This window comes from Bradyrhizobium genosp. SA-4 str. CB756 (assembly GCF_000473125.1).
GTDB lineage: Bacteria > Pseudomonadota > Alphaproteobacteria > Rhizobiales > Xanthobacteraceae > Bradyrhizobium > Bradyrhizobium arachidis.
In genome coordinates this window covers 7,923,403-7,978,577 of record NZ_KI421499.1, presented here as the reverse complement: position 1 = coordinate 7,978,577, position 55,175 = coordinate 7,923,403, and the positions used below count along the sequence as shown (strand labels likewise).

55 protein-coding genes, 3 tRNA genes and 1 riboswitch (2 of these 59 only partly in view) are annotated in these 55,175 nt (G+C 65.7%); of the genes, 33 read left to right on the top strand and 25 right to left on the bottom strand.

The features are described 5' to 3' along the window. A protein-coding gene (gene tesB, locus BRAGE_RS0138600) for an acyl-CoA thioesterase II (protein WP_028146488.1) crosses the window boundary here: on the bottom strand, positions 1–329 show its beginning. Its footprint begins 535 nt before the window's first position; only the first 329 of its 864 coding nucleotides appear in the window; the start codon lies at positions 327–329; the stop codon falls past the left edge of the window. 206 nt (positions 330–535) lie between these two features. Here tesB and BRAGE_RS0138595 point away from each other — a divergent pair, with 206 nt between their 5' ends. Continuing rightward, the gene (locus BRAGE_RS0138595) at positions 536–1,756 is read left to right on the top strand and encodes a ubiquinone biosynthesis hydroxylase (RefSeq protein WP_027561719.1); all 1,221 of its coding nucleotides are present in this window, start codon (positions 536–538) and stop codon (positions 1,754–1,756) included. Between the two features lie 67 nt (positions 1,757–1,823). Here the strand turns inward: BRAGE_RS0138595 and BRAGE_RS0138590 are convergent, their stop codons facing one another. Together BRAGE_RS0138590 and BRAGE_RS0138585 are read right to left on the bottom strand one after the other, a co-directional pair. Further along, positions 1,824–2,021, bottom strand: coding sequence for a Trm112 family protein (locus BRAGE_RS0138590; RefSeq protein WP_007598651.1), 198 nt, complete (start codon positions 2,019–2,021; stop codon positions 1,824–1,826). A gap of 52 nt (positions 2,022–2,073) precedes the next feature. Then, positions 2,074–2,604 (bottom strand): TetR/AcrR family transcriptional regulator, encoded by a 531-nt coding sequence (locus tag BRAGE_RS0138585; RefSeq protein ID WP_027561720.1) that lies wholly within the window; start codon positions 2,602–2,604, stop codon positions 2,074–2,076. A 92-nt stretch (positions 2,605–2,696) separates the two neighbouring features. Between BRAGE_RS0138585 and BRAGE_RS0138580 the strand changes: the two genes are divergently transcribed. From BRAGE_RS0138580 to BRAGE_RS0138550, 6 genes are all read left to right on the top strand, one after another. Further along, positions 2,697–3,047 carry a hypothetical protein gene (locus BRAGE_RS0138580; RefSeq protein ID WP_027561721.1) on the top strand — a complete coding sequence of 117 codons (351 nt, stop codon included), beginning with the start codon at positions 2,697–2,699 and terminating at the stop codon, positions 3,045–3,047. Between the two features lie 41 nt (positions 3,048–3,088). Then, complete coding sequence (locus BRAGE_RS0138575) at positions 3,089–3,892, top strand: crotonase/enoyl-CoA hydratase family protein (protein ID WP_027561722.1); 804 nt, start codon at positions 3,089–3,091, stop codon at positions 3,890–3,892. Then, entirely contained in the window at positions 3,889–4,332 is a 444-nt protein-coding gene (locus tag BRAGE_RS0138570; protein WP_027561723.1) for a PaaI family thioesterase, read from the top strand. Before BRAGE_RS0138575 ends, BRAGE_RS0138570 begins: the two co-directional genes overlap by 4 nt. A 3-nt stretch (positions 4,333–4,335) precedes the next feature. Continuing rightward, entirely contained in the window at positions 4,336–5,148 is an 813-nt protein-coding gene (locus tag BRAGE_RS0138565) for an SDR family oxidoreductase (protein WP_027561724.1), read from the top strand. Positions 5,149–5,372: 224 nt separating this feature from the next. Then, complete coding sequence (locus BRAGE_RS0138555; RefSeq protein WP_027561725.1) at positions 5,373–5,651, top strand: PepSY domain-containing protein; 279 nt, start codon at positions 5,373–5,375, stop codon at positions 5,649–5,651. Between the two features lie 34 nt (positions 5,652–5,685). Then, positions 5,686–6,279: a cytochrome b/b6 domain-containing protein gene (locus BRAGE_RS0138550; protein ID WP_027561726.1), complete on the top strand. Its 594-nt coding sequence runs from the start codon at positions 5,686–5,688 to the stop codon at positions 6,277–6,279. Between the two features lie 119 nt (positions 6,280–6,398). On the opposite strand, the gene BRAGE_RS0138545 is transcribed toward BRAGE_RS0138550, so the two are convergent. Further along, positions 6,399–7,076 carry an LON peptidase substrate-binding domain-containing protein gene (locus tag BRAGE_RS0138545; RefSeq protein ID WP_027561727.1) on the bottom strand — a complete coding sequence of 226 codons (678 nt, stop codon included), beginning with the start codon at positions 7,074–7,076 and terminating at the stop codon, positions 6,399–6,401. Between the two features lie 84 nt (positions 7,077–7,160). Then, positions 7,161–8,084 carry a thioredoxin gene (trxA, locus tag BRAGE_RS0138540; protein ID WP_027561728.1) on the bottom strand — a complete coding sequence of 308 codons (924 nt, stop codon included), beginning with the start codon at positions 8,082–8,084 and terminating at the stop codon, positions 7,161–7,163. Between the two features lie 276 nt (positions 8,085–8,360). Between trxA and BRAGE_RS0138535 the strand changes: the two genes are divergently transcribed. Together BRAGE_RS0138535 and BRAGE_RS0138530 are read left to right on the top strand one after the other, a co-directional pair. After that, positions 8,361–8,435: transfer RNA gene (locus BRAGE_RS0138535), tRNA-Gly, on the top strand. A 76-nt stretch (positions 8,436–8,511) separates the two neighbouring features. Continuing rightward, positions 8,512–9,498, top strand: coding sequence for an NAD-dependent epimerase/dehydratase family protein (locus BRAGE_RS0138530; protein ID WP_027561729.1), 987 nt, complete (start codon positions 8,512–8,514; stop codon positions 9,496–9,498). Between the two features lie 76 nt (positions 9,499–9,574). Here BRAGE_RS0138530 and BRAGE_RS57685 read toward each other — a convergent pair whose 3' ends face one another. Then, positions 9,575–9,700, bottom strand: a complete 126-nt coding sequence (locus BRAGE_RS57685; RefSeq protein WP_265441393.1) for a hypothetical protein — start codon at positions 9,698–9,700, stop codon at positions 9,575–9,577. 178 nt (positions 9,701–9,878) lie between these two features. On the opposite strand from BRAGE_RS57685, the gene BRAGE_RS0138525 reads away from it, so the two are divergent. Beyond that, positions 9,879–11,153 (top strand): PQQ-dependent sugar dehydrogenase, encoded by a 1,275-nt coding sequence (locus BRAGE_RS0138525; protein ID WP_027561730.1) that lies wholly within the window; start codon positions 9,879–9,881, stop codon positions 11,151–11,153. A gap of 184 nt (positions 11,154–11,337) precedes the next feature. Continuing rightward, positions 11,338–11,931, top strand: a complete 594-nt coding sequence (locus BRAGE_RS0138520) for a c-type cytochrome (RefSeq protein WP_027561731.1) — start codon at positions 11,338–11,340, stop codon at positions 11,929–11,931. A 183-nt stretch (positions 11,932–12,114) separates the two neighbouring features. Here BRAGE_RS0138520 and panE read toward each other — a convergent pair whose 3' ends face one another. From panE to BRAGE_RS0138500, 4 genes are all read right to left on the bottom strand, one after another. Next, positions 12,115–13,038 (bottom strand): 2-dehydropantoate 2-reductase, encoded by a 924-nt coding sequence (gene panE, locus BRAGE_RS0138515; RefSeq protein WP_027561732.1) that lies wholly within the window; start codon positions 13,036–13,038, stop codon positions 12,115–12,117. Positions 13,039–13,150: 112 nt separating this feature from the next. Beyond that, entirely contained in the window at positions 13,151–13,759 is a 609-nt protein-coding gene (locus BRAGE_RS0138510) for a 2-hydroxychromene-2-carboxylate isomerase (protein ID WP_027561733.1), read from the bottom strand. Positions 13,760–13,849: 90 nt separating this feature from the next. Then, complete coding sequence (locus BRAGE_RS0138505) at positions 13,850–15,199, bottom strand: MATE family efflux transporter (RefSeq protein WP_027561734.1); 1,350 nt, start codon at positions 15,197–15,199, stop codon at positions 13,850–13,852. A gap of 88 nt (positions 15,200–15,287) precedes the next feature. After that, complete coding sequence (locus tag BRAGE_RS0138500) at positions 15,288–15,884, bottom strand: DUF2239 family protein (RefSeq protein WP_027561735.1); 597 nt, start codon at positions 15,882–15,884, stop codon at positions 15,288–15,290. Positions 15,885–16,036: 152 nt separating this feature from the next. Here BRAGE_RS0138500 and BRAGE_RS0138495 point away from each other — a divergent pair, with 152 nt between their 5' ends. Next, positions 16,037–16,702 (top strand): glutathione S-transferase family protein, encoded by a 666-nt coding sequence (locus tag BRAGE_RS0138495; RefSeq protein WP_027561736.1) that lies wholly within the window; start codon positions 16,037–16,039, stop codon positions 16,700–16,702. A 104-nt stretch (positions 16,703–16,806) separates the two neighbouring features. On the opposite strand, the gene BRAGE_RS0138490 is transcribed toward BRAGE_RS0138495, so the two are convergent. Beyond that, the gene (locus BRAGE_RS0138490; RefSeq protein ID WP_027561737.1) at positions 16,807–18,102 is read right to left on the bottom strand and encodes an MFS transporter; all 1,296 of its coding nucleotides are present in this window, start codon (positions 18,100–18,102) and stop codon (positions 16,807–16,809) included. A 94-nt stretch (positions 18,103–18,196) separates the two neighbouring features. Next, positions 18,197–19,945: a gamma-glutamyltransferase gene (ggt, locus tag BRAGE_RS0138485; protein ID WP_181411725.1), complete on the bottom strand. Its 1,749-nt coding sequence runs from the start codon at positions 19,943–19,945 to the stop codon at positions 18,197–18,199. A gap of 103 nt (positions 19,946–20,048) precedes the next feature. Between ggt and BRAGE_RS0138480 the strand changes: the two genes are divergently transcribed. Further along, on the top strand, positions 20,049–21,437 hold the full coding sequence (locus BRAGE_RS0138480; RefSeq protein WP_027561739.1) for an MFS transporter: 1,389 nt from the start codon (positions 20,049–20,051) through the stop codon (positions 21,435–21,437). Between the two features lie 201 nt (positions 21,438–21,638). Here BRAGE_RS0138480 and purH read toward each other — a convergent pair whose 3' ends face one another. The 3 genes from purH to BRAGE_RS0138465 all read right to left on the bottom strand — a co-directional run bounded on the left by purH (position 21,639) and on the right by BRAGE_RS0138465 (position 26,616). After that, positions 21,639–23,231, bottom strand: coding sequence for a bifunctional phosphoribosylaminoimidazolecarboxamide formyltransferase/IMP cyclohydrolase (purH, locus tag BRAGE_RS0138475; RefSeq protein WP_027561740.1), 1,593 nt, complete (start codon positions 23,229–23,231; stop codon positions 21,639–21,641). Between the two features lie 24 nt (positions 23,232–23,255). Continuing rightward, positions 23,256–23,337: riboswitch (ZMP/ZTP riboswitch) on the bottom strand. A gap of 58 nt (positions 23,338–23,395) precedes the next feature. After that, entirely contained in the window at positions 23,396–25,114 is a 1,719-nt protein-coding gene (locus BRAGE_RS0138470) for a heparinase II/III family protein (protein ID WP_027561741.1), read from the bottom strand. 155 nt (positions 25,115–25,269) lie between these two features. Beyond that, positions 25,270–26,616 (bottom strand): RsmB/NOP family class I SAM-dependent RNA methyltransferase, encoded by a 1,347-nt coding sequence (locus tag BRAGE_RS0138465; RefSeq protein ID WP_027561742.1) that lies wholly within the window; start codon positions 26,614–26,616, stop codon positions 25,270–25,272. A gap of 189 nt (positions 26,617–26,805) precedes the next feature. On the opposite strand from BRAGE_RS0138465, the gene BRAGE_RS0138460 reads away from it, so the two are divergent. Then, positions 26,806–27,006: a DUF1674 domain-containing protein gene (locus BRAGE_RS0138460; RefSeq protein WP_027561743.1), complete on the top strand. Its 201-nt coding sequence runs from the start codon at positions 26,806–26,808 to the stop codon at positions 27,004–27,006. Between the two features lie 42 nt (positions 27,007–27,048). After that, the gene (locus BRAGE_RS0138455; protein ID WP_027561744.1) at positions 27,049–27,639 is read left to right on the top strand and encodes a thermonuclease family protein; all 591 of its coding nucleotides are present in this window, start codon (positions 27,049–27,051) and stop codon (positions 27,637–27,639) included. 53 nt (positions 27,640–27,692) lie between these two features. Here the strand turns inward: BRAGE_RS0138455 and BRAGE_RS0138450 are convergent, their stop codons facing one another. Both BRAGE_RS0138450 and acs read right to left on the bottom strand, forming a co-directional pair. Next, a complete protein-coding gene (locus BRAGE_RS0138450; protein ID WP_027561745.1) occupies positions 27,693–28,208 on the bottom strand; it encodes a L,D-transpeptidase in 516 nt (171 codons plus the stop codon). Positions 28,209–28,630: 422 nt separating this feature from the next. Beyond that, positions 28,631–30,577, bottom strand: coding sequence for an acetate--CoA ligase (gene acs / locus BRAGE_RS0138445; RefSeq protein ID WP_027561746.1), 1,947 nt, complete (start codon positions 30,575–30,577; stop codon positions 28,631–28,633). Positions 30,578–30,979: 402 nt separating this feature from the next. On the opposite strand from acs, the gene BRAGE_RS0138440 reads away from it, so the two are divergent. Further along, positions 30,980–32,149 carry a DNA topoisomerase IB gene (locus BRAGE_RS0138440; protein WP_027561747.1) on the top strand — a complete coding sequence of 390 codons (1,170 nt, stop codon included), beginning with the start codon at positions 30,980–30,982 and terminating at the stop codon, positions 32,147–32,149. 105 nt (positions 32,150–32,254) lie between these two features. Here BRAGE_RS0138440 and BRAGE_RS0138435 read toward each other — a convergent pair whose 3' ends face one another. Further along, positions 32,255–32,710: an SRPBCC family protein gene (locus tag BRAGE_RS0138435; RefSeq protein ID WP_027561748.1), complete on the bottom strand. Its 456-nt coding sequence runs from the start codon at positions 32,708–32,710 to the stop codon at positions 32,255–32,257. A gap of 112 nt (positions 32,711–32,822) precedes the next feature. Between BRAGE_RS0138435 and BRAGE_RS0138430 the strand changes: the two genes are divergently transcribed. Beyond that, complete coding sequence (locus tag BRAGE_RS0138430; RefSeq protein WP_027561749.1) at positions 32,823–33,917, top strand: adenylate/guanylate cyclase domain-containing protein; 1,095 nt, start codon at positions 32,823–32,825, stop codon at positions 33,915–33,917. A 3-nt stretch (positions 33,918–33,920) separates the two neighbouring features. On the opposite strand, the gene BRAGE_RS0138425 is transcribed toward BRAGE_RS0138430, so the two are convergent. From BRAGE_RS0138425 to tsaD, 4 genes are all read right to left on the bottom strand, one after another. Next, entirely contained in the window at positions 33,921–34,334 is a 414-nt protein-coding gene (locus BRAGE_RS0138425) for an EVE domain-containing protein (RefSeq protein WP_027561750.1), read from the bottom strand. Positions 34,335–34,436: 102 nt separating this feature from the next. After that, complete coding sequence (locus tag BRAGE_RS0138420) at positions 34,437–35,552, bottom strand: alpha/beta hydrolase (RefSeq protein WP_027561751.1); 1,116 nt, start codon at positions 35,550–35,552, stop codon at positions 34,437–34,439. 109 nt (positions 35,553–35,661) lie between these two features. Further along, entirely contained in the window at positions 35,662–36,642 is a 981-nt protein-coding gene (locus BRAGE_RS0138415; RefSeq protein ID WP_027561752.1) for an NAD(P)H-dependent glycerol-3-phosphate dehydrogenase, read from the bottom strand. Between the two features lie 188 nt (positions 36,643–36,830). Next, positions 36,831–37,904 carry a tRNA (adenosine(37)-N6)-threonylcarbamoyltransferase complex transferase subunit TsaD gene (tsaD, locus tag BRAGE_RS0138410; RefSeq protein WP_027561753.1) on the bottom strand — a complete coding sequence of 358 codons (1,074 nt, stop codon included), beginning with the start codon at positions 37,902–37,904 and terminating at the stop codon, positions 36,831–36,833. A 141-nt stretch (positions 37,905–38,045) separates the two neighbouring features. Here tsaD and BRAGE_RS0138405 point away from each other — a divergent pair, with 141 nt between their 5' ends. The 5 genes from BRAGE_RS0138405 to BRAGE_RS0138385 all read left to right on the top strand — a co-directional run bounded on the left by BRAGE_RS0138405 (position 38,046) and on the right by BRAGE_RS0138385 (position 42,622). Further along, positions 38,046–38,792, top strand: coding sequence for a uroporphyrinogen-III synthase (locus BRAGE_RS0138405; protein WP_027561754.1), 747 nt, complete (start codon positions 38,046–38,048; stop codon positions 38,790–38,792). A gap of 64 nt (positions 38,793–38,856) precedes the next feature. Further along, entirely contained in the window at positions 38,857–40,071 is a 1,215-nt protein-coding gene (locus tag BRAGE_RS0138400) for a COG4223 family protein (protein WP_027561755.1), read from the top strand. A gap of 35 nt (positions 40,072–40,106) precedes the next feature. Next, entirely contained in the window at positions 40,107–41,918 is a 1,812-nt protein-coding gene (locus tag BRAGE_RS0138395; protein WP_027561756.1) for a heme biosynthesis HemY N-terminal domain-containing protein, read from the top strand. 100 nt (positions 41,919–42,018) lie between these two features. Then, a tRNA-Thr gene (locus BRAGE_RS0138390) sits at positions 42,019–42,094 on the top strand. Between the two features lie 135 nt (positions 42,095–42,229). Next, positions 42,230–42,622, top strand: a complete 393-nt coding sequence (locus BRAGE_RS0138385) for a hypothetical protein (RefSeq protein WP_027561757.1) — start codon at positions 42,230–42,232, stop codon at positions 42,620–42,622. A gap of 132 nt (positions 42,623–42,754) precedes the next feature. On the opposite strand, the gene BRAGE_RS0138380 is transcribed toward BRAGE_RS0138385, so the two are convergent. After that, positions 42,755–43,816 (bottom strand): polysaccharide deacetylase family protein, encoded by a 1,062-nt coding sequence (locus BRAGE_RS0138380; protein ID WP_027561758.1) that lies wholly within the window; start codon positions 43,814–43,816, stop codon positions 42,755–42,757. Between the two features lie 253 nt (positions 43,817–44,069). Between BRAGE_RS0138380 and BRAGE_RS0138375 the strand changes: the two genes are divergently transcribed. Both BRAGE_RS0138375 and BRAGE_RS0138370 read left to right on the top strand, forming a co-directional pair. Further along, positions 44,070–44,378 (top strand): hypothetical protein, encoded by a 309-nt coding sequence (locus BRAGE_RS0138375; protein ID WP_027561759.1) that lies wholly within the window; start codon positions 44,070–44,072, stop codon positions 44,376–44,378. A 174-nt stretch (positions 44,379–44,552) separates the two neighbouring features. Next, positions 44,553–44,768 (top strand): cysteine rich repeat-containing protein, encoded by a 216-nt coding sequence (locus BRAGE_RS0138370; protein ID WP_027561760.1) that lies wholly within the window; start codon positions 44,553–44,555, stop codon positions 44,766–44,768. 6 nt (positions 44,769–44,774) lie between these two features. Here the strand turns inward: BRAGE_RS0138370 and BRAGE_RS0138365 are convergent, their stop codons facing one another. Further along, positions 44,775–46,463: an MFS transporter gene (locus tag BRAGE_RS0138365; RefSeq protein WP_027561761.1), complete on the bottom strand. Its 1,689-nt coding sequence runs from the start codon at positions 46,461–46,463 to the stop codon at positions 44,775–44,777. 148 nt (positions 46,464–46,611) lie between these two features. On the opposite strand from BRAGE_RS0138365, the gene BRAGE_RS0138360 reads away from it, so the two are divergent. The 7 genes from BRAGE_RS0138360 (at position 46,612) to BRAGE_RS0138330 (ending at position 54,465) form a co-directional block, all read left to right on the top strand. Then, a complete protein-coding gene (locus tag BRAGE_RS0138360) occupies positions 46,612–47,982 on the top strand; it encodes a hydrolase (protein WP_027561762.1) in 1,371 nt (456 codons plus the stop codon). A 35-nt stretch (positions 47,983–48,017) separates the two neighbouring features. Continuing rightward, positions 48,018–49,388: a cytochrome P450 gene (locus BRAGE_RS0138355; protein WP_027561763.1), complete on the top strand. Its 1,371-nt coding sequence runs from the start codon at positions 48,018–48,020 to the stop codon at positions 49,386–49,388. Between the two features lie 50 nt (positions 49,389–49,438). Then, a complete protein-coding gene (locus BRAGE_RS0138350) occupies positions 49,439–50,848 on the top strand; it encodes an adenylate/guanylate cyclase domain-containing protein (protein WP_027561764.1) in 1,410 nt (469 codons plus the stop codon). Positions 50,849–51,134: 286 nt separating this feature from the next. Then, the gene (locus tag BRAGE_RS0138345) at positions 51,135–51,635 is read left to right on the top strand and encodes a TerB family tellurite resistance protein (protein WP_027561765.1); all 501 of its coding nucleotides are present in this window, start codon (positions 51,135–51,137) and stop codon (positions 51,633–51,635) included. A 227-nt stretch (positions 51,636–51,862) separates the two neighbouring features. Next, complete coding sequence (locus tag BRAGE_RS0138340) at positions 51,863–52,642, top strand: SDR family NAD(P)-dependent oxidoreductase (protein ID WP_027561766.1); 780 nt, start codon at positions 51,863–51,865, stop codon at positions 52,640–52,642. Positions 52,643–52,762: 120 nt separating this feature from the next. Then, positions 52,763–53,557, top strand: a complete 795-nt coding sequence (locus tag BRAGE_RS0138335) for a glutamine amidotransferase (RefSeq protein WP_027561767.1) — start codon at positions 52,763–52,765, stop codon at positions 53,555–53,557. A 95-nt stretch (positions 53,558–53,652) separates the two neighbouring features. After that, positions 53,653–54,465 carry an enoyl-CoA hydratase gene (locus BRAGE_RS0138330; RefSeq protein WP_027561768.1) on the top strand — a complete coding sequence of 271 codons (813 nt, stop codon included), beginning with the start codon at positions 53,653–53,655 and terminating at the stop codon, positions 54,463–54,465. A 109-nt stretch (positions 54,466–54,574) separates the two neighbouring features. Here the strand turns inward: BRAGE_RS0138330 and BRAGE_RS0138325 are convergent. Beyond that, positions 54,575–54,650: transfer RNA gene (locus BRAGE_RS0138325), tRNA-Ala, on the bottom strand. A gap of 187 nt (positions 54,651–54,837) precedes the next feature. Here BRAGE_RS0138325 and BRAGE_RS0138320 point away from each other — a divergent pair. Then, positions 54,838–55,128, top strand: coding sequence for a YggT family protein (locus BRAGE_RS0138320; protein WP_027561769.1), 291 nt, complete (start codon positions 54,838–54,840; stop codon positions 55,126–55,128). Between the two features lie 15 nt (positions 55,129–55,143). After that, positions 55,144–55,175: the 5' end (the start) of a DUF167 domain-containing protein gene (locus BRAGE_RS0138315; RefSeq protein ID WP_027561770.1), read on the top strand. Its footprint extends 328 nt past the window's final position; the window shows 32 of its 360 coding nt (coding positions 1–32); it begins with the start codon at positions 55,144–55,146; its stop codon lies off the right edge, out of view.

Here is a 55,175-nt window from a genome sequence, read left to right as displayed (position 1 = left end):
TCGGCATGGAATGAGACCATGATCGAGAAGATCGCGTTGCCGTGCTGGATCGCGGTGACACGGCGGGTCGAATAGCTCTTGCCGTCGCGCAGCCGCTCGACCTGGTAGATGATCGGGACCTTCGGGTCGCCCGGCAGGATGAAATAGCAATGCAGCGAATGCGGCAGGCGGCCCTCGACGGTGCGGCAGGCCGCGACCATCGCCTGCCCGATCACCTGGCCGCCAAACACCCGCTGCCAGTCCGTCTTCGGGCTGTTGCCGCGGAACAGGTTCACCTCGAGCTGTTCGAGGTCGAGGATCGAAATGAGGTCGAACAGGCTTTTGGACATGATGATGCTTCCAAATGTCTCGTCATTCCGGGGCATCGCGCCAGCGATGAACCCCGAATCTCGAGCTGAATGACCTCCGGATTCCGGGTTCGCGCTCTTGCGCGCCCCGGAATGACGGAATGAGGCCGTTCCGCCCTTGTTTCACCGCACTGTTTCGCCCAGCTCAAGTCTGCTAGCAAGACCGAGAATTGACCAGGAAGCTTGGTATGTCGGTACAGGGTAGCATTGTCATCGGTGGCGGCGCGTTTGCGGGCCTTGCACTGGCGCTGGCGCTGCGCCAGGGGCTGGGCCCCGAGATTCCCGTCATCGTCGCCGATCCCGCGCTCAGCACACGGCCGAGCCGCGATCCGCGCGCGACCGCGATCGTGGCGGCCTGCCGCCGCCTGTTCGAGGTGATCGGCGCCTGGGACGACGTCCGGGCTGAGGCCCAGCCGATCCTCGACATGGTCGTCACCGACTCCAAGCTGGAGGATGCCACCCGTCCGGTGTTCCTGAACTTCGCCGGCGATGTCGCGCCCGGCGAGCCCTTTGCCCACATGGTCGAGAACCGCCGCCTGATCGATGCGCTGGTGGTGCGGGCCGAGGCCGAGGGCATCGATCTGCGCGCCACCACCGTGGCATCCTATGATGCGCGCGCCGAGGGCATCGACGTGACGCTCGGCGACGGCAGCGTCGTCGCGGCCAGCCTTCTGGTCGCTGCCGACGGCGCGAAGTCGAGGCTGCGCGAACGTGCCGGCATCGCCACCCACGGCTGGGAATACGACCAGTCCGGCATCGTCGTCACCGTTGGCCACGAGCGCGATCACGAGGGCCGCGCCGAAGAGCACTTTTTGCCTGCCGGCCCCTTCGCGATCCTGCCGCTCACCGGAAAACGCTCGTCGCTGGTGTGGACCGAGCGCCGCGCTGAGGCCGCGCGCATCATTGCGCTCAGCGACGAGGAGTTCCACGCCGAGCTCGAGCAGCGGTTCGGCCTGCATCTCGGCGAGGTCAAGGCGCTCGACAAGCCGCGCGCATTTCCGCTGTCCTATTTCGTCGCGCGTTCCTTCATCGCCGACCGTATGGCGCTGGTCGGCGATTCCGCGCATGTCATCCATCCCATTGCGGGCCAGGGTCTCAACATGGGGCTGAAGGACGTCGCGGCGCTGGCCGAGGTCGTCGTCGATGCCGCGCGGCTCGGCATGGATCTCGGCGGCGCCGATGTGCTCGAGCGCTACCAGCGCTGGCGCCGCTTCGACACCATGGCGATGGGCGTTGCCACCAACTCGCTGAACTTCCTGTTCTCCAACCAGTCGACGCTGCTGCGCACCGTCCGCGACATCGGCCTCGGCCTCGTCGACCGCGCCCCGCCGCTGAAGAACCTCTTCATCCGCCAGGCCGCCGGGCTGACCGGCGAGGTGCCGCGGCTGTTGAAGGGCGAGGCGCTGTAGGGCGAATGGTGAGTGGCGAATAGCGAGTGGTGTCCATTCGCTATTCGCCACTACCTACTCGCTAAGATCAATCGATCTTCCGCGCCTCTTCCGGCAGCATGATCGGGATGCCGTCGCGGATTGGATAAGCGAGCTTGGCGCTGCGCGAGATCAGCTCCTGCTTGGCAGAATCGAATTCCAGCGGGCCCTTGGTCAGCGGGCAGACCAGGATCTCCAGCAGCTTGGGATCGACACTGGCTTCGGGGCGTTCGGTGGGCGCGTTCATTTTGGTCTCCGGCAGTCGGTTGCCTCTAGCACAGAAATTCGCATCCGCCCATCTACGCGGAGATCATCCGCAGCAGCTCGTCGATCAGGACTTGGATCCGCGCCGCCGGCACCGGCGTGCCCGACAGGGCAAAGCCGAGAAAGGTCCAGTACAGTATCTGCGCCCGGGCCTGCGCCGCCGCGGGCGCGAGCCCGCGCTTTGCGAGCAATGCCTCGATGTAATCGATCCTGCGGCGGTCGATCGCGCGGACCGCGCCTTGTGCGGTCGCATCGAACGCCGCCCAGTTGCGCACCGCGCGTTCGAGGTCGAGCCGCGCGCCAAAGGACCTGCGCAGCAACGCCCTCAGCGGCTCGTCCGCGGCGGCCTCGACATCGGCGATGATCTGCTCGGCCGCGATCTCGCGCCAGCGCTTGAGGACGGCGGCGTGGAACGCGCCGAGATCGGCAAAATGCCAATAGAAGCTGCCGCGCGACACGCCCATGGCCCGCGCCAGCGGATCGGCCTTCAGCGCGGTGAAACCGCTCCTGGCCAGCGCCTTGAGGCCCTGATCGATCCAGTCGTCTGCGGAGAGCTGCTCAGTCATGTCGGGGTTCCGAAAGATCCACCATACACTAGTGTATTGACAGGCGGCGGGCCAGCGCCTAATCAACCATACACAGATGTATGGAGGCATCGATGCGTGATCTCTTGCTCCAGTGCGCCGGCGTCCTGACCATTGTCGTGGCGCTCATCCACGGCTACCTCGGCGAGGCCAAGGTGTTCCCTCGCGCCCGGATCGAGCCGGAACGGCTGCGCACCCTGATCCGCCTGGTCTGGCAGGCCTCGACCGTCGCCTGGATCGGCGGCGGCGTGCTGCTGATCGCAACACCCTGGATGGGCTCGGAGCCGGCGCGCCACTGGATCGTCGTCACCATGGCCTGCGTGTTCGGCTTCTCGGCTTGCGCCAACGCATGGGCGACGCGCGGCCGGCATTTTGGCTGGATGATGCTCAGCGCGGTCGTCGCGCTGGCGGTTGCGGGATACTGAGCGTCGAGACGACAAGCCAGGCATTCAAGCGGAGCGGCATCATGGACTATCGTGTTCGACTGACCATCGAAAACGGCGTAGCCCATCTCCGGCTGAACCGCCCGGACAAGATGAATGCGCTCGACCCGGCGATGTTCGAGGCCATCATCGAAGCAGGCACCCAGCTGGGTGCGGCCAAGGATCTCCGCGCCGTCGTCCTCTCGGGCGAAGGGCGCGCCTTCTGCGCAGGCCTCGACCTCGATCGCCTTCTCGCCACCGCGAACGGCAATCCGCTGCTGCCGTCCATTGACCTGACGCGCCGAACCCACGGCATCGCGAACTATGCCCAGCATCTCGTCTGGCTCTGGCGCGAACTGCCTGTGCCGGTGATTGCAGCGGTTCATGGCGTTGCGTTCGGCGGCGGCTTCCAGCTCGCGCTTGGTGCTGACCTGCGCTATGTCGCGCCCGGAACAAAGCTCGGGGTCATCGAGACCAAATGGGGTCTCGTGCCCGATATGTGCGGCACTCAGCTGATGCGCCGTCTCGCACGCGACGACATCGTGCGAGAGCTGACCTATTCCGGCCGCGTCTTCTCCGCGGAAGAAGCGCTCGCCTACGGCTTTGCGACGCGGCTGACCGACGATCCCCTGGCGGCTGCGCTCGCCACGGCGCACGAGATCGCGAGCCGTAGCCCCGACGCCGTCCGCGCGGCCAAGCGCCTGTTGAACCTGTCCGCGACCGCGGATCCGGCGACCGGTCTCGCCGCGGAGACCACCGAACAGGCGGCGCTGCTTGGCACGCCCAATCACATCGAGGCCATCAGAAGCAATCTGGAAAACCGCAGGCCGCGATGGAGCTATGCATGAGCGAGACGCAAGGGTTCGACCTGCAAGCACTCGACGCGGTCAACGCCTCGGCGGCCTTCAACCGCTCCGCCGGCTTCGACGTGGTCGCTGCCGGTCATGGCGAGGTGACCATCCGCATGGGCTGGCGGGACGATCTGACCCAATATTCCGGGCATCTCCACGCCGGTCTGATCGCCGCCCTGCTCGACACCGCCTGTGGCTTCGCCGCAGCGACGCTCGTCGGTGCGGTCACCGCTTCGCATTTCTCGATGAATTGCCTGAGGCCGGCGATCGGCCGCTATTTTGTCGCGAAGGGAACGACGCTCCGCGCCGGGCGCAGGCAGGTGTTCGCCCGCGCCGAGCTCTTCGCGGCCGACGAGCGAGATGATCTCGCCCTCGTCGCGACCGGCGAAACCGTGCTCGTCCCCACCGGCGAACCGCGCAAGGTTGACGGGAGTTGAGCCATGGCGCTGACGCTCGTCACCGGAGGTACAGGTCATCTCGGCGGGGATATCGTCGATCGTCTCGTTCGCGCCGGGCATCGTGTCCGGGTGTTTGCGCGCTCGCCAGGCGCGCGACCGGATGTCGAATGGGCCTCAGGTGATCTTGCCACGGGCGCCGGTCTGCGGGCCGCGCTACATGACGTGGACACGGTCATCAATGCCGCGACGTATTCGCCGATCGCGCGGCGCGGCGGCATCCGTCCGATCGACTTCTTCAGGTCGCCCTCCGCCGTGGATGTCGAAGGCACGGAACGTCTGCTGGCCGTTAGCGGGGAAGCTCAGGTGCGGCACTTCCTCCACGTCTCGATCGTCGGTCTCGACGAGGCGACCCTGCCCTATGCGCGGGTCAAGCTCGCCGGCGAATGGCTGGTGCGTGCATCCGACCTGTCCTGGTCCGTCGTTCGCGCGATGCCGTTCTATTATCTGCTCGACAGGCTGCTTTCGGGCCTGTCCTGGCTTCCGGTGTGGCCGATGCCGACGGCGCGGTTCAATCCGGTCGATACGACAGACGTTGCCAACCACGTCGTGGCTTGCGCATTCGACGGGCAGCGCGGCGTGCGCGCGGAGATCGGCGGGCCGGAAGCTCTCGATCTCGTCGCCCTCGCCCGCCAATATCAGGACGCGAGAAGACTGCATCGAAAAATTCTGCCGATCGATCTTTCGGAGGCTAAGGCGCGCGGCATGGGTTTTGTCGTCAGTCAGGGTGTGCGTGGCCGCCTCACCTGGGCGGACTGGCTGCGGCGCAACGATCCGGGGACGCGAAGCGCGGCCTAGCGCAACTGGCAAGGCCAGGGTGCCATCCCCCAAACCGTGAGGCGTAAGGCCGCAGCAGTCTTCGAAATGTACGCCGCACACGGAGAGCGCTGATGTTTTTCGGATCGTTAGAATAACTCTAAAGCCGGGACGCGCCGAACCGGATTGACTTCATCATCTCCTTTGCTTCCTTCGGTCCCGCTTCGCGGTTCTGCGCAGCGCCCACGACAGAAGAGGAGACGTTCGTGAAGGTCATTCGTGTTGTTGCCATTGCACTGATGGTCGGGATTGGCATGAGCTCGGCGGCGATGGCCGACGGTTTCAAGAACTGCACCAAGATCGACAAGGCGTCGTGGAAGCCGGCGAGCGATGCCGAAGCCAAGGCCAAGGCCGCCGGCTACGAGGTGCGGCGCTCCAAGGTCGAAGGTTCGTGCTATGAGGTCTACGGCGTCAAGGAAGGCAAGCTCTACGAGCTGTTCTACAGCCCGGAAGATCTCAGCCTGAAGCACACGATCGCCAAGTAATAGGCGTCAAGTAAGGTTTAGGGATGGTCCCGGCTTGATCGACGAAGCGGTGCCAGAAACGCGCGGGGCGTCCGACAGGACCCCCGCGGATCGAACTGCATCGCGGACGGTTGCGGTCTGGGACCTCCCGCTACGCCTCTGGCATTGGGCTCTCGCGGCCAGCATCCTGGCCGCCTGGTTCACCCCTACGGTCTACGACAGAGCTCATCGCATCGTCGGCTATACGGTGCTCGGGCTGCTCGCCTTCCGTCTGGCCTGGGGCTTCTGGGGAAGCCGCTATTCGCGCTTCCGCATGGTCGGCGTCAGGCTCCGTGCCGCGCCGCGCTATCTCTGGAATCTGCGCCGCGGCATCACCGGCCGCTATATCGGGCTCAATCCCGCCGGCACCCTGATGCTGGTGGCGCTGCTGCTCTCGATTGCCGTCTCGGCCATCACCGGCGCGATGTCGGTGACGGTGACGTTCTTCGGCGTCTGGTGGGTCGAGGACACCCATCACTATTCATCGGACGCGGTCATCGTCCTGGTCGTGCTGCATGTATTGGGCGTGGTGCTGATGGGAATTCTCCAGCGCGAGAACCTGATCCGCGCGATGTTCACCGGCCGCAAGCGCATCCGGCATCATCAGTAGGGTTTTCGAAGCGACACTCTTTCGTCGTCATGCCCGGGCTTGTCCCGGGCATCCACGTTCTTAATGCGGCACGAAAGACGTGGATGGGGGGGTCAAGCCCGGCCATGACGGAACAGCCCTCACTGCAACGGCGGATCGCCGCTGGTGCGCTTCTTGGCCAGGTCCATCTCGGTCACCGCGATCAGGATCTCGGCGCGGGTCTTGAGGTCCGGCGCCTCCAGCATGGCCTGTTTCTCGGCCGGACCATAGGGCGACATCATCGCCAGCGCGTTGACCAGCGCCTCGTTGGGCGCGCTTTCGACGCCTTCCCAGTCGACCTTGAGGTTGTTGGCTTTCAAGAAGTCCGCCAGCACGGACAGCAGTGCCTCGCGATCGACGTCGTCCTCGCCCATGCGCGCGGTGAAATCGTCGACGAAGGCGAAGAAATCCACCTTGCACTGGCGGTAGGCGGTCAGCACATCGAGCTCCGCGACCACCTTGAAGCGGGAGACGCCGGTGAGCTCGAGGATGTAGCGGCCGTCGCCGGATTCGGCGAGCTGGGTGATGCGGCCGACGCAGCCGACGCGGAACAGCGCCGGCTTATCCGAATTCTTCGGCGAATGCGCGACGTCAGGCTGGATCATGCCGATCAGGCGGTGGCCGTCGCGGAAGGCATCGTCGACCATCGCGAGATAGCGCGGCTCGAAGATGTTGAGCGGCATCTGGCCGCGCGGCAGCAACAGCGCGCCCGGCAGCGGAAACACCGGAATGATCTCCGGAAGGTCGGCGGGCCCGCGATATTCGATGTTGATCGGCATCTGGTCCCCGCTAGAGCATGATCCGGAAGAGTGTGCAGCGGTTTTCCGCCAAGATCATGCTCAAACAATAGTCGCGCGTTTTCCTTACGAAAACAGGATCGTCGACAAGCGCTTTCGACCCTCGACGGTTGCGTCATCCGTGCCGCCCCAGGCCTCGAAGAACTGCACCAGCTGCTTGCGGGCGCCGTCATCGTTCCACTTGCGGTCGCGCTTGACGATCTCGAGCAGCTGCTCGGTGGCCGCAGTGCGGTTGCCTTGCGCGTTGAGGGCGGTCGCAAGGTCGAACCGTGCCTGATGATCGAGCGGGTTTGCGGCGACTTTCTGTTCAAGCTCGGCGACCGGGCCGAGCTGCTCCGCCTGCTCGGCGAGCTCGATCGTGGTCTGCACGGCCTTCACCGCGGGGTCGTTGCGCTTGGATTCCGGCACCATGGCCAGCGTCTGCTTGGCCTGCTCCATCGCGCCCGACACCGCGTAGCACTTCGCAAGGCCGGCAAGCGCGGCGATGTTGGTCGAATCATGCTGGAGCGCCTCGGCATAGATCTGCGCGGCGGCCGCGGCATCGCCCTCGGCGAGCACCGCTTCGGCCTCCTGCACGATCTCGGCGACATTGACCTCGCCGGGCGCAGTCATGCCCTTGGTCAGCCGCTCGATGAAGGCGTTGACCTGGCTTTCCGGCACCGCGCCCATGAAGCCATCGGCGGGCTGGCCATTGACGAAAGCGATCACGGCCGGGATCGACTGGATGCCCATCTGGCCCGGGATCGCCGGATGCTGGTCGATGTTCATCTTGACCAGCTTGACCTTGCCCTTGGCCGCCTTGACTGCCTTTTCCAGCACCGGAGTGAGCTGCTTGCAGGGGCCGCACCACTCCGCCCAGAAGTCGATCAGCACCGGCTGGCGCTTCGATTCCTCGATGACGTCCTTCACGAAGGTCTGGGTGGTGGTGTCCTTGATCAGATCGGCCGCAGCCGGGCCCGCCGCTCCGTTACCCTGGTCGATGATCGTCACGGGATCCCCTCGTCTGATGTCTGGAATGGCGGGTCTTTAGCACGTCGCCGATTCTTATGCTGTGGTGTCGGCGCTAAAATTGGGCCGGGACGGCCGAATTTCAATCCATCGCAGCCGATTTGGCGGTTCCAGGCCGTTTTCGGTCGATTTGCCGCGCGTTAGGCTCCATATGGGGCCTCAAAGATACCAATCTATGCCGCGGGTAGCTGTTGCATTCCCTTTCCGCTTTTGGCATACGACAGCCGTTGCCGGCGCGTCACGCGGCCGACACAGGATGCGGGTGTAGCTCAGTGGTAGAGCACGACCTTGCCAAGGTCGGGGTCGAGGGTTCGAGCCCCTTCGCCCGCTCCAATTTTTCCCAGAGCATCCAGCCAAATCAGGTCGGGCCGTGGTTTTCCACGCCGCTGGTGGCTGTATTGGGTCTCAAATGACAATTCTTGTTACGGGCAGCACGGGTCACCTCGGAGAGGCGATCCTCCGCACGCTTCGTGGGTGCGGTTCCTTGGCGCGTGGAGTCGATCTGAAGCCATCACCATTAACCGATGCCGTCGGCTCGATCGTCGATCCCGATTTCGTCCGGCGGCAGATGGAGGGCATCTCCGCCGTCATCCACACCGCGACGCTGCACAAGCCGCATGTGGCGACTCACAGCAAGCAGGATTTTGTCGATACCAACGTCACCGGCACGCTCAACCTGCTCGAGGCGGCGGCGGCCGCCGGCGTGCGCAGCTTCGTCTTCACCAGCACTACCAGCGCGTTCGGCTCGCAGCTTCGTCCCGAAGCCGGGCAGGCGGCGGTGTGGGTCACCGAGGATCTGCCGCCGGTGCCGAAAAACATTTACGGCACGACCAAGCTGATGGCCGAGAACCTCTGCGAGCTGTTCTTTCGCGAGCGCGGCCTGCCGGTCGTGGTGTTGCGGACCTCGCGCTTCTTTCCGGAGGACGATGACGATCCCGCGATGCGGTCGGCCTACCCGCTGGACAACGCGCAGGCCAATGAGTTGCTCTATCGCCGGCTGGATATAGCGGACGTGGTGGGCGCGCATCTGCTCGCGGTCGAGCGCGCGCCGAAGATCGGCTTTGCCCGCTACATCGTCTCCGCCACAAGTCCGTTCGAAGAGCACCATCTCGGAGCGCTGGCGCGCGACGCGGCCGCTCTCGTGCGAGCGCTCTATCCCGACTGCGAGAACCTCTACGCCGCACGCGGCTGGCGCCTGTTTCCGCAGATCGACCGCGTCTATGTCAATGAGCGCGCGCGGCGCGAGCTAGGCTGGCGGCCGGAATTCGACTTTGCCCATGTGCTGCGCAGCCTTCGCGATGGCCGCGATTTCCGCAGTGCGCTAGCGCGCGAGGTCGGCTCGAAGGGCTATCATGATGTGGCTTTCGACGACGGGCCCTACCCCGTCGCCTCATAAGCGCCGCGTTCGTCATTTTGCTCGATGCATCAAGTGTCTCCCGGGCGTCGCCGGGAGCAAGCCGGCCTCGGCCGTTCTACTGTGCATGGGGTTGTTTTCGCAGTTCTTGTTTGATGCCCTTCGCGCTGTCTGAAGATCGGACGCGCGCGATCTTGATTCCGCGTTGCAGCGAGAGCGCTTTCGTCGCGGAGGTCGCCTTCATTGACACTCCGTCTCAATTTTTATTGAGCGCAATCGCAGCACGCGCAGCGCGCTTCTCAGGGCTGGCAGATGTGCTAACCTTTTTGCGTCTGCCATTCGGCAGACTCCTAACTTCGCCTCTCGACTAGCCATAACAAAATAAAGCGCGGCCTTGACGGCTGCCTTAGGGGAGTGACGCGATGACATCGATGTTCCATCGATCCGTGTTGGCGCTTGCAGCCGTGGCCCTTCTTGCGGGGACCAGCGCCGGCAATGCGCAACAGCAGGACAAGAACCGGGCGCTGAAGAAATACGAATCCGGCACCAAGGAATTCTGGACCCATCCGCCGGATGACTGGTTCCTCGGCGATGAGACCGAGGCGCAGAAGGGCCTCGCGCCGCCCTCGGGGCCGCCGACGGGTGCCTCCGACGCCGAGCTCGCCAACATCGTCAAGAAGATCAAGCTGCCGCCGGGCTTCAAGATCGAGGTCTATGCCTCCGGCGTGCTGGCCGCGCGGCAGATGGCATGGGGCGACAAGGGCACGCTGTTCGTCGGCTCGTTCGGCCTCGGTAACGTCTATGCCATCAAGGACAACAACGGAAAGAAAGAGGTCAAGACCATCCTCAAGGGGCTGAACATGCCCACCGGTCTCGCCGTCAAGGACGGCGCGCTCTACGTCATCGCGGTCGACAAGCTGATCCGCTACGACGATATCGAAAACAAGCTCGACAATCCCGGCGAGGGCAAGGTCGTCTATGACGACATGCCGTCCTATGCCGCGCATGGCTGGAAGTACATCGCGGTCGACAAGGAAGGCTGGTTCTTCCTGCCGTTCGGACCGCCCTTCAACATCGGCATTCCGCCGACCAGCGTATCGCAGATCCGGCGCGTCGATCCCAAGACCGGCAATGCCGAAATCTGGGCGCTCGGCGTTCGCAACTCCGTCGGCGGCGACGTCGATCCGCGCACCGGCAAATACTGGTTCACCGAGAATGCCCGCGACTGGATCAGCGACGACAAGCCCAGCGACAAGCTGAACATGATCAACAAGATCGGCGAGCATTTCGGCTATCCCTATTGCCACCAGGGTAATTTGCCGGACGACAAGTTCGCGATGGGCCATAAATGCTCCGAGTTCACGCCGCCCGTGTTGAACCTCGGCGCACACGTCGCTCCGCTTGGGATGAAGTTCTATACCGGCGACCAATTTCCGCCGGAGTACAAGAACAACATCCTGATCGCCGAGCACGGCTCCTGGAACAGGCACAAATATCAGGGCGCGCGCATCGTGCGCGTGATCGTCGGGCCTGACGGAAAGAACCCGAAGGAAGAGGTGTTCGCGTCCGGTTGGCTCGAGGGCGACCAGGGCTATCTCGGTCGGCCCGACGACATCATCCTCGCCAAGGACGGCTCGATCCTCGTCGCCGACGATTGGGCCGGCGCGATCTATCGCATCAGCTACAGCAAGAAGTAGCGCGACACGAACGGAGGCTGCGACCGGGTGACGGCCGCAGCCTTTTCATTTCAGCCCCCACGGTGTCGTTCCGGACTTGCGCGCAAGTCCGGAACCCATAACCCCGATTCGTGGTTATGGATTCCGGGCTCGCGCCAAGCGGCGCGCCCCGGAATGACGAGCTCGATAGATCGGAATCCCGACCATGCGCCGGCAATTCATCTCGCACGCGATCAGCGCGGTTGCGCTCGCAACGCTTGCATTCGTTCCAGCAAGCGCCGCCGACAACGCCGCGATCAAGGAGAAGGCCGCCGTCTGCTCCGGCTGTCATGGCGAGAACGGCATCTCACAGACCGAGAATATCCCCTCGCTGGCCGGCCAGCCCGATCAATTCCTCCAGTGGCAACTGGTGTTCTTCCGCGCCGGCTCGCGCAAGAACGATCAGATGCAGCCGATCGTGGAAGAGATCACCAACGAGGACATCCGCAATTTCGGCGCCTATTTCGCAGCAATGACGCCGCCGAAGGCAGCGGAGGACAACGATCCCGATCTGTCGAAGAAGGGCGCACAAGTCGCCGTCGGCCGTCGCTGCGCCTCATGCCACACCGACAGCTTTGCCGGCACCAAGGCGGTGGCGCGGCTCGCAGGTCAGCGCGAAGAATATCTGGTCAAGGCGCTGCACGACTACAAGGCGGGCGCACGCGTCGGCGGCGGCGTCGCCGCGATGGCCGATGTCGCCTATCACATGAGCGACGAGGAGATCACGGCGGTCTCGCACTATCTCGCGTATTTCAAGTAGTGGAGAGTGCGAGCCGTAAAACTCCGCTGTCGTCCCGGACAAGCGAAGCGCAGATCCGGGACCCATAACCACAGGATCGCGTTTGGCGAAAGACTCGTGGTGATCAGCTCGACCCATAACCATTCCCTGTGGTTATGGGTCCCGGGCTCGCGCTGCGCGCGCCCCGGGACGACAGTGCCGCGGTTAGCTCGCCCGCTGCTTTTCATACGCCTTCAAATGTGTATACGCGATCCGCAGCTTCGGCACCGGCACCTTGGCAGCGTCAGCGCGTGCGATGAGGTCGCCGATCACGTGATCGGCCTCGACCGGCAGGCCCGCCTTGATGTCGCGGAACATCGAGGCGGTCATCGGCGAGCCCTCGGTGGTGATGTTGCCCTTCACCCGCTCGAAGAACGGGCCGCCCGGCGCGTAGCCTGACGCGGTCGCGATCGCGCTGGTTTCATCGAGCATGCCGAGCAGGAAGTCGCGGCCGCCCGGCGCGGCCAGGATGTTGCCGACGGAGGTGCGCATCAGGCTGGTGCTTGCGGCGAGCGAGGACAGGAATACCCACTTCTCCCACATGTCCTGCATGATGTTCTGGCTCGCGGCGGCGCCGTTGATGCCGCTCTTGAAAGCCTCGTCGATGGCCTTGACCCGATCCGACAGCTTGCCATCGCGCTCGCCGTAATTGAGCGACTGCATCGGCTGCAGCTGCACCACCTCGCGCTTGTCGTTCAACGTCGCGGCAATGGCGCAGAGGCCGCCCAACACGCGCTCCTTGCCGAACTTCGCATCCAGCGTGTCGAGATGCTTCATGCCGTTCAGCATCGGGATGATCGACGTGTTCGACCCGACCGCGGGCGCAAACGACTTGATGGCGTCGTCGAGGTCGAACGCCTTGCAGCTAAGCAGTACGACGTCGAACTTGTCCTTGATCGCGTCGGCCTGCACGGTCGGCGGATTCTTCAAGGTTACATCGCCATTCGGGCTCTTGATGACGAGGCCGGCGCTGGCCAGTTCGCTGGCGCGGCGCGGCCGGACCAGGAAGGTGACGTCGCGACCGGCCTGCAACAGCCTGCCACCAAAATAGCCGCCGATGGCGCCGGCGCCGACCACGAGAATGCGCATGGGATATTCCTTTTTGTTGCTATTGGCGGTCCATCTATAGTCGCCCTTGCGCGCGAAGCGAAGCAACCCAGAATGTCGCCGCGATCACATTCTGTCGCTGAAGATGCGTGGATTACGTCCCCAGCACCATCTCCTCGACCTCGCGCAGCTGCTCCTTGCCGAAGAACATCTCGTTACCGACGAAGAAGGTCGGCGAGCCGAAGGCGCCGCGGGCGACCGCCTCCTCGGTGTTCTTGATCAGCTTGCCTTTGACCTCGGGCTCCTGGGCGCGGGCAAGCAGCTTTTGCGCGTCGAGACCCGAGGACGCCAGCGCCTTTGCCGCGACTTCCGGATCGTCCATCTTCTTGGGCTCGCGCCACATGTGATGGAAGGCGGCGTCCACGTATTTCTCGAACACGCCCTCGCGCTGAGCGGCGATCGCGGTGCGCATCAAATTCAGCGTGTTGACCGGGAAGTGCGGATTGAAGACATAGGGCTGGACCTTGAAACGCTTGATGAAGCGCTCGGTCTCGACCTGCTGGAATTCGCGCTTGTTCTTGATGCCGGCGAGCGTCTCGGCCGGCGACTTGTTGTTGGTCGACTTGAAGATGCCGCCGAGCAGGATCGGCACGTATTCGAACTTGACGCCGATGCGCTGCTCGATCGCGGGAATCGCGAGATGGCTGAGATAGGCGTTCGGGCTGCCGAAATCGAACAGGAACTGCGGAGCTGTGCGGGTCAAGATCGATCTCCCTGAGGTCGCTTTCGACCCATTGTGGCGCAGCGCGCGTCACGGGTCCACCGTTTAATGATGGTCATAATACTTTGATGATCAAACCAGACGCCGGATCGCGCGCCGGCGCCAGACCAGGAGGTAATAGCCCATCTGCAAAACGAACATGGCGCAGAATACGATCGGATAGGCCGCCCACACGCCGTCAAGGCCGATCGTGCGGCTCAGGATCACCGCGGACGGCAGCTCGATTGCGACAATGGCGAAGATCGACAGCAGCATCGGCGTCAGCGCCACGCCGGCCGCACGCATCGCGCCGGAGAATACGGTGGCCAGGCCGAACGGCACCGAGCTCCACAGGGCGATGTACAGCAGCCCTTTCGCCAGATCGAGCACGGCGCCGTCGGTGATGAAGAGGCCGAGCACGGCGCGCGGCACGAGATAAATCAGCGCCACCAGCCCGCCGGTCAGGACCAGGTTGAATGCGAGCCCGGTACGCACGATGCCGTCGAGCCCTGCGCTGTCGCCGCGGCCGATCGCCTGCGCGCCCAGGATCGAGACCGCGATCGAAATCGACATCGCCGTGAACTGCGTATAGCCCATCACCTGGTTGACGGCGCCGTAGGCCGCGGTGGCGTCGGATCCAAAGCCGTTGACGAGGCCGAGCAGCACCAGCTCGGCGATTGCCATCACCACCATGCCGATTGCGCTCGGCAGTCCGATGCCGAGGATTTTTCCGAGCACGGCGCGATTGAGCCGGAGATGACGCAGCAAGACAGCATCCGGCGCCAGCGCATGCTTCTTGCGCAGCAGATAGACGGCCAGCGCGAGCAGAGTCAGCGTGTTTGAGACTGCAGCTGCCCAGGCCGGGCTGGTGATGCCGGCAGCGGGCAATCCGAACGCGCCGCGGATCAGCATCGGCGTGATGATCAGGCCGATCGCAGTCGACAACCCCAGCGCCAGCAGTGGCGTCAGCGCATCGCCGACGCCGCGGATCATCGCCGTCATCAGCAGGAAGACGAAGCCGAGCGGCATCGTCAGCAGCATGATGCGGGCATAGGCGCTGGCCTGGTCGAGAATGTCGGCGGGCGTTGCGAGCGCCATCATCAATTGCCGGCTGAAGACCCCACCGATCAATGCGACGGAAATCGAGAGCAGGAGGCCGACCGCGAGCGTCGTTCCGACAACGCTTCTGATCTTGTTGTGCTCGCCCGCGCCAAAGGCCTGACCGATCAGCACGGTGGCGCCGGTGCTCAGGCCCATGACGAAGGCGAACAGGAAGAACATCACCGGAAAGAACGCCGACACCGCCGCGAGCGCGTCGACGCCGATCATCTGGCCGAGATACATATTGCTGACGGTGCCGAACAGCGATTGCAGCGCGTTGCTCAGCATCAGCGGTGCAAGGAAGCGGAGGAAGGTGGTCCAGAGTGGCGTGGGCGTCGACATGGGTTTGCCTTTCATCAGGGCGCGCGAAGCCGCTGCCGCGCAATGCGCGGCTCGGCCGTCGATGGGGTTGAGAGAGAGAGAGCGGGCCTTAGGCGCGGTCGCTGTAGGCGAGCTTGACGATGTGGTCGCGAATGTCGGTCGGCCAGTCCGCGATCAGTCCGGTGAAGCGTCGCCTGTCATCTGCGAACAGCGCGCGCGAGGCTTCCTCGAACTGCGGCAGATTGCCGGCCATGGTCGACATGAAATGATAGGCCGCATCGCGCGCCTGCCGCTCGCGGTCCTTGTCGCCGCTGGCGCGCCTCGCCTCGTCGACGAGCTTGCGCAGCGCGACCGAGGCGCCGCCCGGCTGCGCGTTGAGCCACTCCCAGTGCCGCGGCAGCAGCGTCACCTCGCGCGCGACCACGCCGAGTTTCGGCCGGCCGCGCCCGCGCGGCTCGCTCGGCGGTGCAGTCTCCTCGACCGGGGGCGGGAGAAGCTTCGCCAACCGCGCCAGCACCTCGCGGTCGCCGCCGCGCAGATCGAAATCGATCGATCGGCCCGTGGCGTCCTCGAAGATGATGATGGGCTCGTCCGGCCGTGCCGCCATCCGCTTGACGACGAGCGCGACCTCTCCGGCCGGTCCGGACACCAGGCGGCGCGGACCCTGGAAGGCGGTGAAAATCTTCTGCATTGGAATCATTGCCATATTTGAGCAGCGTTGGCGACTTAATACCCGGGTAAATTATATCCGTCAATATACCCGGGTGAAAATATCCGTACCGACGGCTCGACATTGCGGTCCCGGGCTGGCACGAACGGCGCGGCCGATCGACCACGCCTAGCCTGGGGACTCCACCGATGCTGACCGTTCACCACCTCAACAATTCCCGCTCGCAGCGCGTGCTGTGGCTGCTCGAGGAGTTGGGCGTGCCCTACGAGATCGTGCGCTATCAGCGCCAGCCCGACATGCGCGCGCCGAAGGAGCTGCGCGCGATCCATCCGCTCGGCAAGTCGCCTGTGATCACCGACAATGGCAACACCATCGCCGAGTCAGGCGCGATCATCGAATATATCGTCGCCACCTACGGCAACGGCCGGCTGATCCCGCCGCCGAACACGCCGGAGCGGCTGCGCTTCACCTATTGGCTGCACTATGCGGAGGGCTCCGCGATGTCGCCGCTGCTGTTGAAGTTGCTGTTCACGCTGATGCCGAAGCGCGCGCCCGCATTGCTGCGCCCGCTGGTGCGCAAGGTCTCGAACCAGGCGCTCACTGCGCTGGTCAATCCGCAGCTCAAGCAGCACATGGATTACTGGGAAGGCGAGCTTGGCAAGAGCGAGTGGTTCGCCGGCAACGAGTTCACTGCGGCCGATATCCAGATGAGCTTCCCGCTCGAAGCTGCGCAAGCGCGCGGCGGACTGGAGCAGGGCCATCCCAGGGCAATGGCGTTCCTGGAGCGCATTCACGCGCGGCCGGCCTATGCGCGTGCGCTGGAGAAGGGCGGGCCGTATCAGGTGGGGCGGTAAGTCTCTCCCACCGTCATTCCGGGGCACGCGGAGCGTGAACCCGGAATCTCGCGCCACTATCTCGAGATTCCGGGTTCGCCCTTCGGGCGCCCCGGAATGACCGATTAGTCCGCGTGCAGCACGCGCCCGCGCGTCTCGGGCAGCGCGAAGGCGGCGATGAAGAACACCACGTAAGCCACCACCGCGAAGATCGCGATGGCATTCGCAAGCGACGTCGTCGCCGACAGTGCACCGACGAGAAACGGAAACAGCGCGCCGATGCCGCGGCCGAAATTGTAGCAGAAGCCCTGGCCCGAGCCGCGCAGCCGCGTCGGATAGAGCTCGGTCAGGAACGCGCCGATCCCCGAGAAATAGCCCGAGGCGAAGAAGCCCAGCGGGAAGCCGAGCACCCAGAGGATCTCGTTGGTGAGCGGCAGCTGGGTGTAGAGCAGCACCACGGCCATCGCGCCGATCGAGAAGATCAGGAACAGATTGCGCCGCCCGATCCGGTCGGCGAGCCAGGCGCCGGTGAGATAGCCGATGAAGGAGCCGATGATCAGCGTCGAGAGATAGCCGGTCGAGCCGACGATCGACAGATGCCGCTCCTTGGTCAGGAACTGCGGCACCCAGAAGGTGATCGCGTAATAGCCGCCCTGGCAGCCCGTCGCCATCAGCGACGCCAGGATCGTGGTCTTCAGGATCGGACCTGAGAAGATTTCCCAGAGCGCCGGCCGGTCGCCGCTCGCCGCCTGCCTGGCGCGGGCTTCAGCCGCGATCTCCGGCTCGGTGACGGAGCGGCGGATGTAGAATACCAGCAGCGCCGGCAGCGCGCCGATCACGAACATCCAGCGCCACGCCGTCTCCGCCGGCATCAGCGAGAACAGGATCGCCTGCGACAGCACCGCAAGGCCCCAGCCGACCGCCCAGCCCGATTGCACCGAGCCGACCGCGCGTCCGCGATACTGCGGCCGGATCGCCTCGCCCATCAGCACCGCGCCGGCGGCCCATTCGCCGCCGAAGCCGAGGCCGAGCACGGCGCGCGCGATCAGGAGCTGGTCGAAATTCTGCACGACCGCGCAGACCAGCGAGAAGAACGAGAACCAGATGATGGTGATCTGAAGCGTTCTGACCCGGCCGATGTGATCGGAGAGATAGCCGCCGAGCCAGCCGCCGATCGCGGAGGCGAGCAACGTCACCGTGCCGGCAAGACCTGCCGAGGCCGCATCAACCTTCCACAGCGCGATGATGGTGCCGATCACCAGCGGATAGATCATGAAGTCCATGCCGTCGAGCGCCCAGCCCGCCGCACAGGCCCAGAAGGTCCGGCGTTCGGCGACGTTCATGTCGCGGTAGAAGGCGAGAAGGCTGGTGTCCTCGATCTCGGCGCGTTCGATGCGCCGGTTCGGATCGGCGATGGTCATGTGCGTTTCCCGGCAGTTTCTTTGGCCGGGCGGTGGTAGCACGCGCGGCGGCTTGCGCAAGCCGGAGCAGGGCTTCGCGCCATGCAGGGCAGAATTACTGCCCTGCTGCCTCTGCGCCTCGCGTGCGCGGATCGGGCGCGCCGAGCGGCCCGTTGGCGGTCACGAGAATCGAGTTGGCCGAGGTCTGGCCCATCGGCTCGACGACGAGGTGGCCCATCGCCTTCAGCTCGGACAGGACAGTTTCGGGAAAGCCGCTCTCGACGCGGACCTCGTCCGGCAGCCATTGGTGATGCAGCCGTGGCGCGGCGACAGCGGCCGCAACGTCCATCCTGTAGTCGAGAACGTTCACGATCACCTGGAGCACGGTCGAGATAATGCGGCTGCCGCCGGGTGAGCCCGTCACCAGCACCGGCTTGCCGTCCCTCAGCACGATGGTCGGCGACATCGAGGACAGCGGCCGTTTGCCGGGCCCGGGCAGATTGGCCTCGTAGCCGACGAGGCCATAAGCATTTGACGCCCCGACCGCCGCGGTGAAATCGTCGAGCTCGTTGTTGAGCAGCACGCCGGTGCCCTCGGCAACGAGGCCGACGCCATAGCTGAAGTTCAGCGTGGTGGTGTTGCTGACGGCATTGCCGCGGGCGTCGACGACGGAAAAATGCGTGGTGTTGCTGCCCTCGCGCGGCGCGGCAGCGGCGGGCACGAGCTCTTTCGATGGCGTGGCGCGTTGGATGGAAATGCTCGCGCGCAGCTTGGTAGCATAGTCCTTCGCGGTGAGCGTCTCGATCGGTGCGTTGACGAAGGCGGGATCGCCAAGATAGCGCGCGCGATCGGCATAGGCGCGCTTCATGGCTTCGATCAGCAGATGCAGCGAGGCCGGCGATCCCTGCTTCAGATCGGCGAGCTGAAAGCCTTCGAGAATGTTGAGCGTCTCCACCAGCACCACGCCGCCGGAGGACGGCAGCGGCATCGAGACGATGTCGTAGCCGCGATAGGTGCCGCGCACGGGTGCGCGGATCACGGGCTGATAGGCTTTCAGGTCGGCCGATGTCATGATGCCGCCGGCATCGGACATGGCCTTGGCGATCTTGTCTGCAACCGGACCTTCATAGAAGCCGCGCGAACCTTGGGCGGCCACGGCCGACAGCGTGTCGGCGAGATCGCTCTGCACCAGCCGGTCACCTTCGCCGAGCGAAGTCCCATCGGGCCGTGAAAAGATCTTGGCCGAAGACGGCCAGCGCGCGAGCCGCCGGTGCCAGCCCGGCAGGCTGTCGGCGATGTCGTCGCTGATGATGAAGCCGTCGCGGGCAAGCGCAATCGCAGGCTCGAGCAGCTGTGCCAGGGTGAATTGGCCGGAGCCGTATTTCTCCAATGCCAGAGCCAGGCCCCCTACCGTGCCGGGCACGCCGACGCCGAGTGCGGAATCGCGCGACTTCGCCGGGTCGGGCTTGCCGTCGGTACCAAGGAAGATCTGCGGCGTGGTCGCGGCCGGTGCCGTCTCGCGATAGTCGATCGTGACGTCTTCGTTACGCTCGGCCGAATGGATCACCATGAAGCCGCCGCCGCCGATATTGCCGGCGCGAGGATAGGTCACGGCCATCGCAAAGCCGGTGGCGACCGCGGCATCGATCGCATTGCCGCCGCGTCGCAGGATGTCGGCGCCGACTTGTGCGGAGATCTTCTCCTGCGCCACCACCATGCCGTGTTCGGCGGGAACGGCGTGGATGCTGTCGGGCGGTGGCGGGACATAGGTCCGCCGCGCATCCTGTGCGGTCGCAGGCGCAAGACCAAACGCCAGAGTGGCAATGAAGGCGAAAAATATCCGCCGCGTCGAAGGTGACGACATGATCAAATTTCCGCCGTGGCTTCGGGCCAGTTCACACACGTCACGGTAATGCTATACGGTTTGCGCCCTGAGAGGCAAAACAGTTCGTGATGAGGACCGCGTGATGACGACGATCGCCGAGGACGCGCGCATGGCCGGCGTGCAGCGGACCTATCCGCCGCGCGCCGCCGTCATCAGCTGGATCTTCTTCGATTGGGCCGCGCAGCCTTATTTCACGCTGATCACGACCTTCGTGTTCGCGCCCTATTTCGCCACCAGCATTGCGCCAGATGCTGCCACGGGCCAGTCGCTGTGGGGCTTTGCGATGGCGGCCGCGGGCCTTGCGATCGCGCTGCTCTCGCCGGTGCTGGGCGCGATCGCCGACGCGTCCGGCCGCAGGAAGCCGTGGATCGCGGGATTCGGTGCCGTGCTGGTGCTGGCCTCCTGCACGCTGTGGATCGGCAAGCCCGGCGATCCCTCGATCATTCCGCCGCTGCTGACCGCGGTCGCGCTCGCCAGCGTCGGCGCGGAATTCGCCACCGTGTTCAACAATGCGATGATGCCGACCCTGGTGCCGCCGGATCGGATCGGGCGGCTCTCCGGCACCGGCTGGGCCACGGGTTACATCGGCGGCATCGTCAGCCTGATCATCGTGCTCGGCTTCCTCGCTGCGAATCCCGAGACCGGACGCACGCTGCTTGGCTTCACGCCGCTGTTCGGGCTCGATCCCGCAACCCACCAGGGCGATCGCGCCGCGGGGCCGCTGACCGGAATATGGTTCATCGTCTTCGTGACGCCGATGTTCCTGTTCACGCCGGACTATCCGGCGAAGCGGCCGTTGGGCGAGGCGCTGCGCGAAGGCTTGCTCGAGCTGAAGCAATCGATCAGGAGTCTGCCGCAGCGGAAATCGCTCGCGGCGTTCCTGCTCGCCAACATGATCTATACCGACGGCCTGGTATCGCTGTTTGCATTCGGCGGCATCTATGCCGCGGGCACGTTCGGCTGGCACACCATCCAGATCGGCACCTTCGGTATCATGCTGGCGATCGCCGGCACGTTCGGCGCGTGGCTTGGCGGCAAGCTGGATGATCGTCTCGGACCGAAGCGTGTCATCGCCGGCAGCCTGCTGATCCTGCTGCTGGCGGTGGCGGCGATCCTCCTGGTCGACAAGGACAGTGTGCTGTTCGTGGAGGTCGCGCCGCCGCAAGCAGGCGCGCCGCTGTTCTCGAGCGCGGCCGAGCGCGCGTATCTCGTGCTGGGCTGTCTCATCGGTGCCGCCGGCGGCCCGCTTCAAGCCGCATCGCGCACGCTGCTGATCCATCTCGCGCCGAAGGACCGCATCGCGCAGTATTTCGGCCTGTTCGCGCTGACGGGGAAGGTGACGTCCTTCATCGGCCCGCTGCTGATTGGGATGATCACGGCAGCGACGGCAAGCCAGAAGGCCGGCATGGCTGTGCTGGTGGTGTTTTTCGTGACGGGGCTGGGACTGTTGATGCGGGTGCGGGAGAATTAGCTCCGCTGTCGTCCCGGACAAGCGCAGCGAAGCGGAGCGCAGAGCCGGGACCCATAACCACAGGCCGTGACTTGGCGACGACTCGTAGTTACCAGCTCGTGCTGCGATTTCTCCCTGGGGTTATGGGTCGCCGCGCCCGTGCGCAATTGCGCACTAGGCGGGGGCGACCCGTTGAGAGTTCGGTGCACGACAGCGGGGGCATCAATGCCTGAAGTGCCGTGTCCCCGTGAACACCATGGCGATGCCGTGCTCGTCGGCGGCCTTGATCACCTCGTCGTCGCGCATCGAGCCGCCGGGCTGCACCACGGCGGTGGCGCCGGCTTCGATGCAGGCGAGCATGCCGTCGGCGAACGGGAAGAACGCATCCGACGCCACGACCGAGCCCTTGGTGAGCGGCTCGGCGAGCTTCAGCTCGTTCGCCGCATCCTGCGCCTTGCGCGCCGCGATGCGGGCTGAATCCACGCGGCTCATCTGGCCGGCGCCGATGCCGACGGTGGCGAGATCCTTGGCGTAGATGATGGTGTTGGACTTGACGTGCTTGGCGACACGGAACGCGAACTTCAGGTCGCGCATCTCCGCGTCGGTCGGCGCACGCTTGGTCACGACCTTGAACGTCATGTCGTCGACCACGGCATTGTCGCGGCTCTGCACCAGCAGGCCGCCCGCGACCGTCTTGGCGGTGAGGCCGGGCGCGCGCGGGTCGGGCAGGCTGCCGGCGAGCAGCAGGCGCAGGTTCTTCTTCCCGCCGATGATGGCGATGGCCTCTTCGCTCGCGTCGGGCGCGATGATCACCTCGGTGAAGATCTTGGTGATCTCGCGCGCGGTGTCGGCGTCGAGCGGACGGTTCATCGCGATGATGCCGCCGAAGGCCGAGGTGGAATCGCAGGCCAGCGCCTTGCGATAAGCGTCGACGAGGTTCGCGCCTTCCGCGACGCCGCAAGGATTGGCGTGCTTGACGATGACGCAGGCCGCGGTGCGCTTGGCGTCGAACTCGGCGATGCATTCATAGGCCGCATCGGTGTCGTTGATGTTGTTGTAGGAGAGCTCCTTGCCCTGGAGCTGCCGCGCGGTCGAGACGCCCGGGCGCTTGTCGGGCGTCGCGTAGAACGCCGCGGTCTGGTGCGGGTTCTCGCCATAGCGCAGCGACTGGATCAGCCGGCCGCCGAAGGCGCGGAAGTCAGGCGCATCGATCTCGAGCTGGCGGTTGAACCAGTTGGAGATCGCAGCGTCATAGGCTGCGGTGCGCGCATAGGCTTTCGCGGCAAGCCGCCGGCGCAGCTTCAGCGTGGTCGCGCCGTTGTTGGCGGCGAGCTCGTCGAGCACGGCCTTGTAATCTTCTGCCTCGACCACGACGGCGACGTCGTCATGGTTCTTGGCGGCGGCGCGGATCATCGCGGGGCCGCCGATGTCGATGTTCTCGATGCAATCCTCGAAGCCTGCGCCTTTGTCGACGGTGGCCTCGAACGGATAGAGATTGACGACGAGAAGATCGATCGGCGCGATGCCGTGCGCCTTCATCGCCTCCGCGTGCTCCTTGTTGTTGCGGATCGCGAGCAGGCCGCCATGCACCTTCGGATGCAGCGTCTTGACGCGGCCGTCCATCATCTCCGGGAAGCCGGTGAGGTCGGAGACGTCCTTCACCTTGAGGCCGGCCGCGGCGATCGCTTTCGCGGTGCCGCCGGTCGAGACCAGCTCGACATCATGCGCGGCAAGCGCCTTGGCGAACTCGATGAGGCCGGTCTTGTCGGAAACGGAGAGAAGGGCGCGGGTAACGCGGCGGGGATGGTCAGTCATGAGCAAGATCCTCTGTTCAGGGAGTGTCTATGCCCAGGCGCGCGGCAGATACGTGTCGCGCTTCCCGATGGTGCTCCATCCAAGGTCGCCAGTCGCGCGAACGAGCGCTCGATAGCAGCTTTCGGCCGTTTTCACAACGAAGAGATAGGGCCGAATTCGCGCGTTTACAGCGGAAGTTCCGGCTCGCGCCGGGCGTTGCGGCGGGCATTGGTGACGGTTGGCGAGGCGGTGGAGCGGACGAAGCTCCAGCGGATCGAGGGCGCCTGCCGCGCGTCCTGGCGGATCACGATCTGCGCGGTGCGGCGAGGGCCGTCATTGCCGGCCAGGAACACGCTGTCCTCGAGGTCGACCTTGTCGTCCAGCGCTTCAAAGGTCCAGACGTCGCGGTTCGGCAGCACCAGCATGACGCCGCGGGCATCCGACAGCCGGCTCGCCTTCACGGCCGGATGCAGATGGAAGCGCAGCGCGAAATCGGCGTCCGCGCCCTTGAAGCGTCCGCCCTGCGGCGGCGACAGCGTGTCCTCGCCGTCGATGCGCGCGCCGTCATTGGCGATCATCAGCACACGGCGATGGATCGCGCCGAATTTGGCGAGATAGCCGTCATGCGAGGTCGTCAGCAGCGTGCCGTTCTGCACCACCTCGCGATAGCTCTCGACCTCGACGGGACCGCTGGTGACGGGCGAGCCGTGCAGCAGCCGCTTCATCGCCGACATCTCCACGAACTGGCAGGACGAGGTGTCGTGATAGGTCAGCGTCGAATGCGCCGCGGTGCCGCGCGCGAACGGCCGCCAATTGTCGCGACCCGTGGTCGGCATGCCGCAATTGGTGACGATGCGGCTGATGCCGGAGGATAATTCGAACGACAGGCAGCCGGCATGGGCGTCGTGACTGATGCCGGCCGGCGGCGGCGGCCCGGTGTCGATGATCAGCGTCGTCTGGCCGGCATCGAGGCGCTGGAAGCCGGTATGCGGCATGTTCGCCATCGGCGCGCCGTGGGTGTCGTCATAGGCGAGCAGCGTCGCGAGCAGGTCCGAAGGCGTCGCGCTCATGCCGTTGAACAGCGCAAAATTGCCGTCGCCGTGGCGGAAGAAGCGCAGCATCGGCATCATGCGGTCGATCGCATTGAGCAGCGCCGCCGGCGGCGCGATGTTGCGCGCGGCAAAAGTCTGCCGCAGCGGCAACAGGTCGATCAAGAGCTCGATCAACGCGCCCGGGTTGCGCGAGATGTGTCCGCCGTCGGGCAGGATCTGCCGTTGCAGCTCGTCGGAGAGTTTTTTCGAGGCGCTGCGGATGTGACGCGCCTGGTTGGCGAGGCACAGCGTCGTGTAGCACAGCGCGATCATCACCTGGAGCTTTGGCACCCCGTCGGGGATGTCGACCATGGTGTAGCGCAGCAAGCGGATCTCGCGCGCGAGCGCGCGCAAGTAACGGCGATAGAATTTGTTGTCGGTGTCGCCCAGCACCAGTGGCGCCTGCGACAATAGCGAGATCACGCGGCGTGCCAGCACGTCGGCGCGTCGCGCGACCGGGCGGCGCTTGTTGGCGGGGTTGGCGATCCAGTCCTCGACGAGTGCGCGCGCATTGGCCCGCGTCAGCGCGGTGTCGGCGGCGCGCAAATGGCGCAGCCAGCCGAAGCCGAGCAGCGCGACCTCCCAATCCTCCGACGGCGGCTCCAGATCGAAGATCGAGCGGCCATGGCAATTGACGATCTTGCCGGCGAAGACGAAGCGGCCGGCATAGATCTCTGCGGCGCGGGTCGCATCGGCGGTGCGCAGGTCGTGTGGTGCGATGATCAGCCGATCGGTGCGGCCGGGCCAGACCCGCGACAGCGCAACGGGGCCGCCGCTCGCGCGCGCGAGCATGTTCCGCGCGAAGCGGTTCATCACCAGCGTCGAGATACGTCTGCGTTGAGCGACCGACACGCCTTGCCTTGGAGGGGAGAGGATTCCGACGAATCCTTATTAATCCCAAAATCGGACGGCTGACACCACCTTGAACGGTCCGAATCAGTATCGTGGTGGCAAAATCCGGTGCAAAATCAGGATTTAACGAGCCGGGTCGCGTAAAATCCATCGAGCCCGCCGAGCTTGGGATCGGCGTTCGGCAGATGGCTGGGCAAGGTGCGCAGGTCACCCTCGGCGGTGACGATTTCGCTGAGCCCCGACACCTCGGACGCTTCGATCGGCACGCGCCGCAGGCCGGGCTCTGCCTGAAGCAGGGCAGCGATCGCCTGCTCGCCCTCCTCCGGTTCCAGCGAACAGGTGCAGTAGACCAGCGTCCCGCCCGGCTTCAGCAGCGAGACGGATTTCTTCAACAGCCGCTGCTGGAGCGCGGCCAGGGCGGCGATGTCGGACTCCTGCCGGAGCCATGCGACATCAGGGTGACGGCGGATCGTGCCGGTCGAGGTGCAGGGCGCATCGATCAGGATGCCGTCAAAACCTTCTAGCGGGCCGGCCCATTCCACGGCGTCGGCGACAACGGTCTCGGCCTGGAGCGACAGCCGCGTCAGATTCTCGCGCAGCCGCGCCACCCGGGCGGGCGAGCGGTCGATCGCCGTGACCTGCGCGCCCGATAGCGCCAGTTGCGCCGTCTTGCCGCCGGGCGCGGCGCACAGATCGGCAATGGATTTGCCCTTGATGTCACCGAACAGGCGGGCCGGCAGCGCGGCGGCGGCGTCCTGCACCCACCATTGTCCTTCGGCAAAGCCCGGCAGCATGGTCACCGAGCCGTGCAGCAGCATCCGCACCGTCCCGGTCGGCAGCGTCTCGCCATGCAGCCGGCTCGCCCATTGCGCGGCATCGGATTTCACTGTGAGGTCGAGCGAGGGCTCGTGGCCGAGCGCCAGCGCCATGTCCCTTGCGGTTGCCTCGCCATAATGCGCGCTCCAGCGCGCGAGCAGCCAGGGCGGCAGGTCCAGCGATTGCGTCGCGACTTCCTCGACCAGCGCCTTGCCCTCGCGTGCGCAGCGGCGCAGCACGGCATTGACGAGGCCGGCATAGCGCGCGGCGCGGCGATCTGATTGAACGAGACGCACGGAGAGATCGACCGCAGCGTGATCGGGCACATCCATCCAGAGGATCTGCGCGGCGCCGATCAAGAGCGCGCTCTGTGCGCGCGGCGCATCGGAAGGAATGCCCTTGTCGAGCAGGCGGGACAGCACATGGCCGAGCGTGCCGAGCCGGCGCAGCACGGTCGCGACCAGGCGACGCATCAGCGCGCGGTCGCGGTCGGCCAGTGTCTTCAGTCCGGGATGGGCGCCGCTGCCGTCGAGCTGGTCGTCAAGCGTGCGATGCTTGTGCAGCACGCCGTCGACGATGTCGGCGGCAATCCGCCGTGCCGCAAGACCAGGCACTTCGGACGGAGGGGCGAAACGTTGAGATGGCATGCGGAAGCAAGGTTCTGAGCGAGCGGCAGTTCCGCCGCGATGGGCGCATGCCTTAACCAACCAACATCTGGCATGCGAATATGCCAAATGTAAGAATGGCATCTCGCCTTTGCAGCCGACTATCACCATTTCAGCAATGCGATATTGGACCTCGCGCGTCCCGCGATCCTGCGCTAGGAACCGTCCACGATGAGTGACCAGCCCTCCGTTCCCGATCGCAAGCAGCTGTCGCCGGCCGCCCAGCGCGCGCTGGCCGAAGCCGAAGCGCGCCGGCAGGCTGCGGCGAAGGCGCATGCCGAAGCGGCGCCCAAGGAATTGCAGGGACCGAAGGGGCCTGAACCGACCCGCTACGGCGATTGGGAGCGCAAAGGTATCGCCTCGGATTTCTAGGGCATCTTGCCGGTTCAGCCGACTCAGCCCTAGCGTGCGCGGATGTCGCGCTTCGACCCCAATCATCCCTACCGGCCCTCATATAGTGGCTCGCCGTTCGGCCGCCGCTTCTCCGGATTGCTGCCGTGGATGTTCGTGGTCGGCGTCGTGACGGCGATCGTGCTCGGCTTCCGCCAGGGAACGATCTGGCCCATTCCGCATGCAGATGATGGACGGTCACGCGATGCTCAAATCATCGTGCAGCAGTCCGGCAATTCCGACACGCGTCTAGCGGTCGATGTCGTCCGCACAGTCGACGGCGATACTTTCCTCGCGCGCGTGCGTCAGCCGAACGGACGCGATCTGGTCGCGCGGGTCCGTCTGCGCGGCATCGATGCGCCCGAGATGAAAGCATCTTGCCAAGCTGAGTTGGACAAGGCCGAGGCCGCCAGCGGCGCGCTGCGCAATCTGCTCGGCCAGGGCGGCGTCACGATCTACAATCTTGGCCAGGACAAATATGGTCGCGTTCTCGCCGACGTCGCGACCAGCCGAACCGCCAACGTTTCGGCGGCGTTGCTCGCCGGCGGTTACGCCCGCAGCTACAATGGCGGCCATCGCGACGGCTGGTGTGCGCGCGGCTGGCGCTTCTGGTAACAAAAAGCCGCGTCGGATGACGCGGCTTCTGTGTCCTGTCCTGATCTGTTCGATCAGCGCGTCACGACCACCGTCGTGCCGACCGAGACGCGGCCGTAGAGATCGGTGATGTCGTCGTTGAGCATGCGAATGCAGCCGTAGGAGACGAAGCCGCCGACCGAGCCCGGCACGTTGGTGCCGTGGATGGCGTATTCGCCGCCGGCCAGCGTCATCGCCGCAACGCCCATCGGATTGCGCGGCGAGCCGCCGGGAATGACGTCAGGCATGTTCGGCTTGTCGCGCTTCACCTCGGCGGGCGGCGACCAGGCCGGATTGCGATACTTGCCGTCGATGCGGGTGGTGCCGGCCCATTGCTTGCCGGACTTGCCGACGCCGACCGGGTAGCGCACCGCGTGGCCGTTATCGAGGATGAGATAGAGCCGCCGCTCGCTGGTTTTGACCACAATGGTGCCCGGCGAATAGTCGGCGAGATGCGCTCCCACCATTTCCGGCCGCGCCTCGGCCGCCGTCGACATCAAGACCCCTGCTCCGATGGTGGCGGCCAACGCCACCGCAATCCTCATCAACATCGAATTTCCCCTTGAACGGATCCGTCGAAATCTACGCAAAACCGGCAATCGCCGGCATGCCCAGACATTCTTAACCGCGCGCGTTAACCGGATGGTTTCCACGCACGGCCGCCAAGGGCCCGCCAGCAGGGGGAACAAAGGAAATGTTCGAAATAAAGTAAATGACAAGAAAACAACACTCGGCCGGAAAGATGCGGCCGCGCCGGCTCGCGCGCTGACAAGAGTGTGAGCGTGTGAACGGGCGTTGTTGAGGAGGCTCCTGTTGGCGCGAAAGACAGTCTCGTGTCCCGGACGCGCTGCAACGCGTAGCGTTGCTGCGCAGAGCCGGGACCCGGCTCTTTCTTCGCGCGGAGCGATGGGCCCCGGCTCAGCAGCGCACCGCGAAGGCGCGCTGCGCTGCGTCCGGGGCACGACAGCGTCCCCTACGCCGACTTCTTGTTCTGCCGGTTCTTCACGAGATCATCGACCACGGCGGGATCGGCCAGGGTCGAGGTGTCGCCCAGGCTGCCCGGCTCGTCCTCGGCGATCTTGCGCAGGATGCGGCGCATGATCTTGCCGGAGCGCGTCTTGGGCAGGCCCGGCGCGAACTGGATCTGGTCGGGCGAGGCGATCGGGCCGATCTCCTTGCGCACCCAGGTGACGAGCTCCTTGCGCAGCTCGTCGGTCGGCTCGACGCCGGCCATCAGCGTGACATAGGCGTAGATGCCCTGGCCCTTGATGTCGTGCGGGAAGCCGACCACAGCGGCCTCCGAGACCTTCTCATGCGCGACCAGCGCGCTCTCGACTTCGGCGGTGCCCATGCGATGGCCGGAGACGTTGATGACGTCGTCGACGCGGCCGGTGATCCAGTAATAGCCGTCGGCGTCGCGCCGGCAGCCGTCGCCGGTGAAGTATTTGCCCTTGTAGGTCGAGAAATAGGTCTGCTCGAACCGGGCATGGTCGCCATAGACCGTGCGCATCTGCCCGGGCCAGGAGCGCGTCAGGCAGAGGTTGCCGGTGGTCTCGCCTTCCAGCACCTTGCCGTCGGCATCGACGATTTCAGGGACGACGCCGAAGAACGGCTGCGTCGCCGAGCCGGGCTTCAGCTTGGTCGCGCCCGGCAGCGGCGTGATCAGGATGCCGCCGGTCTCGGTCTGCCACCAGGTGTCGACGATCGGGCAGCGGTCGTCGCCGACGACGCGGTGATACCACTCCCAGGCTTCGGGATTGATGGGCTCGCCGACCGAGCCGAGCAGGCGCAGGCTCGCGCGCGAAGTCTTCTTCACGGGCTCGTCGCCCGACTGCATCAAGGCGCGGATCGCGGTCGGCGCGGTGTAGAAGATGTTGACCTTGTGCTTGTCGATGACGTTCCAGAACCGCGAATTATCCGGATAGTTCGGCACGCCCTCGAACATCAGCGTGGTCGCGCCGTTCGCCAGCGGTCCGTAGAGGATGTAGCTGTGGCCGGTGACCCAGCCGACGTCGGCGGTGCACCAGTAGATGTCGCCGTCGTGATAGTCGAAGACGTATTGATGCGTCATCGAGGCGAACACGAGATAGCCGCCCGTGGTGTGCAGCACGCCCTTGGGCTGGCCGGTCGAGCCCGAGGTGTAGAGGATGAACAGCGGATCCTCGGCGTGCATGTGCTCGGCCGGGCATTCCGTCGTCACCATCTTGGCGGCGTCGTGATACCAGAGATCCCGCGATGGATTCATCTCGACCGTGCCGCCGGTGCGCTTGACCACGACGACCCAGTCGACGCCGTCGGCTTTCGTGAGCGCCGCATCGACATTGGCCTTGAGCGGCACCTTCTTGCCGCCGCGCAGGCCTTCATCGGCGGTGATGATGACCTTGGATTGGCAATCGTTGATGCGCTGGGCGAGCGAGTCCGGCGAGAAGCCCGCGAACACCACCGAGTGGATCGCGCCGATCCGCGCGCAGGCCAGCATCGCATAGGCCGCTTCCGGGATCATCGGCAGATAGATGGTGACGCGGTCGCCTTTCTTGACGTTGCGGGTGCGCAGGATGTTGGCCATCCGGCAGACCTCGTCATGCAGCTCCTTGTAGGTGATGTGCTTGGACTGCGAGGGATCGTCGCCTTCCCAGATGATCGCGGTCTGGTTGCCGCGCTTGGCGAGATGGCGGTCGATGCAGTTCCAGGCGACGTTGAGGATTCCGTCCTCGAACCATTTGATCGAGATGTTGCCGGGCGCGAAGGAGACGTTCTCGATCTTGGTCGGCGCGTGCATCCAGTCGATGCGCTTGGCCTGCTCGGCCCAGAAGGCGTTAGGGTCCGAGATCGAGCGGGCGTACATCTCCTTGTACTTGGCCTGGTCGATCCAGGCGCGCTTGGCCCACTCCGCCGGGACGTCGTAAATCTTCTCGGACATGTTTCCCTCCACCTACGCCAAGCCGAACGCATGCGACTGGCAAGCCGACCTGATCGTTGAATCGATTATGCGTCGGGCTAACCGGCCCCGACAAGCAGCACAAGCTGGACCTTCGGCGAGCGGCGCGCCATGCGGCGCATCAAGCTGCGTAGGCCGGCTGTCGCAAATCTGAAACAAGCCGGAGCAGCGGGCTTTCAGCTCTTTACCCAAATCTCCGGAAGAGGCCCGCGCAGGGCGCCCATGCGCCGGCGGAGGTATTTAGGAACCGTCTGTCACTGATTCGGGACTCGCAATACGGTTCGGAACACCCTAAGTGGCTAACCCGGGTCCAAAAGAGACCCAAGGAACAAAAATCAGAACAGCGGCATTGACCGATAACAGACAGGGCCAAGGCATAACACTATGATGGATCAGCAGAATCTCGGGACGATACGGCCCGCTTCAGCCGATCCTGCCGCTATTGCCCTGGCCAAGGCCCTCGGACAATGGCCGAAACCGGCCGGTTCCACCCGTCCCAGCCCGAAAAAGGTCTTTGACCAGGCGCCCGCGGCGACGGTCGAGGCGCTCGCCAGGGAGCTGGGCCTGCGGCTCGGCGACCAGAACGAGCTGACCATCCGCCGCGTCAGGCGCGGCAAGGGCTATTCCTTCGTCCGTCCCAACGGCGCCCATATCCGCGACGCCCGTACCATCCGCCGGCTGCACGCCATGGCGGTGCCGCCGGCCTATCGCGAGGTGCGCTACTCCGCCGATCCGAACTCGCATCTCCAGGCCGTGGGACGCGATGCCGCGGGGCGGCTGCAATATCGCTATCACGCCGACTGGGAGAAGGTCCGCGAGCACCGCAAGGCGCATCGCCTAGAGAAGCTCGTCGGTGCGCTGCCAAAGATCCGGCGCAAGGTCTCGGCGTTCCTGTCGGGCGAGGAGCCGACGCGCGAATTCGCGCTCTCGGCCGTGATCGAGCTGATCGCGCGCACCGCGATCCGCCCCGGCAATGAATCCTATGCCCGCCTCAACGGCACCCGCGGCGCCACCACTTTGCTGAAGTCCAACGTCGCGCTGGAAGACGATTCCTTCGTGCTGACCTTCAAGGCGAAGGGCGGCAAGGCGGTGCGCAAGGAGTGCGACGCGGCCAAGCTGGTCCGCGCCATCGGCGTGCTGCGCGGCGTCCCGGGAAAACGCATGTTCCAGTATCGCGATGCCTACGGCATCGTGCGCGCGGTCAACACCACGCAGGTGAACGCGTTTCTGCGCGAGATCGCCGGCATCAAGATTTCGCTGAAGGATTTTCGCACGCTGATGGCGTCCGCCGTCGTCGTGGAATCGCTGTCGCGGATCACGCCGGCGACCAGCCAGCGCGGCCGCAAGAAGCAGGTGCTGGACGCGATCCGCGCCGCCGCCGACCAGCTCTCCAACACGCCGGCGATCTGCCGCAAGAGCTACGTCCACGACACCATCGTCACCGCCTTCGAGGACGGCATCCTCGAACGCTTCGCGGCGACGATGAAAGGCCAGCGTTCGCAGGCGCGGCGCGAGCAGCTGTTGGCGCAGGTGGTGGCGACCGCGGCGGTTTAAGTCGTGCTGTCGTAGGGTGGGCAAAGGCGCGAAGCGCCGTGCCCACCATCTCTCCATGGTCGCAAAAATGCGTGGGCACGCTCCGCTTTGCCCACCTTACGAGAGCTACGCCTTCGTCGAAACACCCAAGTCCGGACCGGGATCGCCGCCCGCGGCCGCAGTGGTGAGCCGTCCCAGATAATGCGCCCATCCCGTCGCGTGCGCGGCCGCCTGCTCCTCGGTCGGCAGGCCGCTATGGGTCATGCGCAGCAGCGTGCCGCCGTCGCGCTCGATCAGGTCGATCTCGATCAGGCTCGAGCCGGGCGGCACTTCCTGGCCGCCCTCCCAACCGAAGGTGTAGGCGAGGCGATGTACCGGCACGACCTCGCGGAAGGCGCCGCGGCCGACGCCGCCGCGCGGGCCGATGCCTTTGAGCAGATAGAGCCCGCCGGGATGCGGCTCGGTGGTCGCATCCGAGCCCATCCAGCTCAGGATCTTCTCGGGGTCGGTCAAATAGGCAAAGACGGTGGCGCGGGGGGCTGCGATCTGGGTCTCGCGTCGCACTACGAAGGATTCGGTCATCGGCGATCATCCATGGTCTTGCCTTGGGCTGACGATGGGACATGGCGGCGCCATGGAGCTCCGTCAAGGATTGCTGGTGACAAAGTCGGTCTCGCTTCGCCATCATCGGATCATGCAGCTCTCCCCAACCCTCGCCTGGCTCGTCGACGCCGCCTCGGACAGTCTCGGGGCCGATCGCCTGCTGGCGGAACTCGGCGCGCATCTGGTCGCCGACGGCGTCCCGCTTGCGGCCGGCAGCCTGACGCTGGAGGTGCCGCATCCCCTGATCGCGAAACGGACCTGGCTGTGGCGTGCCGATACTGGCCGGGTGATCGAAGCGCTCGGCTTTGCACCGGGCGGCCTCGCGCCCGACCTACCCAACGATGCCGGCCGCCGCTGGCTGCGCGACATCGCGGCCGGCGAGGTGCACGAAGACGTGGTCGGACGACAAGATGGCCCGCTGCTCGGCTGGATCGGACCGCGGCCGTTCACATCAGGCGAAGTCGCGCAATTGCGCGAGGCCGCGCGTTTCGCCGCGACGCCGCTTGCCGTGCTCGCCGCCCGCGCCACCTTGCGCGCGACGCTGGAGGCCTATCTCGGCAAGCGCAGCGCGGCGCGTGTGCTGACGGCGCCGCTGCGGCGCGATCTCGGCGAGACCATTCAGGCCGCGCTGCTCTATGCGGATCTGCGCAACTTCACGATCCTCTCGGAGACCACACCACCTGCCGACGTCATTGCGGCGCTCGATGCCTGGTTCGATCGCATCGCCGGCGCGGTCCATGCCTTTGGCGGCGAGGTGCTGAAATTCATCGGCGACGGCGTGCTCGCGATCTTTCCGGTGGTCGAGGCGTCACCGCGCCATGCCTGCGATGCCGCGCTGCGTGCCGCAGGCGCGGCCGAAGCCGGCATGGCGTATCTCAACGCGGAGCGCAGCGCGCAAGGATTGCCGCCGCTATGGTTCGGTGCCGCGCTTCATCTCGGCGAGATATTGTGGGGAAATATCGGCGCCGCCAACCGGCTCGACTTCACCGCGATCGGTCCGGCCGTCAATCTTGCCAGCCGCCTCGAGGGATTGTGCAAGCCGCTCGGCAGGACCGTGCTGGTGTCGGGCGCACTTGCTGCGGAGACGGAGATGCCTCTGATCGCGCTCGGACTGCACAAGCTGCGCGGCATCGCCTCGCCGTGCGAGGTGCTCGCGCTGCCGGAGACGCAAGCGCGGATTTCGTAGCGCCTACATCCCGCCCATCTTGCAGACGAGCTTCCACTCCTCGGCCGTCACCGGCTGCACCGACAGGCGCGAATATTTCACCAGCGCCATGTCGGCGAGCTTCTTCTCGGCCTTGATCGCGGCCATCGTCACCGGTGTCTTCAAGGGCTTGTCGGCCTTGATATCGACGCAGACGAATTTCTCGGTCTTGTCGGTCGGGTCGGGATAGGCCTCCTTGATGATCTCGGCGATGCCGACGATCTCCTTGCCCTCGTTGGAATGATAGAAGAACGCCTTGTCGCCCTTTTTCATGTTCACGAGGTTCTGGCGCGCGGTGTAATTGCGCACGCCGGTCCAGGCCTCGCCCTTGGCGCCCTTCGCGACCTGCTGGTCCCAGGACCACACTGAGGGCTCGGATTTCACCAGCCAGTAGTTCATTGCACCTCACTCCATTCCTGGATGCGCCGTCTCGCCGCCGCGATGTTTAGGGCACGGGGATGCCCGCGACAAGCACGGGCATCCGATATCCATCGCGGGCACTCATTCCTTCAGATAGCGATCGAAGAACTTTGCAATGTCGGTGAAGGCTTCCCTGGTCTCCGGCGCGTTGATGTTGAACTGGTACTGCGCATGAGACTGGCCTTCATAGACGTTGAGATCCGCAACCACGCCGGCACGGCGCAATTTGCGATGCGTGCGAACCGTGTTGCTGAGGAACAGGTCGCGCGTGCCTGAGGTGAGGATGGTCGGCGGGAAGCCCTTGAAGTCACCGTAGATCGGCGAGATGTAGGGATTCTTCAGGTCGGTCCCGTTGGCATAGAGCTTTGCGGCGCGGCCGAGCCAGCCGTCCCAGGTCACCAGCACGTTGTCGACCCACTCATTGCTGGCATAGGTGTCGCCGACCTTGTCGATGTCGGACCACGGCGTGCCCGGCGCGATCGCCGCCGGCCTCGGCAGCTTCTCGTCCCTCGCCCTTAGCACCATCGCGAGCGTCATCGCGCCGCCCGTCGACGTGCCGAAGATCGCCATCCGGCGTGAGTCGTGGTCTTTGGTGACCTCCTTCCAGACCGCCATCGCATCATCCATCGCGGCGGGATAGGGGAAATCGGGCGGCATGCGGTAGTCGACCGAGATGACCTTGAAGCCGCCAAAGCCCGCCATCATGATCGCTTCCGGCAACGCGGCTTCGCCCGGCCCGAACACATAGCCGCCGCCATGGACGTGGACCAGGAGGCGCCGCCGGTTCTCGGGCGGGATCCTGTTGGGCGTGACGATGAAACAATGCACGCCAGCGATCTTCGTCTCCTCGACCTTGACGCCGAGCTTCTCCTTCATGGTCGGAACGTTCGCGATCGACAGCTTTGCGCGCCGCTCGATCAGCTCCTTCCATTCGGCCGGAGTTTTCGGATCGGCATTGAAATGCGGTGGAAACGGCGCGCCGATCATGGCCTGCATGTCGGAGCTGACGTCGTTGGACGGATTGACGATGGATTTGACGGGCGCGACCCGCTTGCCGTTTTCGGCATTGGCTGCGGCCTCGTTCTTGGCGAGCTCGTCGTAGGAGATCGCGGCCTCGCTGTAGGCCGTGGTCGGTAACGAAATGGCGGCAAGTGTAACGATGGCGATCGAAACGATCGCGTGCTGCGGTTTGCGCATGCGGTTTCCCCTGGGATCCGTTTGATTATTGTTGGACCGGGATCCTGCGGTGTACCGCTAGGCTAGACCAGCGTGCACAGGCCGTGAAGTACTACCCGACGCTCGGGTGCTATTCCTCGGCCTTGAAGGGCCGCGTCAGCAGCCCTTCGATCGCGGCGTCGATCGTCAGCCGGCCGTCCAGGATGGCGGCGACCGCCTGCGAGACCGGCATGTCGACGTTCCGCGCCGCCGCGAGCTCCACCAGCACCGGCGCGGTGAAGGCACCTTCCGCAAGCTTGCCGGCCGGCGCGGCCTCGCCGCGGCCGAGCGCGATACCGAGCGCGAAATTGCGCGATTGCGCGGTCGAGCAGCTCAGCAAGAGGTCGCCGAGGCCGGAGAGGCCCGAGAGCGTTTCCGTGCGGGCGCCGCAGGCGCGCCCAAACCGCGCCAGCTCGCTGAAGCCGCGCGTGGTCAGTGCGGCGAGCGCTGAGGCGCCGAGGTTGCGGCCGACCACGATGCCGGCGGCAATCGCCAGCACGTTCTTGGCGGCGCCGCCGATCTCGACACCGCGGATGTCGGTGGAGTGATAAGGCCGGAATGTCGGCGAGCCCAGCGCCTGCACCAGCGCGCTCGCCAAGGCTTCGTCCTTCGCCGCCAGTGTCACCGCCGTGGGCAGGCCGCGCGCGACGTCGTCGGCAAAGCTCGGGCCCGACAGGATCGCCGGCTGCGCCTGCGGCGCGGCTTCCGCGATGACGTCAGTCATGAATTTGTGGGTGCCGTGCTCGATGCCCTTGGCGCAGGCAATGATCGGCGCCGGCTTCGCCAGATGCGAGGCGAGCATGTTGACCGCACCGCGCAGATGCTGCGCCGGGGTTGCGATCAGGATCATGTCGGCACGTGCGGCGTCGGCAAGCTCGTGCGTGACGGCGATCTCAGGCGCCAGCTGTACGCCGGGCAGCCGCGGATTGTCGCGGGTCGATGCGATCCGCGCCGCGTGCTCCGCAGTGCGCGCCCACAGCGTCACGTTCCGCCCTGCCCGCGCCGCCACGGTCGCCAGCGCCGTGCCCCAGGCGCCGGCCCCGATCACAGCGACGAACTGGAACGCGGTCATGGCTCGATCTCTCCACTCCCTCTCCCCGCTTGCGGGGAGAGGGTTGGGCTGAGGGGGAGGGTCCGCGGAGACGGTGACAGAGAGACTCGCGGAGAGCCCCCCTCACCCGGATTGCATCTGCGATGCAATCCGACCTCTCCCCGCACGCGGGGCGAGGTGAAGCTGAGCTCTTGGCGACACCATACCATTCAGTATCCCGCCCGCGTCTTGCTGTAACCCGCCGGCGCCGTCGCGTTGGCGTCGAGCAGCCAGCGCGCGCGGGGCTGCGCCTCCATCGTGTCGGTCAAGCCGAGCGCGAGGCGTTCGGCGCCGGCCCAGGCGATCATCGCGCCGTTGTCGGTGCAGAGCGCGGGCGGCGGCATGATCAGCTGCGTTCCGGCCTGCCGCGCGACGTCATCCAGCGCGCCGCGGATCGCCTGATTGGCGGCGACACCGCCGGCCGCCACGAGCGCGCGCGGCGCGCCGAACTGCTCGCGGAACAACTTCAGGCCGACGCTCAATCGGTCGGCGGTCGAATCGAGCACGGCGGCCTGGAAGCTGGCGCAGAGATCGCTGATATCCTGCGGCGTGATCTCAGCCAGCCGGCTCGCTTCGGTGCGCACCGCCGTCTTCAATCCCGACAGCGAGAAATTGGCATCGGGGCGTCCCTGCATCGGCCGCGGGAACGCAAAGCGCGTGGCATCGCCGCTTGCGGCGGCGCGCTCGACCTGCGGTCCGCCGGGATAAGGCAGACCCAACATCTTCGCGACCTTGTCGAAGGCCTCGCCGATCGCGTCGTCGACGGTGGTGCCGAGCCGCACATATTGGCCGACGCCGGTGACCGCGACGATTTGGGTATGACCGCCGGAGGCGAGAAAGAGGCAGTAGGGAAATTCGATCCCATCGGTGAGGCGCGGCGTCAGCGCATGCGCCTCGAGATGATTCACCGCAACCAGCGGCGTGTCGTGCACCATCGCGATCGCCTTCGCGGTGGTGAGCCCGACGATGACGCCCCCGATCAGGCCAGGTCCCGCGGCCGCCGCGACGCCGTCGAGCCGAGTAAAGCCGATGCCGGCCTCGCTCATGGCACGGTCGATGATGCCGTCGAGCAGGTCGACATGCGCGCGCGCGGCGATCTCCGGCACCACGCCGCCGAAGCGAGCGTGTTCCTCGACCTGCGACCGCACGATGTTGGACAAGATCCTGCCGCGCCCATCAGGCGCGCGCTCGATCACGGCCGCGGCGGTCTCGTCGCAGGTGGTTTCGATGCCCAATACCAGCATTGGCGAATTGTTACCCAATTTGCGCTCTTGCGCTCATCCGGAAAGCAGAGTTCTGGTAACGCGGTAGCATTCCGGGGTCGGCTTGCGCAATCGTCACGCTCAGCCGTCCTCGTCAATGCGTCGTGCCCGGGAACACTAGCGATGTCCATTCTTGTCACACGGCCGCATCCTGACAATGAGGCGACCGCGGACAATTTGCGCGCGCGGGGGCATGCGGTGCTGCTCGCGCCGGTGCTCAAGTTCGAACCGGTCGCTTTCCATGACGAGAGCGAGGCGGGCTACGGCGCCATCATCGTGACGTCAGCCAATGCGATCCGTGCCGTGGCGCCGCAGTTACGGGATCTCGGGCTTTTGGAGCTGCCGCTGTTTGCGGTCGGCGAGCATACGGCCGCGGTTGCGCGCGAGACCGGCTTCACGAATGTGATCGTCGCCGGCGGCGATGCTGCTTCCTTGCGCGACAAGGTGATGCAGGGCGCGCGCGAGGAGCTGCTGACGACAAAAACCACGCTGCTTTATCTCGCGGGTGCGGATCTGTCGCGCGATCTCGGCGGCGAGCTCGGTGCCGAAGGATTCAGCGTGGTGACCCAGACGACCTATCGCATGGCGCCGGTCAAAATTCTTCCGCGCGATGTCTGCGACGGATTTGCTGCTCAAGGGATCGAGGCGGTGCTGCATTACTCCCGGCGCAGCGCGCGGGCCTTCCTGGATGCGGCGCGGGACGAAGGCGTTGAAATTTCGGCGTTGGCGATCCCGCAATGCTGCCTGTCCGAGAACGTGGCCGCCGTGCTGCGCGAGGCCGGTGCGTCGCAGGTTCTGGTGGCCGCAACGCCGGACGAAAATGCCTTATTTGATACCTTGGAGCGTGCTTTGAGGACCCGTTTGGCGTAAGAGGTCGGGCCGAATCCGACGCAATCGGGTCCGCTCTGGTATGGAAGTGTGAGGAACCGTCACGATGGCCGACGACAAGCCTGAAGATACAGGATTGGCCCCCGAGTCCGGCCGTGCCAAGCGCACCCCGCCGACCATCGACCTCGAGGCGACTGACGTCTCGACCCAGCCGCAGGAGACGGCGAGTGAGCCTGAAGCTCCGCCGGCGCCGGAGCACGCCGAGCCCGAGCAGGCAGCAGCCGAGCCGGCCGCTGCTGAGCCGGAGCACGTCGAGGAGCAGGCCGCGGTCGCGTCGGCTCCCGCCGCCTCAGCGCCGATTTCGCCCTGGGTCGTTGCGCCGTTCTCCGGCGCCGTCGCCGCCGCGCTCGTGATCGCGGTCGGCTGGCTGCTGGGCTGGCCCGCCGTGCAGGCGCCGCCTGCCGCGCCGCAAGTGACGAGCGCGACCGTCGATGCGCTCAGCGGCCGCGTCGCCGCGGTCGAAGCCAAGGCGGGCAGGCCCGCCGCCGATCCCGCTATGGCGGCGCGGATCGACGCGCTGGAAAAATCCGCAAGCTCCTTGCGCAGCGACATCGCCAATCTGCGCACGCAGTCCGACAAGACCGCGAGCTCTCTGAATGACGCGAAATCTGCACCAAGCGTTGCCGCGTCCGATCTTGCCGCTCTCAACGACCGCATCGCGCAACTCGAGCGCGCCAGCAGGACCGAAAGAGCCGAGCTTGCGCAGCAGGGCGAGAAGATCGCCGACGCCAAGTCGATGGACGACAAGCCGCTGCGTCATGTGGTGGCAGCGGCCCTGCTCGACGTCGCCGTTCGTCACGGCGATCCCTATCAGTCGCAATTGGCCGCGGCGCGGTCGTTCGCAGCCAAGCCCGACGTGCTGAAGCCGCTCGATGCGTTCGCAGCGAGCGGCATTCCGACGCCGGTCGCGCTGAGCCGCGAGCTGCTCAATATCGTGCCAAAGCTCTCGCCGCCGGCGGAAGCGCCCACCGCGGGTGCCGGCATCGTCGAGCGTCTCCAGGCCGGAGCGTCGAAGCTCGTCCGCATCGAGCGCACCGACGGGGTCGGCAACGATCGCGGCGCGATCGTTGCGCGGGTCACGGCCGCGGCGCTCCGCAACGATTTCGTCGAGGCGCGGCGCGAGCTGAAGACGCTGGCGGAAGCCGATCGCGCGCCGGCGCAGGCCTGGCTCGACAAGGCCGATGCGCGCGACGCCGCGCTCGCGGCCTCACGCAAATTCGCAGACGACGCCATGGCGGATCTCGCCAAGCCTGTTCAATAAGGTTCGCGCAATAATCAGCGCGTATAGGGATCGCCATGCTTCGCATCGTCCTCTTCCTTGTCCTGATTGCGCTGGCAGCGGCCGGCGCGGCCTGGGTTGCCGATCAGCCTGGCGATCTCGTCCTGACCGCAGGCGGTTTCCGGGCCTCGACGACGCTGCCGCGGTTCGTGTTCCTGCTTGGCGTCTTTGCCGCCGTTGTCGTGCTGGTCTGGAGCATCGTGACGATGATCTGGCGCGCGCCCGGACGCCTGCGCCGCCGCGGCCGTGAGAAGCGCCACGCGCGCGGTCGCCACGCCATCACCCATGGCCTGCTCGCGATCGGCCACGGCGATGTCGGGCTCGCGCGCCGTCACGCTGAATCTGCCCGGCGCCTTGCCCCGAACGATCCGCTGGCGCTGCTGCTGCACGCGCAGTCGGCCCAGCTCGAAGGCAATCGCGACGAAGCCCAGCGCGTCTTCCGCGCCATGGCCGAGCGTGAGGATACGCGCCTGCTCGGCCTGCGCGGCCTGTTCATCGAGGCGCAGCGCGCCGACGATGCGGTCGGCGCCGTCATGATCGCGGAGGAAGCGATCAAGCTGTCGCCGTCCTCGACCTGGGCCTCGCATGCCGTGCTCGGCTTCCGCTGTGCGCGCGGCGACTGGAGCGGCGCGCTCGCGATTCTCGACTCCAATCTGGCCTCGGGCCTGATCGACAAGAAGGCCTATCGCCGGCAGCGCGGCGTGCTGCTCACCGCACGCGCGCTGGAACTGGAGACCATGGACCGCGACGTCGCGCGCGAGAGCGTGATGGAGGCGATCAAGCTCGCGCCGACTTTGGTGCCGGCCGCCGTTCTTGCCGCGAAATTCGAAAGCGAGGCGCATCAGGTGCGCCGTTCCATGAAGCTGGTCGAGGCCGCCTGGCTCGCCAATCCGCATCCCGATCTCGCCGACGCCTATGCGCATGTGAAGCTCGGCGATTCCGCGCGGCAGCGCTTGCAGCGGGTCGAGACGCTCGCCGCCAAGACGCCCACCGACAAGGTGGGCCATGTCGAGGGCCAGCTCGCGATCGCGCGTGCCGCGATCGATGCGTCTGAATTCGCGCGGGCGCGCGAGGTGCTGGCGCCTTACGTCAACGATCCGACCCAGCGCGTGGCGCTGCTGATGGCCGAGCTCGAGCGCGCCGAGCACGGCGACAGCGGCCGTGCCCGCGCCTGGACCTTGCGCGCGGTACGTGCCCGCCACGATCCGGCCTGGACCGCGGACGGTTATGTCAGCGACCGCTGGCGTCCGGTCTCCCCGGTCACCGGCCGGCTCGATGCCTTCCAGTGGCAGACGCCGGTCGCGAGCCTTCCGTCCGACAAGGGCACCACGATCGAATCCTCGGCCTTCGAGGAGGCCATGCTGGCCGCCCCGCCCCCGAAGCGGGTGACGGTGGCGCCGACCGAAACCCCGGTGGAACCAGCCGTAATCTCACCGGCTCCGGCGCCGGCCGCGCAGGACAATTCGCCTCCCGAGGCCAAGGAGACCGTCCAGGAACCCATCAAGGAAACCGTCACGGAAGCTCCCAAGGAAGTCGCCGCCAAGGAAGAGCCGGCGGTCGCGCCCGCCGAACGGGTCAAATCGGCCTCCGAGACCGCCGAATCATCGCCGGTTGCGGCAACCCCGGTGTTCCGAACCCGCGCCGACCTCGGCAAGCCTGCGTCCGCGCCGATCCAGGCCGTCATCCCGATCGTCCGTGCGCCGGACGATCCCGGGATCGATGACGAGGGTCCGAGCGATGAATTTACGGAACAAATCGGCACGCCCAAGGGTCACGCCAAGGCGCAGGCCGGCGGCTGGCGCGGATTCTGGTCCCGCTGGGGCGCGTGAGGCGCATTTCGCCTCCCGCTTGTCCTTGCCAATTCGGGCCATGCCCGATATCAGGAGCGCGCGTATCGGGACCGGCATCGCCGAGGTTCCGGCAGGGTTCGCCGCAATAGCTCAGTCGGTAGAGCACGTCATTCGTAATGACGGGGTCGGGGGTTCGAATCCCTCTTGCGGCACCAGCGCCTAGATCCAGATCGCTATCAGGCACCTGCCGACTGCATTCGCGTGCGGCGCCAGCTTCGTGACGTCTATCACATAACCTCGCACCCAACCTCTCCTAGTCTCCGCGTCACGCAAACACGGGGAGATTTCACATGCGCAAGATCATTCTGGTTGCCGCCATGGTGCTGGCCTCCGCATCTGCCCATGCCGGCGACCGCAGCCTGTCGCTGGCCACCGCCAACGAACAGGCCTCGGCTCCGCAAACGACAGTGACGACCACCGCGGCGACGCAGGTCAGCGAAGTTGCGCCGGTCACGGAAGCTCCGAAATATACCGATCGTCCGCCGGCAATTCCTCCGGCACCTGCTCCGACGCCCGCTGCGGCCACCGCTCCGGCCGTGACCACGACGACGTCAGCGCCAGCTGCGACCGTGACCCAGCCTGCGCCGAAGACAACGGCAAAGTCCAACAAGCCGAAGCACAAGCGCGAATGGACCGAGCGCCGCATCATCAGCGAGCTGCATCGTCACGGCATCTACTGGTAAGGCTACGGCTGCATCCTTGCCGTCATGCCCGGGCTTGTCCCGGGCATCCACGAACTTTCTACGCAGGCCCAAGAACGTGGATGGCCGGGACAAGCCCGGCCATGACGCAGGAGGTTTGGATTTGTCCCGAGCTTACTGCGAAACCGTCTGCACCACGCTCGAGATCGGACGCAAGGTCGTGCTGGCGGTCGGCACCTTCAGGTCCTTCATCAGCGCCTCGTCGTATTCCGGCAGCGTCTGAAGCGTCGTCTTGGCCTTGATCTGCACGACCTTGTAGCCGCCGGCCTTGAGCCGCGCGAGCAGCGCCGGCATCGCTTCGCCGGTGTGCTTCTGGAAGTCGTGCATCAGGATGATGCCCTTGCCGAGCTTGTCGAGCCGCGTCATCACCGTCTCGATGATCTTCTCCGGCGTCGCGCCCTTCCGGAAGTCGAAGGAGTCGATGTCGGTCGAGAACATCGCGACGTTGCGGGTGCCGAAATAGCTCACGATCGCCGGGTTGTGCTGAAGCTGAGGGAAGCGGAAGAACGGCGCGGGGTTGGCACCGAGCGCGAATTTCACCGCGCTGATGCCTTTTTCGACCTCGTCCTTGGCCATCTGCTCGGTCATCTTCTTGCCGTTCAGATTGACGTGAGACCAGGTGTGCGTGCCGACCGTGTGGCCCTGGGCCAGCACCTGGCGCAGGATTTCCGGATGATAGGTCGCATGCTTGCCGACCGAGAAGAACAGGCCCTTGGTGCATTCATCCGCGAGCGCCTTCAGCACCGCGGGCGTGTTCACCGGCCACGGACCGTCATCGAAGGTCAGCACGACTTCCTTGTCGGTGAGGAAGTCGAACTGCTTGAAATGATCGAAGCCGAAGCCGGGGCCGCCGGTGGTGTCGATCTCGACCACGCGCGAGACGCCGAGCGCGTTCGGATTGGCGCAGGCTTGCTTCGGCTGCACCGGCATGATCGGTGCCGGCGCAGGCGCGGGTGCCTGGGCAAATGCGGTCGGCTTGGCCGCGACCGTGGCGGTGGTCTCGACGTCGTCCTTGGCGGCGAGCTTCGCCGGTGCCGGAAGCGGATCGGCGGCACGGGCGGCAACTGTCTTGGGAGCGCCCTGGTCGGCGCGCGTGGAATAATAAAACCAACCGCCGGCGGCGATGAGGACCGCGGCAACTACACTGGCCAGCATCAGGCCCAACGCATTACGCATCGCTACTCTTTCCAATTACGCAACCAAACCGGCGGAATCCCCCGCGCGACGAGCCATTAATGCGAAGGAACAGTTAACGTGACACCAACACGACAGCGGATGCGGTGGAATTTCAGTGGGGTGCGCCAAAGTGACCGATGTCACAGAGGGTGGCCTGCCCGTGACCGTCATCACAGTGGAAACTGTTTTGGCGGAGCATCGTAGTTCCCATCAACAACGGGCCCGCTGTCCGCGGTGCCAATGGGAGCTTCAAATGACCAAGTCCATCTCGGCCCAGTCCTTGAGTAGCAAGATTCGCGATACCAGCCTGGCGCTGGGCTTTGCCGCCATCGTCTCGATCGTGTCGACGACCTCGAGCTTCGCCTTCTCGGCCGAAGCCCAGCAGATGTGCACCGGCGATGCCTTCCGCCTCTGCTCGTCGGAAATCCCCAACATTCCGAAGATCACCGCGTGCATGATGAAGCATCGCTCCGATCTGAGCGCCGGCTGCCGCGCGGTGATGGACAAGGACCTCGCCAAGGGCGCTTCACGCAAGGTCGCTGACGCCCAGGACAGTCATTAAGAGAACTTGCAACGCCGCGAGCGTTGCGATCTATGAGCTCCCTACGCGATGCGCCCCGGTATCAACCCGGGGCCACGCGGCGACGAAGATGTCTGCTGCCAATAAAGCCGTTGCGGCTGAGAGATCGTCGCACTAGCTTCGCCCGACTTTCTTTCCGGGTAGAGGCATTACGCGATGACCAGATTTCTTTTCACTGTTTCTTTGCTCCTCTGCGCATCGGCTGCATCCGCGCAACAGCAGCCCGGTCACGATGCCTGCGCGCGTGATGTCAGCCGTCACTGCCGCGCCGTGATGAACAATGGCGATGGTGCCGTGCTCGCCTGTCTCAAGCAGAACCGCTCCCGCCTCAGCAAGGCCTGCGACAAGGTGCTGACCGACCACGGGCAGTGACGAGGCTTACGTACTGCTCCCCGCCGCGGTCGCGACCACCGGCAGCACTTCCTTGCTCGCGCGGTCCGGCGTCTCTTCCTTCCAGCGTACCGAGCCGAACGGCCGTTCCAGCATGCGGCGGACGCGCACCGGCTCGGGGCCGATGTGGAAATCGATCGCCTGCTGATGCAGCGCGCGTTCGGACAGGGTCGAGCGGTTGCGCTGGCGCAAGTAATCGAACCAGGTCGGGCAGTGATAGCGCTCGGTCCACAATTCGGGATCGGCGATGTCGCGTGCGATCGACCAGCCATAGGCGCCGTTGCGCTGCCTCGAGAGCTGCACATCCTGCATCACATTGTGGAAGGCGCGCGCATTCTCCTGGGACACGCGATATTCGATCTCCACCACCAAGGGTCCGCTGCGGCCGGTGATCGACAGCTTCACCTCGGGATCGGCCAGCACGTCGGCATCCTCGTTGCGGGCGCCGACCCGCGGCATCGTCAGCCAGATCCCGAGCAGCGGCGAGAGCAGCATCAGGCCGGCGGCAACCAGCAGCGCGACCTCGACGCCGGCATAGTCGGTGAGATGGCCCCAGCCCCAGGCGCCGATCGCGATGCCGCCGGAGATCGAGGCCTGGAACGCCGCGAGCGAGCGGCCCGCGACCCAGCGCGGCGCCGAGAGCTGCACGCCGATGTTGAACAGCGCGACCGCCGCCATCCAGACTGCGCCGGCGAGCACCAGCGCCGCCGCGGTCAGCACCGGCTCGGTGCTGACGGCAAGCGCGGCCATCGCGAAGGCCATCGAGATGGTGCAGGCGCGGATCGCGGCCTCGCCGCTCATGCGCTTGCGCAATTCGTGGATGTTGAGCGCGCCGACGACGGCGCCCATGCCGAACGCGCCGAGCATGATGCCGTAGGTCTGCGCGCCGCCATGCAGGAGGTCGCGCGCGACCAGCGGCATCAGCGCCATGATGGCGCCGCCGATCAGACCCATCACCAGCGTGCGCAACAGCACGATCTTGATCGGCGGCGAATTGGTGATGTAGCGGAAGCCGGACACCATGGCGCGGTTGAGCTTCTCGCGCGGCAGGCGCGAGGGTTCGACCACGCGCCGCCACAACAGCAGCACCACCAGCAGCGGCAGATAGAGGATCGCATTGCAGGCAAAGGCGGCCACCGCGCCGAGCGCGGCGACGATGACGCCGCCGACCGCCGGACCGAAGCTGCGCGCGATGTTGTAGCTGATGCCGTTCAGCGCGACGGCCGACGGCAATGCTTCGGGCGGCACCTGCTCGCTGACCGAGGATTGCCAGGCCGGACCGAACAGTGCGTTGCCGCTGCCGACGACGAAGCAGAAGGCAAGCAGCGTCTCCGGGGTGATCAGCTTGAGCCCGGCCAGGATCGTCAGCGCGGACGCGCCGGTCAGCGCGATCGCGAGCGAGACCAGGGTGACGATGCGGCGGTCGTACATGTCGGCGATCGCGCCGGCCGGCATCGAGATCAGCATGATCGGCAGCATCAAGGCGGTCTGCACCAGCGCGACCTGGTCGGCCGAGGCCGCCATCTGCGTCATCGCCCAGGCCGCGCCCACGCCCTGGATCAAGAGGCCGAGATTGGAGAGCAGGCTGGCGAGCCAGATGCGCCGGAAGACGGTATACCGCAGCGGCGCGGTAATGCCGTCGGCCGCAATTTTCTGACGGTTCGGCTGCTCGGTCATATCCCCTTCCATATGGGCTGGCAGAAGTGGGCTTGGAGTGGTCTTCGGGTGATTCCGGCAAGACCAGTGATGCCCGCGAAAGTCCTTCGCTGTCCAGTGGTTAGGCCGGTATAAGCAGTGCAAAGATGGGCTTGCCGGGGAGGAACAGATGAAGCTGTCGCGACGGACGATCCTGCAAGGGGTGGGCAGCCTGCCTTTCGCGGTTGCGAGCTTGCGGACGGGGGCGCTGGCCCAGACCGCGCCCGCGGCGCAGAACGTCGAGGTGCCGCCGATCCTGTTCGTCCATGGCAATGGCGACTACGACGCGCTCTGGATGACGACGCTTTGGCGGATGGAATCCAACGGCATCGCGCGTGATCGCATGATGGCGATCAATTTCACTGATCCACTGGCGCGCAGCGACGACAAGGTCGAGCAGGCCGGCCGCTCCTCGACCGAGGACCAGCGCCGCGAGCTTGCCGCCGCCATCGCAGACCTGAAGCGCCGGACTGGCGCTCCTCGCGTGGCGCTGGTCGGCAGCTCGCGCGGTGGCAATGCGATCCGCTACGTCATCAGGAATGGCGGCGCCGGCGATGTCAGCCACGCCGTCTTGTGCGGCACTCCCAATCACGGCGTGTTCGCAACCGACGATCAACTGAACAACGAGTTCAACGGCCGCGGCCCGTTCCTGCGCGGCCTGAACGAGGGCGAGAGCGAGGTGACGCCGGGCACGGCCTTCCTCACCTTGCGCAGCGACGGCATGGACAAATATGCGCAGGCCGACGGCCGCTTCATCGGCAAGCCCGGCACGCCGACCAATGTTACCAACGAGGGGCCGGAGCTGAAGGGCGCCACTAATCTCGTGCTCGGCGCGCTCGACCATCGCGAGGTGGCGTTCCACCCGCGCGCCTTCCGCGAGATCTACAAGTTCATCGCGGGACGCGAGCCGGCGCGGATCGCGATCATGCCGGAGCAGAGCGTCAGGCTGAGCGGCCTCGTCACGGGCACGCCGGGCGGCGCGCCGACCAATCGTCCGGTTGTGGGCGCAACCGTCGATGTCTTCCGCGTCGATCCCCAGACCGGCGAGCGCAATGGCAATGCGGTGCACAGCACGAAGACCGGAGCCGATGGCCGCTGGGGCGTGGCGCAGGTCGATCCTTCATGGTCGCTCGAATTCGTCCTGACCTCGCCGGAGGCGCCCACGACGCACATCTACCGCTCGCCCTTCCCGCGCTCGTCCGACGTCGTGCACCTCAGGCCTGCGCGCCCGCTCGGCCCGGCAGACAAGGATGCCGGCGCGGTCGTGATCATGTCGCGCCCGCGCGGCTATTTCGGCCTGCCGCGGGACGTGGTGCTGTTCGACGGCCAGGAGCCGGCCGACGTCAAGCCGGGCGTGCCCACGGATGCGGCAGCAACCTTGCGTCTTCCCGCCAGCGAGGTTGGGCGTAACATCGTGGCCCAATTTGGCGAAGAACGGATTGTGGCACGGCTCTGGCCTGCCGCCGAGAACAGGATTGCGATTGCCGAGCTGACTTACTAGCTATTGACCTGCGCCATATCTCTCGGGAGGGAGCCATGAATATCGCCAGCGTGCGTCGGCCCATCGTCCCTCCGGCACCGCCGCGTGCGCCCGACGACATGTCGTTCCTCGGCCGGGTCGCCGTGATCAGGCGCAACATGATCGCGACCTGGGGCCAGCGCGCCTATGAGGAAGAGGTCATCAAGGGCCGCTTCTTCCTCCGCAACAGCTTCATCCTGAACCAGCCGGATGCAATCCGGCACGTGCTGCTCAGCAATTACGAGAATTACACGCGCACGCCGGCCGGCATCCGCATGCTGCGCCCCGTGCTCGGCGACGGCCTTCTGATTGCGGAAGGCCATTCCTGGACGTTTCAGCGCCGCACGCTCGCGCCGGCCTTCACGCCGCGCGCGACCGCGAACCTCGTTCCGCACATGACCGCGGTGCTCGACGAGACCATCGCCAAGCTCGATACGCGCACGAGCGAGCCGGTCGATCTGCGCGAGGTCATGCAGCGCATGACGCTGGAGATCGCCGGGCGCACGATGTTCTCGTTCGGCATGGACCGGCACGGGCCGACCTTGCGCAACTTCGTCATGGAATATGCCGATCGGCTGGGACGGCCCTATTTCCTCGACATGGTGCTGCCGGTGTCCTGGCCGACCCCGATGGATCTTGCCCGCGCCCGCTTCCGCAAGCGCTGGACCGAGTTCGTCGCGACGCTGATCGCCGAGCGGCGCGCCGCAGGCAAGAAGGCGGACGCGCCGCCGCGCGACCTGTTCGATCTCATGGACGCCGCGCGCGATCCTGAAACCGGCAAGGGTTTTTCCGACGAGCAGCTCGTCGACGAGGTCGCGACCATGATCCTCGCCGGTCATGAGACCACCGCGACGGCGCTGTTCTGGGCGCTCTATCTGCTCGCGCTCGATCCGGAGACGCAGGAGGAGGTGGCACTCGAGACCCGCGGCGAGCATCTCGACAGCATGACCGACATCGACCGGCAGAAATTCACCCGCGCGGTGATCGAGGAGACGATGCGGCTCTATCCGCCCGCCTTCCTTGTCGCGCGAGCGGCGCGCGAGAAGGACAACGCGGCCGGCGTCGAGATCGGCAAGGGCGACATCATCATGATCGCGCCCTGGCTGCTGCACCGGCACGAGAAGCTGTGGGACCAGCCGAATGCGTTCATTCCAAAGCGCTTCATGTCGGCGGAGGCGCCCGATCGCTTCGCCTATCTGCCGTTCGGCGCGGGGCCGCGCGTCTGCGTCGGCGCGCCGTTCGCGCAGGCCGAATCGGTGCTGGCGCTGGCGCGGCTGATCGGCGCGTTCCGCGTCGAGCTCGCCGATACGACAAATCCAGTGATTCCGCTCGGCGTCGTCACGACCCAGCCGGACCACTCACCCATGTTCCGCATCACGCGTCGGTGACAGGCGATGGCCTGGCCGATGGCGTGATCCAAGAGAGATAGAGTTGCGCCATGAGCGACATCCAGGCCCAGTTTTCCGTTCTGAAGCAGACCGCCGACGCCAAGGTGGTCGATGAGATCGCGCGGATGATCGCGGACGGCGAGGATCACGAGCTCAACCGCGTCAATGTCCTCGACTTCGCGAAGCACCATGGCGTCGACGAAGAGCACGCGATCTCCGCCTTCCTGCACGCGGCGCGGCTCGGATTGTTCGATCTCGGCTGGAACGTGCTGTGCCCCGGCTGCGGCGGCGTGCTGGGCGCCCACACGACGCTGAAGGCGCTCAAGCCGGACGATTATCACTGCGCGCTCTGCGCCTGCGGCTACAAGGCCTCGGTCGACGATCAGGTCGAGGTCTCCTTCACCGTGAATCCGCGCGTCCGGCGCATCGCCGCGCATGCCCCCGATACGCTGCCGGTGTGGGAGTATTTCAAGCAGGTGTTCTGGAGCTCCGGCGTCGACTTCAACAAGGAATCGTTCGCGACGCTGGCCAACGAGGTGACGCTGGATACGATGGAGCTGCCGGCCGGCGAGAAGGCGACGATGTCGCTGCAGCTGCCGAACGACTTCATCATCATCTTCGAGCCGGTGACGCACGCCGCCCAGTTCATCGACGTCCAGGGCGAGCCGACCAAGGATCGCCAGCAGCTCGCCATCATGTACAACAAGGTACAGGCGCCGACCGGGACCACGACGATGCGGCCGGGTCCGCTGCGGCTGTCGCTGGAGAACCAGGCCGGCGTGCGCGTGCTGCCGTCGGTGTTCATCGCGGCCGAGGCACTTCATCATCTCATCGGCAAGCGCAAGCCGTTCCTCACCGCCAAGCGCATGCTGTCGAACCAGACCTTTCGCGACGTGTTCAAGGCAGACAATCTCAGCCTCGATCAGCGGCTCCAGATCACCTCCCTCACCTTCCTGTTCACCGACCTGAAAGGCTCGACCGCGCTCTACGAGCGCGTCGGCGATCTCGCCGCCTTCGATCTCGTGCGCGCGCATTTCCACGCGCTGCTCGAGATCATCTCCTCCGAGAAGGGCGCGGTGGTGAAGACCATCGGCGATGCCGTGATGGCGACCTTCGTCCGTCCCGAGCACGCCATCGTCGCCGGCCTGCGGATGCGCGCGGCGATGGACGAGCTCAACAGGCAGCGCGGCACCGCCGACCTCATCGTCAAGATCGGTATCCACGAAGGGCCATGCCTCGCGGTGATGCTCAACGAGCGGCAGGATTATTTCGGCCAGACCGTCAACATCGCCGCACGCGTGCAGAGCCTCTCGACCGCGCAGGAGATCCACATCACCGGCCCGGTGCTCGATGCCCCAGCGGTCGCCGAGGTGCTGGAGCGGCGCGCGATCAAGCCGATCCAGAAGCAGGCCGCGCTGCGCGGCATCGCCGACAAGATGGTGGTGTACGAGATACCGTGAGAAGCTGACGGCGCTGCCACTATCTCCATCATTGCTTCGTCGCAACGGCTCCTCGCAATGACGTGCGCGCCACACTCTCTCCGCCGTCATACCCGGGCTTGACCCGGGCATCCACGCCTACTCGCGGAAATACGTGGAAAGCCCGGACTTGACGGAGAGAACAGATTGCCGAAACGTAATGCGGCGCGCGGAGCTGCCGCACATTGCGCCGGTTGGGTTTCCCGCTCATATAATGCTGGTCACGGCCGCGCTTGTTGCGGCGTCATCGATTTCGGTAGGACCTTATATGCTCGACGGCCTGCGCCAATTCATCGCCGACATTGTCGCCCCGCATGATCAGAATCGCGCGTTCGCCGACAGCGATTATCGCCTGGCTGCGACGGCGCTGCTGGTCCACGTGGTGTCGCTGGACGGCCAGCCGACGGCGGCCGAGCAGCGCAAGCTGCACAGCCTGATCGAAAGCCATTTCGGGCTCGATCGCGGCACCGCGGACCGGCTGATCGCAGATGCGACCCAGGTCGAAGGCGAGGCGGTCGATCTCTACCATTTCACCAGCGTCATCATGCGCTCGCTCGACGAAGAGGGCCGCAAGCGCATCGTCCGGATGATGTGGGAGCTGGTTTATGCGGACGGCCAGGTCACCGAGTTCGAGGACAACGTCGTCTGGCGCGCCTCCGACCTGCTCGGGATCTCCCAGCGCGACCGCATCGACCTGAAGCATGCCATCGCCGAGCGCGCCGGCGGCCAAAATGGCGGTCAGGTCAAGGACGACGCGATCGGCGGCTGAGCCGCTTAGGCCCGGCGGCCTGCCGGTTGTATCGACCACATGACGAAACTTTAATGTAACCGCCGCCGCGCCGGTGTCGGATTCACCTGCAAATTCCGCAGCTTTCCCGCGCTCCTGCCGCCCGTTCAAGCAGCCATGCTGCCGGCGCCGCTTGCCTGTCGCGCACGGCCTATGCTCTCGTTCCGCCATTGCGGGGCCAAAACACTTCAATTCAAGAGACGTCGATCGTGACTGAGCGGGTAACGTTGATCACCGGTGCCTCGGCGGGAATAGGTACGGAGCTGGCGCGCGTGTTCGCCGCCAATGGCCACCGCCTTGCTTTGACGGCGCGACGGGCGGACCGGCTCGAGGCCCTTGCGAACGAGCTGTCCGCGAAGTGCGGCAAGAAGCCGATCGTGATCGCCTGCGATCTCCAGGACAACGACGCTGGCGAGAGGATCGCCGCGGCGCTTGCGGCCGAAGGTGTCGAGCTCGACCATCTCGTCAACAACGCCGGCTTCGGCGTGTTCGGCGATGCCATCGAGCGCGACCGCGACGAGCAGGTCGGCATCGTCGACGTCAACGTCCGCGCCTTGACCGATCTGTCGTTGCGCTTTGCCGATCAGCTGATCAGGAACAAGGGCGGTCTGCTCAATGTCGGATCGGTCGCGGGCTTCCTGCCGGGCCCCGGCATGGCCGTCTACTACGCGTCGAAGGCCTATGTGATTTCCCTCACCGAAGCCTTGCGGGCGGAGCTCGCGCCGCGCGGCGTTCGCGTCACCGTGCTTTGCCCGGGTCCGGTGCCGACCGAATTCCAGGCGCGCGCCGGCGTCGGCTCCGGCCATGATACGGCCCTGCTCAATGTGTCGGCCACTGAGGTTGCGCGTGAGGCCTATCGCGGCCTGATGGCCAACAAACGGGCAGTACTGCCCGGCCTCGGCATCAAGATCGTGCCGTTCGCGCTGCGATTCTTCCCGCGCGGCTTCATCCTGTCGGCCACCAGCCGGTTTCAGCGCCAGCGGCATTGAAGAAGCCCCGTAGTGGCCCGGAGCTTGCTTTAATCTCGAGGCGTGTGTGCGCGAACTCACACGATGTTAACCTTCGCTTAGCTATGCTGGCGAACTAGACCGATAGCACTCGCAAAGGCCATGTCGTTCCGGACGGACAGGTTTGGTGGCGCAGAACTGGTGCCCTTCCGAAAGAGGGCGCCGGGCGCCGCCGCCTCCGAACCCCTTCTGCCGGTGCTGATCGTCCTGCATCAGGAATCCTCGACGCCCGGCCGCGTCGGCAACGCGCTGCGCACGCTCGGCCATCGCCTCGACATTCGCCGTCCCCGCTTCGGCGATCCCTTGCCTGCAACGCTCGACCGGCATGCCGGCGCCGTGATCTTCGGCGGCCCGATGAGCGCCAACGATCCCGACGACTACATCCGCCGCGAGATCGACTGGATTGAAATTCCGCTCCGCGAACAGCGGCCGTTCCTCGGCATTTGCCTGGGCGCGCAGATGCTGGCGATGCAGCTCGGTGCGCGCGTCGCGCCGCATGCGCAGGCGCTGACCCAGATCGGCTACTATCCGATCCGCCCGACTGCCGCAGGACACGCGCTCTGCCCGGACTGGCCGGCGCAGGTCTATCACTGGCATCGCGAAGGCTTCGAATTGCCGCGGGGCGCCGAATTGCTGGCGGAAGGCGATGATTTTCCGATCCAGGCGTTCCGCGCCGACAATGCCTTCGGTGTGCAGTTCCATCCTGATGTGACCTACGCGATGATGCATTGCTGGACCACGCGCGGCTATGACGGCCTCAGCGCGCCCGGCGCGCGCGAGCGGCATCATCATTTCGCGGATCGCGCCGTGTACGACGTGGCGGAACGCGCCTGGCTCGATCATTTCATCGACGGCTGGCTGGCGCGCCGCGTGGTGTTGGCGCAAGCCGCCGAGTGATCGCGCCTTCGCGCAAGTTCTTGCCTCTTCCCTCTATATGCTAGGCTCGCTGCCAACGAGCACGCGCGAACGCGTGCCGGCAAAGGGAGAGCGCCATGGCCTACGAGCACATTCTCTATGAGGTGAGCGACAAGATCGCGACCATCACGCTCAATCGTCCCGATCGCATGAATGCGTGGACGCCGATCATGGAGCGCGATGTACGCCATGCAATGGAAGCCTCGAGCGCCGATGACAATGTCCGCGTCATCGTGCTGACAGGCGCGGGCCGTGCCTTCTGCGCCGGTGCCGACATGGATGCGCTGAAAGGGCTCGATCCCAACGACGTCAGGCGCGCATCGAACCTGCCGCCGTTCGACATGAACCGCCGGCCCGACTGGCAGACGCGCTACGGCTTCTATCCGTCGATCGGCAAGCCCGTCATCGCCATGCTCAACGGCGCGACCGCCGGCATCGGCCTCGTCCACGCGCTCTATTGCGACCTGCGCTTTGCCGCCGACAACACGGTGTTCACCACGGCCTTCGCGCGGCGCGGCCTGATTGCCGAGCACGGCATCAGCTGGATGCTGCCGCGCATCGTCGGCCATGCCAATGCGATGGATCTCTTGCTGTCAGCGAGGCGCGTGACCAGCGATGAAGCACTGCGGATCGGGCTGGTGAACCGGCTCTACCCGCCCGAGAAGCTGCGCGAGGAAACCTACGCCTATGCGCGCGACCTCGCCGATTTCGTCTCGCCGAGCGCGATGGCCGTGATCAAGCGCCAGCTCTACGAGGTGCCGTTCCAGACCCTGGCGGAAGCGACGATTGAGGCCAACCGCGAGATGATGGTGGCGCTGAACGGGAGCGATTTCCGGGAGGGCGTCGCGAGCTTCATGGAGAAGCGGCCGCCGCGGTTTACCGGGAGGTAGGGGGATTTTCCGGGGGCAGTCCGTCTTCGCCCTGCGGGCTTTGCCGGACACCACGCTTCACCCTTCGGCTCCGCGCGGCTGCGCCACGCGTAGCCCGAAGGGCGAAGCGTGGTGGAGCCAGGCGGGATCGAACCGCCGACCTCGTCATTGCGAACGACGCGCTCTCCCAGCTGAGCTATGGCCCCTTTGCTGGCCGCTCTGGTAAACGCGGCCGACAACCGGGCGCCATTTAAGTCCCCGCCAAGGTCAAGTCAAGGACGGGTGTAAGGGGGTTTTAGCCATCCGGGCACCGACTTCCCTTGTTTGGGCCGGGGGGAACCGATATCTAGCGAAAGACGTCAATCCCACCCGCAGCCAGAGTCTTCAAAAGCCATGCGTGCCGTTCTCGACATCGTCATCATCGTGCTCGATCTCTACGTCTGGCTGCTGATCGCCTCCGCGATCCTGTCCTGGCTGATCGCCTTCAACGTCGTGAACACCCGCAACCAGTTCGTGTCGGCGGTGGCGGAGTTCCTGTATCGGATCACCGAGCCGGTTCTCGCGCCGATTCGCAATTTCCTGCCGAGCCTCGGCGGCCTCGACATCTCGCCGATCATCGTGATTCTGCTCATCATGTTCATCGAGCGGGTGATTTTGTACTACATCTACCCCAACGTGATCTGAGCGGGCTGGAGCGCCTTGGTTGCCAAAGACGCTTTCAGGGAACCTTG

Coding starts and splice junctions, on each gene's coding strand:
- BRAGE_RS0138420 (WP_027561751.1), bottom strand. CDS start 35,552: ATGCGCAAACCGCAGCACGCGATCGTTTCGATCGCCATCGTTACACTT.
- tsaD (WP_027561753.1), bottom strand. CDS start 37,904: ATGCTGGTATTGGGCATCGAAACCACCTGCGACGAGACCGCCGCGGCC.
- BRAGE_RS0138505 (WP_027561734.1), bottom strand. CDS start 15,199: ATGTCGACGCCCACGCCACTCTGGACCACCTTCCTCCGCTTCCTTGCA.
- BRAGE_RS0138400 (WP_027561755.1), top strand. CDS start 38,857: ATGGCCGACGACAAGCCTGAAGATACAGGATTGGCCCCCGAGTCCGGC.
- BRAGE_RS0138525 (WP_027561730.1), top strand. CDS start 9,879: ATGACATCGATGTTCCATCGATCCGTGTTGGCGCTTGCAGCCGTGGCC.
- BRAGE_RS0138530 (WP_027561729.1), top strand. CDS start 8,512: ATGACAATTCTTGTTACGGGCAGCACGGGTCACCTCGGAGAGGCGATC.
- BRAGE_RS0138470 (WP_027561741.1), bottom strand. CDS start 25,114: ATGAACCGCTTCGCGCGGAACATGCTCGCGCGCGCGAGCGGCGGCCCC.
- BRAGE_RS0138355 (WP_027561763.1), top strand. CDS start 48,018: ATGAATATCGCCAGCGTGCGTCGGCCCATCGTCCCTCCGGCACCGCCG.
- BRAGE_RS0138585 (WP_027561720.1), bottom strand. CDS start 2,604: ATGACTGAGCAGCTCTCCGCAGACGACTGGATCGATCAGGGCCTCAAG.
- BRAGE_RS0138490 (WP_027561737.1), bottom strand. CDS start 18,102: ATGACCATCGCCGATCCGAACCGGCGCATCGAACGCGCCGAGATCGAG.
- BRAGE_RS0138395 (WP_027561756.1), top strand. CDS start 40,107: ATGCTTCGCATCGTCCTCTTCCTTGTCCTGATTGCGCTGGCAGCGGCC.
- panE (WP_027561732.1), bottom strand. CDS start 13,038: ATGCGCATTCTCGTGGTCGGCGCCGGCGCCATCGGCGGCTATTTTGGT.
- BRAGE_RS0138375 (WP_027561759.1), top strand. CDS start 44,070: ATGACCAAGTCCATCTCGGCCCAGTCCTTGAGTAGCAAGATTCGCGAT.
- BRAGE_RS0138590 (WP_007598651.1), bottom strand. CDS start 2,021: ATGAACGCGCCCACCGAACGCCCCGAAGCCAGTGTCGATCCCAAGCTG.
- BRAGE_RS0138455 (WP_027561744.1), top strand. CDS start 27,049: ATGTCGCGCTTCGACCCCAATCATCCCTACCGGCCCTCATATAGTGGC.
- BRAGE_RS0138545 (WP_027561727.1), bottom strand. CDS start 7,076: ATGCCGATCAACATCGAATATCGCGGGCCCGCCGACCTTCCGGAGATC.
- BRAGE_RS0138330 (WP_027561768.1), top strand. CDS start 53,653: ATGGCCTACGAGCACATTCTCTATGAGGTGAGCGACAAGATCGCGACC.
- BRAGE_RS0138345 (WP_027561765.1), top strand. CDS start 51,135: ATGCTCGACGGCCTGCGCCAATTCATCGCCGACATTGTCGCCCCGCAT.
- BRAGE_RS0138460 (WP_027561743.1), top strand. CDS start 26,806: ATGAGTGACCAGCCCTCCGTTCCCGATCGCAAGCAGCTGTCGCCGGCC.
- BRAGE_RS0138350 (WP_027561764.1), top strand. CDS start 49,439: ATGAGCGACATCCAGGCCCAGTTTTCCGTTCTGAAGCAGACCGCCGAC.
- BRAGE_RS0138405 (WP_027561754.1), top strand. CDS start 38,046: ATGTCCATTCTTGTCACACGGCCGCATCCTGACAATGAGGCGACCGCG.
- BRAGE_RS0138320 (WP_027561769.1), top strand. CDS start 54,838: ATGCGTGCCGTTCTCGACATCGTCATCATCGTGCTCGATCTCTACGTC.
- BRAGE_RS0138500 (WP_027561735.1), bottom strand. CDS start 15,884: ATGGCAATGATTCCAATGCAGAAGATTTTCACCGCCTTCCAGGGTCCG.
- BRAGE_RS0138370 (WP_027561760.1), top strand. CDS start 44,553: ATGACCAGATTTCTTTTCACTGTTTCTTTGCTCCTCTGCGCATCGGCT.
- BRAGE_RS0138450 (WP_027561745.1), bottom strand. CDS start 28,208: ATGTTGATGAGGATTGCGGTGGCGTTGGCCGCCACCATCGGAGCAGGG.
- BRAGE_RS0138480 (WP_027561739.1), top strand. CDS start 20,049: ATGACGACGATCGCCGAGGACGCGCGCATGGCCGGCGTGCAGCGGACC.
- acs (WP_027561746.1), bottom strand. CDS start 30,577: ATGTCCGAGAAGATTTACGACGTCCCGGCGGAGTGGGCCAAGCGCGCC.
- BRAGE_RS0138360 (WP_027561762.1), top strand. CDS start 46,612: ATGAAGCTGTCGCGACGGACGATCCTGCAAGGGGTGGGCAGCCTGCCT.
- BRAGE_RS0138425 (WP_027561750.1), bottom strand. CDS start 34,334: ATGAACTACTGGCTGGTGAAATCCGAGCCCTCAGTGTGGTCCTGGGAC.
- BRAGE_RS0138435 (WP_027561748.1), bottom strand. CDS start 32,710: ATGACCGAATCCTTCGTAGTGCGACGCGAGACCCAGATCGCAGCCCCC.
- BRAGE_RS0138580 (WP_027561721.1), top strand. CDS start 2,697: ATGCGTGATCTCTTGCTCCAGTGCGCCGGCGTCCTGACCATTGTCGTG.
- BRAGE_RS0138335 (WP_027561767.1), top strand. CDS start 52,763: ATGTCGTTCCGGACGGACAGGTTTGGTGGCGCAGAACTGGTGCCCTTC.
- BRAGE_RS0138440 (WP_027561747.1), top strand. CDS start 30,980: ATGATGGATCAGCAGAATCTCGGGACGATACGGCCCGCTTCAGCCGAT.
- BRAGE_RS57685 (WP_265441393.1), bottom strand. CDS start 9,700: ATGAAGGCGACCTCCGCGACGAAAGCGCTCTCGCTGCAACGCGGAATC.
- BRAGE_RS0138430 (WP_027561749.1), top strand. CDS start 32,823: ATGCAGCTCTCCCCAACCCTCGCCTGGCTCGTCGACGCCGCCTCGGAC.
- purH (WP_027561740.1), bottom strand. CDS start 23,231: ATGACTGACCATCCCCGCCGCGTTACCCGCGCCCTTCTCTCCGTTTCC.
- BRAGE_RS0138520 (WP_027561731.1), top strand. CDS start 11,338: ATGCGCCGGCAATTCATCTCGCACGCGATCAGCGCGGTTGCGCTCGCA.
- BRAGE_RS0138380 (WP_027561758.1), bottom strand. CDS start 43,816: ATGCGTAATGCGTTGGGCCTGATGCTGGCCAGTGTAGTTGCCGCGGTC.
- BRAGE_RS0138495 (WP_027561736.1), top strand. CDS start 16,037: ATGCTGACCGTTCACCACCTCAACAATTCCCGCTCGCAGCGCGTGCTG.
- BRAGE_RS0138365 (WP_027561761.1), bottom strand. CDS start 46,463: ATGACCGAGCAGCCGAACCGTCAGAAAATTGCGGCCGACGGCATTACC.
- BRAGE_RS0138565 (WP_027561724.1), top strand. CDS start 4,336: ATGGCGCTGACGCTCGTCACCGGAGGTACAGGTCATCTCGGCGGGGAT.
- BRAGE_RS0138570 (WP_027561723.1), top strand. CDS start 3,889: ATGAGCGAGACGCAAGGGTTCGACCTGCAAGCACTCGACGCGGTCAAC.
- BRAGE_RS0138465 (WP_027561742.1), bottom strand. CDS start 26,616: ATGCCATCTCAACGTTTCGCCCCTCCGTCCGAAGTGCCTGGTCTTGCG.
- BRAGE_RS0138385 (WP_027561757.1), top strand. CDS start 42,230: ATGCGCAAGATCATTCTGGTTGCCGCCATGGTGCTGGCCTCCGCATCT.
- BRAGE_RS0138595 (WP_027561719.1), top strand. CDS start 536: ATGTCGGTACAGGGTAGCATTGTCATCGGTGGCGGCGCGTTTGCGGGC.
- BRAGE_RS0138415 (WP_027561752.1), bottom strand. CDS start 36,642: ATGACCGCGTTCCAGTTCGTCGCTGTGATCGGGGCCGGCGCCTGGGGC.
- BRAGE_RS0138575 (WP_027561722.1), top strand. CDS start 3,089: ATGGACTATCGTGTTCGACTGACCATCGAAAACGGCGTAGCCCATCTC.
- ggt (WP_181411725.1), bottom strand. CDS start 19,945: ATGTCGTCACCTTCGACGCGGCGGATATTTTTCGCCTTCATTGCCACT.